Source organism: Herbaspirillum sp. YR522 (assembly GCF_000282575.1).
GTDB lineage: Bacteria > Pseudomonadota > Gammaproteobacteria > Burkholderiales > Burkholderiaceae_D > Herbaspirillum.
Genome location: NZ_AKJA01000111.1, coordinates 1 through 41,891 on the forward strand (window position 1 = coordinate 1; position 41,891 = coordinate 41,891).

The 41,891-nt window shown below is 62.9% G+C and carries 33 protein-coding genes; 14 read left to right on the forward strand and 19 right to left on the reverse strand.

Going from position 1 to position 41,891, the window contains the following annotated elements; translation table 11 throughout:
* Positions 1 to 488 precede the first annotated feature (488 nt).
* Positions 489 to 1,424 carry a serine O-acetyltransferase EpsC gene (epsC, locus tag PMI40_RS15210; protein WP_008117023.1) on the forward strand — a complete coding sequence of 312 codons (936 nt, stop codon included), beginning with the start codon at positions 489 to 491 and terminating at the stop codon, positions 1,422 to 1,424.
* Positions 1,425 to 1,438: 14 nt separating this feature from the next.
* Here epsC and PMI40_RS24280 read toward each other — a convergent pair whose 3' ends face one another.
* Positions 1,439 to 1,594 (reverse strand): hypothetical protein, encoded by a 156-nt coding sequence (locus PMI40_RS24280; protein ID WP_008117026.1) that lies wholly within the window; start codon positions 1,592 to 1,594, stop codon positions 1,439 to 1,441.
* Between the two features lie 105 nt (positions 1,595 to 1,699).
* Positions 1,700 to 2,821 (reverse strand): MFS transporter, encoded by a 1,122-nt coding sequence (locus PMI40_RS15215; protein WP_008117028.1) that lies wholly within the window; start codon positions 2,819 to 2,821, stop codon positions 1,700 to 1,702.
* Between the two features lie 74 nt (positions 2,822 to 2,895).
* On the opposite strand from PMI40_RS15215, the gene PMI40_RS15220 reads away from it, so the two are divergent.
* Together PMI40_RS15220 and ssuD are read left to right on the forward strand one after the other, a co-directional pair.
* Positions 2,896 to 3,780, forward strand: coding sequence for a LysR substrate-binding domain-containing protein (locus PMI40_RS15220; protein WP_008117030.1), 885 nt, complete (start codon positions 2,896 to 2,898; stop codon positions 3,778 to 3,780).
* A gap of 133 nt (positions 3,781 to 3,913) precedes the next feature.
* The gene (gene ssuD / locus PMI40_RS15225; protein WP_008117032.1) at positions 3,914 to 5,035 is read left to right on the forward strand and encodes an FMNH2-dependent alkanesulfonate monooxygenase; all 1,122 of its coding nucleotides are present in this window, start codon (positions 3,914 to 3,916) and stop codon (positions 5,033 to 5,035) included.
* Here the strand turns inward: ssuD and gcvH are convergent.
* From gcvH to PMI40_RS15280, 11 genes are all read right to left on the reverse strand, one after another.
* On the reverse strand, positions 5,032 to 5,409 hold the full coding sequence (gcvH, locus tag PMI40_RS15230) for a glycine cleavage system protein GcvH (RefSeq protein WP_008117034.1): 378 nt from the start codon (positions 5,407 to 5,409) through the stop codon (positions 5,032 to 5,034). The genes ssuD and gcvH overlap by 4 nt on opposite strands.
* A 7-nt stretch (positions 5,410 to 5,416) precedes the next feature.
* Positions 5,417 to 6,016, reverse strand: a complete 600-nt coding sequence (locus tag PMI40_RS15235) for a peroxidase-related enzyme (RefSeq protein WP_008117037.1) — start codon at positions 6,014 to 6,016, stop codon at positions 5,417 to 5,419.
* A 12-nt stretch (positions 6,017 to 6,028) separates the two neighbouring features.
* Complete coding sequence (locus tag PMI40_RS15240) at positions 6,029 to 6,550, reverse strand: CMD domain protein (RefSeq protein ID WP_008117039.1); 522 nt, start codon at positions 6,548 to 6,550, stop codon at positions 6,029 to 6,031.
* Positions 6,547 to 7,845, reverse strand: coding sequence for an acyl-CoA thioester hydrolase/BAAT C-terminal domain-containing protein (locus PMI40_RS15245; protein WP_008117041.1), 1,299 nt, complete (start codon positions 7,843 to 7,845; stop codon positions 6,547 to 6,549). Before PMI40_RS15245 ends, PMI40_RS15240 begins: the two co-directional genes overlap by 4 nt.
* Before the next feature lie 4 nt (positions 7,846 to 7,849).
* A complete protein-coding gene (locus PMI40_RS15250) occupies positions 7,850 to 9,433 on the reverse strand; it encodes an ABC transporter substrate-binding protein (protein WP_008117043.1) in 1,584 nt (527 codons plus the stop codon).
* 55 nt (positions 9,434 to 9,488) lie between these two features.
* Positions 9,489 to 10,484 carry an ABC transporter ATP-binding protein gene (locus PMI40_RS15255; RefSeq protein WP_369770846.1) on the reverse strand — a complete coding sequence of 332 codons (996 nt, stop codon included), beginning with the start codon at positions 10,482 to 10,484 and terminating at the stop codon, positions 9,489 to 9,491.
* A gap of 4 nt (positions 10,485 to 10,488) precedes the next feature.
* The gene (locus PMI40_RS15260; protein WP_008117048.1) at positions 10,489 to 11,478 is read right to left on the reverse strand and encodes an ABC transporter ATP-binding protein; all 990 of its coding nucleotides are present in this window, start codon (positions 11,476 to 11,478) and stop codon (positions 10,489 to 10,491) included.
* On the reverse strand, positions 11,475 to 12,410 hold the full coding sequence (locus PMI40_RS15265; protein ID WP_369770847.1) for an ABC transporter permease: 936 nt from the start codon (positions 12,408 to 12,410) through the stop codon (positions 11,475 to 11,477). The genes PMI40_RS15260 and PMI40_RS15265 overlap by 4 nt, the downstream gene beginning before the upstream one ends.
* A gap of 17 nt (positions 12,411 to 12,427) precedes the next feature.
* The gene (locus PMI40_RS15270) at positions 12,428 to 13,402 is read right to left on the reverse strand and encodes an ABC transporter permease (RefSeq protein ID WP_008117052.1); all 975 of its coding nucleotides are present in this window, start codon (positions 13,400 to 13,402) and stop codon (positions 12,428 to 12,430) included.
* Entirely contained in the window at positions 13,399 to 14,880 is a 1,482-nt protein-coding gene (locus PMI40_RS15275) for an NAD(P)-binding domain-containing protein (protein ID WP_008117054.1), read from the reverse strand. Before PMI40_RS15275 ends, PMI40_RS15270 begins: the two co-directional genes overlap by 4 nt.
* Before the next feature lie 123 nt (positions 14,881 to 15,003).
* A complete protein-coding gene (locus tag PMI40_RS15280) occupies positions 15,004 to 15,942 on the reverse strand; it encodes a LysR family transcriptional regulator (RefSeq protein WP_008117056.1) in 939 nt (312 codons plus the stop codon).
* A gap of 221 nt (positions 15,943 to 16,163) precedes the next feature.
* Between PMI40_RS15280 and PMI40_RS15285 the strand changes: the two genes are divergently transcribed.
* Positions 16,164 to 17,363, forward strand: a complete 1,200-nt coding sequence (locus tag PMI40_RS15285; RefSeq protein WP_008117057.1) for an aminotransferase class V-fold PLP-dependent enzyme — start codon at positions 16,164 to 16,166, stop codon at positions 17,361 to 17,363.
* Positions 17,364 to 17,504: 141 nt separating this feature from the next.
* Here PMI40_RS15285 and PMI40_RS15290 read toward each other — a convergent pair whose 3' ends face one another.
* A complete protein-coding gene (locus PMI40_RS15290) occupies positions 17,505 to 18,278 on the reverse strand; it encodes a hypothetical protein (RefSeq protein ID WP_008117060.1) in 774 nt (257 codons plus the stop codon).
* A gap of 67 nt (positions 18,279 to 18,345) precedes the next feature.
* Here PMI40_RS15290 and PMI40_RS23335 point away from each other — a divergent pair, with 67 nt between their 5' ends.
* Together PMI40_RS23335 and PMI40_RS15300 are read left to right on the forward strand one after the other, a co-directional pair.
* Complete coding sequence (locus tag PMI40_RS23335) at positions 18,346 to 18,741, forward strand: VENN motif pre-toxin domain-containing protein (protein ID WP_081496473.1); 396 nt, start codon at positions 18,346 to 18,348, stop codon at positions 18,739 to 18,741.
* The gene (locus PMI40_RS15300; protein WP_008117063.1) at positions 18,738 to 19,136 is read left to right on the forward strand and encodes a hypothetical protein; all 399 of its coding nucleotides are present in this window, start codon (positions 18,738 to 18,740) and stop codon (positions 19,134 to 19,136) included. Before PMI40_RS23335 ends, PMI40_RS15300 begins: the two co-directional genes overlap by 4 nt.
* Positions 19,137 to 19,211: 75 nt before the next feature.
* Here PMI40_RS15300 and PMI40_RS15305 read toward each other — a convergent pair whose 3' ends face one another.
* Genes PMI40_RS15305 through PMI40_RS15315 form a run of 3 tightly spaced genes read right to left on the reverse strand, consistent with a single transcriptional unit; the run spans position 19,212 to position 31,050 of the window.
* Positions 19,212 to 19,559, reverse strand: a complete 348-nt coding sequence (locus PMI40_RS15305; protein ID WP_008117064.1) for a hypothetical protein — start codon at positions 19,557 to 19,559, stop codon at positions 19,212 to 19,214.
* A 16-nt stretch (positions 19,560 to 19,575) separates the two neighbouring features.
* Positions 19,576 to 29,310: a hemagglutinin repeat-containing protein gene (locus PMI40_RS22985; RefSeq protein WP_008117066.1), complete on the reverse strand. Its 9,735-nt coding sequence runs from the start codon at positions 29,308 to 29,310 to the stop codon at positions 19,576 to 19,578.
* A 39-nt stretch (positions 29,311 to 29,349) separates the two neighbouring features.
* The gene (locus PMI40_RS15315; RefSeq protein WP_008117068.1) at positions 29,350 to 31,050 is read right to left on the reverse strand and encodes a ShlB/FhaC/HecB family hemolysin secretion/activation protein; all 1,701 of its coding nucleotides are present in this window, start codon (positions 31,048 to 31,050) and stop codon (positions 29,350 to 29,352) included.
* Between the two features lie 512 nt (positions 31,051 to 31,562).
* Between PMI40_RS15315 and PMI40_RS15320 the strand changes: the two genes are divergently transcribed.
* Genes PMI40_RS15320 through PMI40_RS15330 form a run of 3 tightly spaced genes read left to right on the forward strand, consistent with a single transcriptional unit; the run spans position 31,563 to position 34,075 of the window.
* Positions 31,563 to 32,570, forward strand: coding sequence for a methionine ABC transporter ATP-binding protein (locus tag PMI40_RS15320; RefSeq protein WP_008117070.1), 1,008 nt, complete (start codon positions 31,563 to 31,565; stop codon positions 32,568 to 32,570).
* Positions 32,567 to 33,238 carry a methionine ABC transporter permease gene (locus tag PMI40_RS15325; RefSeq protein ID WP_008117072.1) on the forward strand — a complete coding sequence of 224 codons (672 nt, stop codon included), beginning with the start codon at positions 32,567 to 32,569 and terminating at the stop codon, positions 33,236 to 33,238. The genes PMI40_RS15320 and PMI40_RS15325 overlap by 4 nt, the downstream gene beginning before the upstream one ends.
* A 45-nt stretch (positions 33,239 to 33,283) precedes the next feature.
* Positions 33,284 to 34,075, forward strand: a complete 792-nt coding sequence (locus tag PMI40_RS15330) for a MetQ/NlpA family ABC transporter substrate-binding protein (protein ID WP_008117074.1) — start codon at positions 33,284 to 33,286, stop codon at positions 34,073 to 34,075.
* Between the two features lie 72 nt (positions 34,076 to 34,147).
* On the opposite strand, the gene PMI40_RS15335 is transcribed toward PMI40_RS15330, so the two are convergent.
* On the reverse strand, positions 34,148 to 35,053 hold the full coding sequence (locus PMI40_RS15335) for a LysR family transcriptional regulator (protein ID WP_008117076.1): 906 nt from the start codon (positions 35,051 to 35,053) through the stop codon (positions 34,148 to 34,150).
* Positions 35,054 to 35,157: 104 nt separating this feature from the next.
* Here PMI40_RS15335 and PMI40_RS15340 point away from each other — a divergent pair, with 104 nt between their 5' ends.
* The gene (locus PMI40_RS15340) at positions 35,158 to 36,009 is read left to right on the forward strand and encodes an NAD(P)H-dependent oxidoreductase (protein WP_008117078.1); all 852 of its coding nucleotides are present in this window, start codon (positions 35,158 to 35,160) and stop codon (positions 36,007 to 36,009) included.
* On the opposite strand, the gene PMI40_RS15345 is transcribed toward PMI40_RS15340, so the two are convergent.
* Entirely contained in the window at positions 35,976 to 36,923 is a 948-nt protein-coding gene (locus tag PMI40_RS15345; RefSeq protein WP_008117080.1) for a LysR family transcriptional regulator, read from the reverse strand. The genes PMI40_RS15340 and PMI40_RS15345 overlap by 34 nt on opposite strands.
* 110 nt (positions 36,924 to 37,033) lie before the next feature.
* On the opposite strand from PMI40_RS15345, the gene PMI40_RS15350 reads away from it, so the two are divergent.
* From PMI40_RS15350 to PMI40_RS15365, 4 genes are all read left to right on the forward strand, one after another.
* Positions 37,034 to 38,374, forward strand: a complete 1,341-nt coding sequence (locus PMI40_RS15350) for an SGNH/GDSL hydrolase family protein (RefSeq protein ID WP_051001828.1) — start codon at positions 37,034 to 37,036, stop codon at positions 38,372 to 38,374.
* A gap of 128 nt (positions 38,375 to 38,502) precedes the next feature.
* Complete coding sequence (locus tag PMI40_RS15355; protein ID WP_008117083.1) at positions 38,503 to 39,402, forward strand: LysR family transcriptional regulator; 900 nt, start codon at positions 38,503 to 38,505, stop codon at positions 39,400 to 39,402.
* Between the two features lie 246 nt (positions 39,403 to 39,648).
* Positions 39,649 to 40,659, forward strand: a complete 1,011-nt coding sequence (locus tag PMI40_RS15360; RefSeq protein ID WP_008117084.1) for a M14 family metallopeptidase — start codon at positions 39,649 to 39,651, stop codon at positions 40,657 to 40,659.
* A 29-nt stretch (positions 40,660 to 40,688) separates the two neighbouring features.
* Complete coding sequence (locus tag PMI40_RS15365; protein ID WP_008117086.1) at positions 40,689 to 41,486, forward strand: transporter substrate-binding domain-containing protein; 798 nt, start codon at positions 40,689 to 40,691, stop codon at positions 41,484 to 41,486.
* Positions 41,487 to 41,891: the final 405 nt, after the last annotated feature.

Here is a 41,891-nt window from a genome sequence, read left to right on the forward strand (position 1 = left end):
AAGCGGCGACGATGCGGTTGTTCTTGGCAAACATGTTATTTCTCCCTGAGGCAGTGTCCCGGCATGGTCTTCACCCCTGTGAAGACTTCTGTGTGCAGCGGGTATGGATGTACTTTAATTCCCGCCCGGCAGGGCCGGCATCGGGTGAAACCCTAGAGCGCGACCACAGGCATCAGGCAAAACCCTAATCATGAAAAAAACAACGGCAATCAACGACGCCAGTGCGCCACGGCCGCCGGGCAATCAGAAATTAGCCAATAAAATCAGGCACTTGAATCCTTGATCCCGAAAGCGCATATCGATATTTCCAATGAGCATTGGATCGAACCCGATCGCCCGATTAAACTAGGTTCCAGAGTAGATTCACCGGCGGCGCCACTTTCCAGATAGGACTGGGCGCCGCGAATCGCTCTGCCCTGCCGCCCGAGCCGCATTCCGATATCCCGTCCTGCCCCACGCCTTGACCGCATTTTTGATAGCATGCCGGCATGGATACCTCCAATACCCCCGAACTGAGTGCCCTGGCCGATACGGCAGGGCTGGGCCTGGGCACCGTCGTGGCCGGGCTGCGCACCTCACGCGAAGTCACCCACAAGATCCGCCATCGCGGCGAGATCCGCGAGCTGCCCTCGCGCGAAGCGATGCAGGAAGTACTGAAGAAGTTGATGGCGGCGCTGTTCCCGACCCACTACGGACACACCGTCCTGTCGGACGAGACGATCGACTACTTCGTCGGCAGCCAGCTCAATGCGGCATTGTCGGTGCTGGGGGAGCAGGTCAGAAGGGGCTTGTACTTCGGGGTCGACGAACCGGAAGACGACGAGCAGCTGCGCGCACGCGCCACCGTCATCACGCGCGAGTTCGCGCATCAGTTGCCGGACATCCGCGATGTGCTGGTGTCCGATATCCAGGCGGCCTACCATGGCGATCCGGCAGCTTCCAGCGTGTCGGAGATATTGCTGTGCTATCCCGGCACCACCGCCATCATCTACCACCGCCTGGCGCACGCCCTGCACCGGCTGGGAGCACCGCTGCTGGCACGCCTGGTGGCCGATATCGCCCATTCCGGCACCGGCATCGATATCCACCCGGCAGCGCAGATCGCCGGCAGTTTCTTCATCGACCACGGCACTGGCGTGGTGATCGGCGAGACCACCATCATCGGGCGCAATGTGCGCCTGTACCAGCAGGTGACCCTGGGCGCCAAGCGCTTTCCGACCGGCCCCGACGGCGCCCTGGTCAAGGGTATTCCACGCCACCCCATCGTCGAGGACGATGTGGTGATCTATGCCGGTGCGACCGTATTGGGGCGCATCACCATCGGCCAGGGCTCGGTCATCGGTGGCAATGTCTGGCTGACCCACGACGTGCCGGCCGGCAGCAACATCTCACAGGCGGAGATGTTGAGCGACTGCACGCGCTGATGACGACCTCGCCGTCAGTTTCCCAGCGGGAAATAACGATGGACGAAGAATAGCGTGCCCAAGAGGCCGAGCCCGACGAACAGCACGGCGCCGATCAATTTCTTCTCGGACGGCTGCAGCGGCTCCAGTGCCGCGCTGCCCAGTTCCTGGAACAGGTGATGGTCGTTCATGGCGGGTCCTTGTGCAATAAGCTGACCCGGTCACTGTACCCGGTGCCACCGGCAAACCCAACGAAGCGATACGGTTTTGCTTATGGCCTCAACGCATAAGCGTACTCAGGCCTGGCGTGGCTGCCGGGCACAGGCCACGGCAGCCAGCGCCAGGGCACCGGCGGCCAGGCTGTAGAGCCACAGCGACGACATCACCGGCAGCAGCAAGCCTGCCATGATGGGACCGGCGCCGGCCCCGATATCGCGCCAGATGGCGCGTCCGGCCAGCGCATGCACCCGCTCCTCGGGGGCGGTGCGGGCCGCCACGATGGGGGCCAGCAATGGCAGTTGCAGCGAGCGCAACACGACGATGAAGCCGGCAAACAGCCACAATGCCCCCGCGCCGAATCCCACCAGCGCGGCACAGGTGGCCAGCGACAGCACCACCAGTACCCGCACCGCGCCGAAACGCTCGGCCAGCCAGCCGCCCACTGGCGCCAGCACGATCTCACCCGCATAACGTAGCGCCATCAAGGTGCCGGCGATCAGCTCGGCGTGTTCGCTGAAGGATTGGCGGCTCATATACGACAAGCCGATGATGAACAGCCCATCCAGCGTCAGACCTTCGAGAAAAGACCACCAGTCGAGCGCATTGGGCATCTTCCAGCGCCGTACCGGTGGCTTGGGATAGGCATGCGCAGGCAGGCGCCGCGCCGCCAGCAGGCCCAGCGACGCGGTTGCCGCCACCAGCACGAACACCAGTCGCGGCCCGAACTGCGCCGCCAGCAGCGCGGCGGTGGGCAGCCACAGCATCGGGCCGATGGCGATCACGGCGCGCGAACGGCCCGAACGGCTGGCCGCACCCATCGGGTTGGCGGTGGACATCGACTGGGTCGACAGGTTGAGTCCGGCAAAGGCCATGCCCCATAGCAGCCGCAACGGCAACAGCACCCAGAAGCCATCGGCCACCACATACCCCAGCGCGCAGGCCACCGCCGCCGCCACCGCCAGCAGGCAGGTCGGGCGGTCGCCGCGCTCGGCATAGAAGCGCGCCACCCAGCGATAGCCGGCAATGCGCACCAGCCGGTTGGCGGCCAGCAGGATGCCGACCTCGGCCAGGCTGACGTGGAAGTCGGCCGCATACATCGGTAGCAGCAGATACAACACGATATCGGCTGGCAGGGCCGCCGACAGCGACATGGCGGCATGACGGGAATCGAGGTTGGCCTGGTGCGGATCGGGAGTCATGCCGGCATCTTGAGGCTGGCACCCGGTACTGACAAACGATATTAATTCTTTGCATGCGTGATAAAATCTGACGCATGGCCGATCAAACCCTCCCGCTCAACGCCATTCGCGCCTTCATGGCGGCGGCCCGGCACCAGAGCTTCACGCTGGCCGCACTCGAACTCAACGTCACCCATGGCGCCATCAGCCGCCAGATCAAGAATCTCGAGACCTATCTCGGCATGCCGCTGTTCGAACGGCGCATCCGCCAGGTGCTGCTGACCGAGCGTGGACGCCAGTTCTTCGAAGAAGCCAGTCCCGCGCTGGAGCAACTGGGCGCGGCCGCGCGGCGGGTCATGCAGCATGCGCCCACGCGCGCGGTGAGCATCAATGTCCGTCCCTCGTTTGCCGTGCGCTGGCTGATCCCGCACCTGTCGGGCTTCGTCGAGCGCTATCCGGGCATCGAGCCGCAGGTGGCCACCAGCGTGGCCACCGTCGCGCGTGCCCCCGGCCCGTTCGACATCGCGATCCGGCGCGGTGAGACCAACTGGCCGGAGACCTTGAAGCTGCAGCGCTTCATGGAAGACGAACTGTTATTGGTAGCTTCGCCGCAGCTGTTGAAGAACACTCCGCTGCCCGATATCCAGGCGATCGGCGCGCATACGCTGCTGCTGTCGCACAGCCGTCGCAGCGACTGGGATGAATTCAAGCGCCTGACCGGCATGAAGCGGTCCCGGCGCCAGCCCACGCTGCATTTCGACCACGTCCATTTCGTGCTGCAGGCGGCCGTCGATGGCCTGGGGCTGGCGCTGTCGCCGGTCTCGCTGGCCGACAACGACCTGCGTTCAGGTCGCCTGGTGTGCCCGCTACCCGGACTGCGCATGCCATTGGCACCCTATTATCTCGGCGTCAGTGCCCAGGCCGGCCCGGAGGCGCAATTGTTCGTGCGCTGGTTGAGCGAGAACCGGGTCATAACCTGACACTTCGGGCGCCGCACGCCCCCTTCGTCGCTTTCCGACTAAGCAAATGAGAAAACATTCTTGGTCATCCCCCGCCCGCAGCGATCTAATGGCAGACCCACCACGTTGACTGCGCAGCAAGGACACCAAACGCATGGCCACAGACATCTTCTGGTTTCTCCCGACCTCGGGCGACACCCGCTATCTCGGCACCTCGGACTTCGGCCGTGCGCCCACCATCGATTATCTGCGCCAGATCGCCGTGACCAGCGAGAACCTGGGCTACGATGGCTTGCTGATCCCCACCGGCGCCTCCTGCCTGGACCCTTGGGTGGTGGCCTCCAGCCTGGTGCCGGTGACGCACAAGATCAAGTTGCTGGTGGCGCTGCGCACCTCGTTGGGCGGCCCCGGGCCGTCGGCACGCCAGGCGGCCACGCTGGACCAGGCATTGAATGGACGCCTGCTGCTCAATGTGGTGCCGGGCGGCGACGCCACCGAGCTGGAAGCCGATGGCGTCTTCCTCAAGCACGATGAACGCTACGAAGCGGCCGACGAATACCTGACCATCTGGCGCCGCCTGCTGCAAGGCGAAAAGGTCGACTTCGAGGGCAAGCACTTCAGCATCCGCCAGGGCCAGGTGTTTCATCCAGCGCTGCAAAAACCGTATCCGCCGCTGTACTTCGGCGGCTCGTCCGAGGCCGCCCACGAGCTGGCGGCCAAGCATGTGGACGCCTACCTGAGCTGGGGCGAACCACCGGCGGCGGTGGCACAGAAGGTTGCCGACGTACGTGAACGCGCGGCGCGGCGAGGGCGCACCGTACGCTTTGGCGTGCGGCTGCATGTGATCGTACGGGAGAGCTCGCACGAGGCATGGGCCGACGCCGAGCGCCTGATCAGCAAGCTGACCGACGACGATATCGCACGCGCCCAGAAGAACTACGCACGCATGGACTCGGTAGGCCAGAAACGCATGGCCGCACTGCATGGCGGGCGTCGCGACCAGCTCGAGATCGCGCCCAACCTGTGGGCCGGCGTGGGCCTGGTGCGCGGTGGCGCCGGCACCTCGCTGGTGGGCGACGCGGCCACCGTGGCCGAGCGGCTGCAGGAATATGCCGACCTCGGGGTCGACACCTTCGTGCTGTCCGGCTATCCGCACCTGGAAGAATCGATCCGCTTTGCCGAACTGGTGTTTCCGCTGCTGGGCAAGCAGGCGGTCACCTTGCGTGACCGCGCCCAGACCGGCGGCGCGTTCGATGTGCGCGCCGCCGCGTCCTAGGCAATCAGCTTCAGGTAAGCGGCTGCATCAAGAAAGCCGTCGGCCGAAAACGGCAGCGCCGGCTTGAGCTTGAAGATCCATTGCGCATAGGGCGCGCCATTGACCGCGTCCGGCGTGTCGACCAGGGCGTCGTTGACGGCGACGATCTCGCCATCGACCGGCGCATGCAGGTCGGACGCGGTCTTGTTCGATTCGACGATGCCGCATTCGCCGCCGCGCTTGACGGCGCTGCCCACGGCCGGCATGTCGACATACACCAGCGGCCCCAGTTGCTCCTGGCCGAAGTCGGTGATGCCCACCGCCAGCACGCCGTCGCCTTGCACCCGCACCCACTCGTGGGTCTGGGCATACACCAGATCATCAGGTATCAGCATCGTATCCTCACTCGGCCGGGCTGCCGTCGGGAAACACCGGCTCGCCCAGGTTGAGCATGAGACGATTGGCCCAGGCGAAGATGGCGATGGAATGGATCAGGTCCAGCACCTCCAGGTCGTTCAGGCCGACTTCCTTCAAGGCGGCGATCTTGGCCGCATCGATGGCATCGGGCTGCTCGGTCAACTCGGCCGAGAACCTGGCGATGGCCTTCTCGCGCGCATCCACGCCCGCACCGTACGGATTGTCGAACACCTGCTGCACCGTGTCGCTGCGCTTGGCCAGCTGCTCGAAACGCTGGGCATGCACCGAGGCGCAATAGACGCAGCCGTTGATGCGGGACACCACCAGCGACCCCAGCTCGCGCTCGGCGCGCGACATGCCGCCCGGTGCATACATGATGGCGTTGAAGGCAGCCGAGCGCTGGCGCAGGATGTCGGGCTGGTGCGCCAGGAACAGGTAGTAGTCGGAGGTCTTGGCCTTGGGGTTGCTCTCTTCGAGCACCTTGATCTGGTCCTGGCTGGCTTGCTCCAGGGTGATCACGTCCAGCCAGGCATCCCACTCCAGGGACTCGTTGGTGAAACCGTTGGATTTGATGACGTTGCTCATGCGGTTCTCCTGTTAGTGGGCGGCAGCGGCCTGCATCGCCTTGAGGCCAGCGACCACGCGCAACTGGTACGAGATGAAGGCGATCAACTGCGACAGTGCCACCACGGCCGGGGTGCTGATGCCGGCGGCGGGCAGCTTTTCGATGGCGGCGCGGTCACCCTCGACCGGGCGTTGCGTCAACGCGCGGGTAAAGACCAGCATCGCGCGCAGGCGGCCCGGCGCCAATTGCTCGGGTTCGCCGCCGTCGGCCACGGCCAGCTGCGCCGCATCCACCGGCAACGCCTGGGCACGCGTACGGTAATGCGCGGCGACCTCGGTCGCACCGGCCAGGCGGCAGGCGTACAACGCCACCAGCAATCGCTCGTCGAGGCCAATCCCTTCCAGGGCCGGGTCGAACAAGGTGTCGTAGCTGCCCTGGGAAGCGGCGGCCACCTTGTCGCGCTGGTGGCGCAGCGTGTGCAGCGGGCTGCCGGCCTGCAGGCCGGCCAGTTGGTCGATGACATCGTGATCGATATCGTAGATCGGAGTGCTCATGGGTGATCCTTTCGGAGTGAGTGCGTAGCGACAGCATCGCGCAGGAACTGCTGCGCCTGCTGCCATGAATCGAGGTCGGCGCGGGCATTGGCCGACGGCTCGCCGCCGCCGGTGCTGATGCGGCCCGACACCGGGTGCGCATAGGTGGTCTGGGTGGTCGGCACGAACGGAAACAGGATCGAATGGCCGGCATCCTGGTAATTACGCCACAGCACCGGCCAGCGGTGCCCCGCTTCGGCCAGCTTGTCGCGCACCATCGCGCAGTAACGGGCCGACGGCCACGAACCATCGTCGGTGGCCGACAGCAACAATACCGGTGCCTGGATGTTTTCTACCGGAATGCGGGCGCGGGCCACGGCCTCGGGGTCGTCCAATGCGGTCAGCATGGCCAGCTCGTGACGATGCGGCGCCGGACCGTCGTCGAACGGCTTCCAGCTGGCGCTGCGGTTATCGGTCCACTGGTGCGGCAGCGGCTTGCCGCGCAGCAGCCAGGTCGGCCCTTCGCGTCCCACCGCCGGGTCGGCCGCGTTCTGGCCGCTATGCACCAGCGCGCTGGGCACGTAGGCCAGCACTGCCGATACCTTGGCCGGGAATGTCGCGGCCAGCAGCAGCACCAGCTCGCCGCCGCGCGACTGGCCGCTGATGGCCACGAAGTCGTCACGTGGCTGTACTTCGGCACGCAGCCAGTCCAGGCCGCGCTCGACATACTCCAGCGGCGTGTTGGAGATGTAGTCCGACAGCCCCGGCGCCTTGAAATAGGCCAGCGCGAAGGCGGCATAGCCGCGCGAGGCGTACAGCGCCGCGCGCGGCTCGTTGATGCCGCCGCCGGAGCCGTTGAGGATCATCACCGCCGGATGCGGCCCCGGCGTGGCCGGCAGGAACAAGGTGCCGACCAGCCCATCGTGGCGCACTTCGCGGCGCACCACGCCGGGCCCGGCCAAGCGTTGCACCAGTTCCGCCGAGGCGTCGCCGGCGCTGATGCGGGTCACCAGCGGCGTGGCCACATCGGCATGGAAGTTGTCGCGCTGCCCCGGTTGCAGCGGCACCTGCGACCACAGCAGGCCCATTGCGTCGACGCCCTGGTAATCGCCTTCGCTGGGCGCATCGCGCGAGAGGTCGATGCGGCCCTGCGCATCGGCCACGAAGATGGCGCTGCTGCGCCACTCGGCGCCCCGGCGCAGGGTCGACGAATCGACCCGCAGCGCCTGCCCGGCGGCCGCGCCGCTGATGACGATGCGGCGCGGCACGTCGATCAAGTCGTCGGCCGGCGTGATGACTATCGAAAGATCGGTCATGGTCTTACTTGACCGGGGTGACCATCATCGCGGTGGTACGGTCGCTGCTGGAAGGGGTTACCTTCAGGCCCTTCTTGGCGGCCCAGATGTTCTGGTAGTGGTACAGCGGGATCACGCCGACGTCGTCCGACACCACCTTGGCCGATGCACGCAGGATGGCTTCGCGCTTGGCGGGATCGAATTCGGCGGTCGAATCGGCCAGGGCCTTGTCGACGGCCGGGTTGCTGTAGTGATTCCAGTTCGACGCGCCGATGCCCTTCTTGGGATCGACCGTGCCCAGCACGTTGACCAGCGCATAGCTGGCTTCGCCGGTGCCGTTACCCCATGCCACCACCGACACGGCGAACTCGTTCTTGTTGGCGCGCGACGAATACGACGCCCATGGCAGTACCTCGACCTGGGTCTTGATGCCGATGCGGGTCCAGAACTGGGCTACCGCCTGCAGCGTCTCGGGCGCTTGCGGATAGCGGTCGTTGGGCACGTGGATGGTCAGCTTGAAGCCGTCCGGGAAACCGGCCTCGGCCAGCAGCTTCTTGGCCTGTGCGGCGTCGAAGGCGATGTCCTTGATGTCCGGGTTGTAGCCGAAGGTGTCGGCCGGCATCCACTGGTTGGCCTCGGTGGCCGCGCCTTGCAGGATGCGGTCGATGATGGCCTTGCGGTTGATCGACAGCGACATGGCGCGACGCACCCGCACATCCAGCAGCGGGTTCTTGTCCAGCTGCTTGCCGGCGTTGTCGGTGATGTACTGGCTGGGGCCTTCATGGAAACTCGGCTGCACCAGCAGCACGCGCAAGCCGTTGTATGGATAGACGGTGACGTTGGGCGACTGCTTCAGCTTGGCGATGTCCGACACCGAGACCTTGTCGATTACGTCGACATCGCCCGACAGCAGCGCCGCGGTGCGGGCGGCGGCGTTGTTGATGTAGCGATAGTTGACCTTGTCCCACAGCGGCTTGGGGCCCCAGTAGGCGTCGTTGCGCTGCATCACCACGCGGTCGCCCGGGGTGTACGAGACGAACTTGAACGGCCCCGAACCCACCACGGCAGCACCGCTGTTGTAGTTCTCGGTGGTCGATTTCTCGCCGACATGCTTGCTTACGATATGCACCGAGGCCAGGTTCAGCGGCAGGTCGGGATTGGGGATATTGGTCTTGATGACCAGCGTCAGCGGGTCCTTGGCGGTGACCGACTCGACCGTGCGCAGGTAGCCGGCGAAGGTCGCCACGCTGCCCGGCACGTTGCGCGCGCGCTGGTACGAGAAGATCACGTCGTCGGCCGTGAAGGCTTTTCCGTCCTGCCACTTGACGTTGGGGCGCAGCTTGAATTCCCAGGTCTTGGGATCGATGTTCTTCCACGACAGCGCCAGGCCCGGTTGCAGCTTGTTGTAGTTGTTCTCGACCAGCAGGTCCCAGAAATGCAGGTCGACCGAGCGATCACCGGCGTGGTTGTTCAATTGCGGATCGAGCGACGACAAGGGGTCGGCAAACGCGATATTGAGGTTCTGCGCGCGCACCGCTTGCGCCGCGCCGGCCAGTGCCACGCCGGTCAGTGCCACGGCCAGCAGGCGGGCCAGGAGAGTCTTTTTCATGTGTGTTCCTCTGTGGGGGTTGCAGGGTTTCAGATAAGAATGCCGAACGATGCTGCTACTGGACTTCATTGAGATGGCAGGCGCTGCGATGACCGGGTGCGATCTCGCGCAGCACCGGCACCTCTTGCCGACAGCGCGCCATGGCGTGCGGGCAGCGCGGATTGAAATGGCAACCGGTCGGTGGATTCAAGGGGCTGGGGATCTCGCCGCGGATGGCGGTGAATTCCTTCTTGCGATTGGCCAGGCGCGGCACCTCGGCCAGCAGGGCCTGGGTATAGGGATGATTGGGGCGCGCAAACAGTTCCTCGACCGGCGCGCTCTCGACCACCCGGCCCAGGTACATGATCACCACCCGGTCGCAGATGTGCTCGACCACGCCCAGGTCGTGACTGATGAACAGGTAGGTCAGGCCCAGTTGCTCGCGCAGGTCGGCGAACAGGTTCAAGATCTGGGCCTGGATCGACACGTCCAGCGCCGCTACCGCTTCGTCGCACACCAGCATGCGCGGCTGCACCGCCAGCGCGCGGGCGATTCCGATGCGCTGGCGCTGGCCGCCCGAGAACTGGTGCGGATAGCGATCACGCAGGGCCGGGTCGAGCCCGGCGCGCATCAGTTGCTGCGCCACGTAGTCGTCGAGCTCGCCGCTGACCTTGCCATTGACCTGCGCGGCCTCGCCCACGATCTGGTCCACCCGCAGGCGCGGGTTGAGACTGGCGTACGGATTCTGGAAGATCATCTGCACATCGAGCCGGGCGCGCGCGCGTTGCTCGCCCGACAGCGTGGCGCGGTCGCGGCCATTGACCAGCGCCTGGCCGTCGGACGGATCCAGCAGCCCGGCCGCCACCCTTCCCAGGGTCGACTTGCCGCAGCCCGATTCGCCCACCAGCCCCACCACTTCGCCCGGCATCACCTGCAGGTCGACCTGGTCCAGCGCCCGGGTGACGGCGGCCGGGCGCAGCCAGCCGCGCGCTTGCCACTGGCGCGACAGCCAGGTGCTGCGGCGTTCGCCGAAGCGCTTGGAGACGGCGCGGGTTTCGATGATCGGTGTCATTGTGTTATCCATGCTGCACCCCTACCGGATGAAAGCAACGCACCAGGCGGCCCGGCAGCGGCTCGCTGATGGCCGGCGCTACCAGGCATTCCTGTGCCACGCGCTCGCAGCGCGCGGCAAAGGCGCAACTGGGCGGCAGGTGCAACAGGTTGGGTGTCATGCCGGGAATCTGGCGCAGGCGCTGGCCACGGCGGTTGTTGCCAGGCAGGCTGCCGATCAAGCCCTGGGTGTACGGATGCAGCGGCGCGTCCAGCACGGCATCGACGCTGCCCTGCTCGACGATGCGCCCGGCGTACATTACCGCCACTTCATCGGCCAGGCCGGCCACCACCGACAGGTCGTGGGTAATCCAGATCAATGCCGTGCCATGGCTGCGCGCCAGTTTCTGCACCTCGGCCAGGATCTGCGCCTGGATCGTCACATCCAGCGCCGTGGTCGGTTCGTCGGCGATGATCAGGTCGGGCTTGTGCAGCATGGCGATGGCGATCGCCACGCGCTGGCGCATGCCACCCGACAATTGGTGCGGATACGCCTGCAGGCGTTCCTCGGGGCTGGCGATGCCCATCAGGCCCAGCGTGTCGCGGGCCAGTTCACGCGCCTGGTGGCGGCCGACCTTGCTATGCGCCAGTACCGCGTCGACCATCTGCGCCTCGATGCGCAGCACCGGATTGAGCGTCATCATCGGGTCCTGGAAGATCATGGCGATGCGGTTGCCCTGCAACTGGCGCAATGCGCTCTTGTCCAGCGTGACCAGGTCGCGTCCCTGGAACAGCACCTGGCCACCGACGATGCGTCCGGGGCTGTCGAGCATGCCCAGGATCGAGAACCCGGTCACGCTCTTGCCCGAGCCGGATTCGCCCACCAGGCCCAGGATGCGCCCGCGCGAGACCGACAGCGACACGTCGTCGACCGCCGGCAGCACGCCGTCGGGCGTGAAGAAGTGGGTGCGCAGGTGGCGCACTTCGAGGGTCGGGATTGCAGTCACGGCACTCATTTCTGCCACCTCGGGTTCAGGATGTCGCGCAGACGGTCACCCACCAGGTTGATGGCGACGATGACGATCAGCAAGGTGATGCCTGGGTAGAAACTGATCCAGTATTCGCCCGAGAGCATGTATTGGTATCCGTTCGAAATCAGCAGGCCCAGCGAAGGCTCGGTTATCGGCACCCCCAGGCCCAGGAACGACAGCGTCGCCTCCAGCGTGATGGCGCGCGCCACCTGCAGCGTGCCGATCACGATCAGCGGCGGCAGGCAGTTGGGCAGGATGTGGCGCACCATGATGCGCCAGGCCGACAGGTTCAGGCCGCGCGCGGCCTCGACGTATTCCTTCTGCCGCTCCACCAGCGCCTGGCCGCGCGCGGTGCGGGCGTAATAGGCCCATTCCAGCACCACCAGGGTCGCCATCACGTTGAAGATGCCCTTGCCCACGTAGGCCAGGATCAGCATCGCCACCAGGATCGAGGGGAACGACAGCACCAGGTCGGCCAGGCGCATCAACAGCGCATCGACCCTGGCGCCGGCATAGGCCGCCAGCAGCCCGACCAGCGTGCCGATGACGCCGGCGATCAGGGCCGAGCCGACACCGATGCCCACGCTGATGCGCAGGCCGTACAGGATCGCCGAGACCAGGTCGCGCCCCTGGCCGTCGGTGCCCAGCCAATACGTATAGGTGCCGGCGCCGTTGGCGGTGCCGGGATGCAGGCGCGCATCGAGCACGTCCAGTTGCATCAGGTCATACGGGTTCTGCGGCGTGATCCAGGGCGCCGCCAGGGCGGCCGCGATCAGCAACAGCACGATGGCCAGGCCCAGCATGGCCGACCTGGACGAGACGAAATGGCGCAGCACGCGGCGCCCGGGCGATTCGCGCGGCGGCGCCGTGAAGGCCGACATCTGGGCGATGCGTTCGCGCACCTGCGCCTGCGTCATGCGGGTGTCTGGGTTGCTCATGCCCGCACCTCCACCCGCACCCGCGGATCAAGAAACTTGTAGAGCACATCCACCACCAGGTTGATGGCCACGAACATGCACACGATTACCATCAGGTAGGCCACGATCACCGGCCGGTCCAGCGCATTGATGCTGTCGAGGATCAGCTTGCCGGCGCCGGGCCAGGCGAAGATGCTCTCGGTGACCACCGCAAAGGCGATGGTCGAGCCGAATTCCAGCCCCAGCACCGTCACCAGTGGAATGAGCGTATTGCGCAACACATACATCAGCACCACCCGCGCCGGCGACAGGCCCTTGGCGCGGGCAAAGCGCACGTAATCCATCGGCAGCACCTCGCGCACATTGGCGCGCGTGAGCCGGATCACCAGCGAGATCTTGAACAGCGACAGGTTGATCGCCGGCAGCAGCATATGGCGCCAGCCATCCATGGTCAGCCACGACCATTGCACCCCGAACAGAGGCGCGGTCTGGCCCCGCCCACCCGAAGGCAGCCAGCCCAGTGTCACCGAGAAGGCCATGATCAGCATCAGGCCGATCCAGAAGGTCGGCAACGAAAAGCCGAAGATGCTGCCCGTCATCACCAGCCGCGACAGCGGATGATCCGGCTTCATGCCAGCCGCCAGCCCGAGCGGGATACCGATCAACATCGCCAGCAGCAAGGCCGCCACGGCCAGCTCCAGGGTGGCCGGCAGGCGCTGGAAGATCAGGATGATGGCCGGCGTGTTATAGACGAAACTGTTGCCCAGGTTGCCATGCAGGGCGCCGTTGAGAAACGCCAGGTACTGGCGCCAGACCGGCTGGTCCAGCCCCAGTTCGCCGATGATGCGCAGGCGGTCGACCTGGTCGACGTCCTGCCCGATCAGGATATCGACCGGGTTGCCGATCATGTGCAGGCCGAAGAAGACGATCACCGTCATCAGCAGCACCACCATCAGCGCCTGCAACAGGCTGCGCACGATGGCCCGGGTCATGGCGTGTTCCCCGGCGGCAGTTCCCACGGCGCCTCGACCCACTCGTCACCGACCAGTTCCGGCTCTTCGTAGGCCTGGATGTTGGCGTAGTGATGCTCCACGTCTTCGCCATATAACTGGGCGGCAATCCCCTGTGCCAGGCGCGTGGCGCCGTCGCTGATGGCCGGGATGTCGCCCGAGACGGTGCCATGGCTGGCCACGGCCGGGTAACAGAAGCAATGCACCCGCTCCAGGCCCGGCAGGGCGCCGGCGGTCTTCTGCTGGAACTCGAACACCGGGCCGAGATAGGGCATGTCGCGCAATTCGGCGTCCTGTTCGGCTGCCGGCGGCGTATAGCGGTCGGCCCAGCTGAGGATATGCGGGGCAATCGTGGCGAATTCGGGACGGATGTTCCAGTCGACCTTGAAGCCGGTAGAGAAGATCACGAAGTCGACTTCCAGCGCACCACGCGAAGTGTGCAGCTGCACCACGTCGCCCTGCACGGCAGCGCCTTCGATGGCCGTGCCCAGCAGGAAGCGCGCATTGGCAAAGGCCGACACGCGACGCGTGCTGCCCGACGGCGGCGGCACCTGCTGGCGGTTGACGTAGTTGCGGATGCGCCACTTCCACTCATCCGGCAGGTGCCAGTGGCCATTGACCAGGCCGGGATTACCGGAACCCTTGCCCTTGTTGATGCGTGGCAGCTCGCGCCGGCGGATCAGCAGGTCGACCCGCGCGGCACCCTCTTCGAGCGCCGTGGCGGCACTGTCCATGGCCGACGAACCGCCGCCGATGACCGCTACCCGCTTCCCCTTCAGGCTGCCATAGTCGAACACGTCCGACGAGTGGCCCCACTTGTCGCGCGGCAGCGCCTGCGCCAGCGGCGGCAAGGCGGCGCCGCCCAGGCCATCGCGGCCGGTGGCCAGCACCACCCGCCGCGCCAGCACGATAGTCGGGCCGCCCGGCGTGGACAGGTGCAGCTCGACCACGCCATCGGCGCGCGGCTGTATGCGTTGCAGGCGATGCCCGTTGCGCACGTCCAGGCGCATGGCGCGTCGGTACCAGCGCAGGTACTCCATCCATTGCAGGCGCGGGATCTTGTCCAGCGCATTCCATGCATCCAGGCCGAACTGGGCCTCGAACCAGGCCCGGAAGGTCAGCGCGGCAAAGCCCAGCGCCGGACCGGTCAGGGTCTTGGGCGAGCGCAGCGTCTGCATGCGGGCCGTGGTGGCCCAGGGGCCTTCGAAATCCTCCGGCGACTGGTCGTAGATGACATTGCGCACGCCCAGGTGCGACAGCGCCACCGACGCCGCCATACCGGCCTGGCCGCCGCCGACGATGGCCACATCCAGCACGTCCTGTCCGTCGCGGGTCACGACCGGCGTCCACGACTTGCCCGGCAGGGCCAGCCATTCGAGGTCCTGGCGCAGGCGCGCTTCCAGCGCGGGCAGGCCGAAGGCGCCGGCGTGGAAATCCGTAGTGCTTGGGTTGACTGCCATGGTGATCTTTCTCTTCAACGGGTTCTGCCGGATGCGACGCTGGCCAACCCCGGTCGGGCATTGCTGCGTCGTCTCGCCGATGGCGCATGGCGCCGGCCGGCCCTTTTCATTACAACAACTCGCCTATAACAACTCGTCGTGGTCGGCCGCATCGCGCTTGACGAAGCCATGCAACAGACTGCGGGCAGCGCTTTCGACGGCATCGATCAAGGCTTCGGTGGTGGCCGTGACAGGCTTGCCGAACGGTGTCACCACACCGAAATAGAACGGTATCTCGACGGCCAACGGGCGCACAATCAGGCCCTCGATGGGCATGCCGCGCGCGGTGATCGGCTCCACCAGCGCCACGCCCAGGCCCGCATGCGCGGCCATGATGGCGTTGAGCGAGGTATTGGTATCGATTGCCACCTCCAGCGGTTGCTCGGCGCCCAGGGCGGTTTCGATGCGCTGGCGCAAGCGGTAGCGGTTGGACATGGTGATTACCCGTTGCCCATGCAGCGCCTGGCGCGAGATACGGTCCTCGCCGGCCAGCGCATGGTCGGCGCGCATCACCGCCACGCAGGGCGCCTCGCCGATCCAGTGCAGTTGCAGGCCGCGATGCGCCACCGGCAGGCTGGTCAGCCCCAGGCTGACGGTACGATGCAATACCGCATGCACCACCTGCTCGGCCGACGCGCTGCGCAACTGTATATGCTCTGGCAAGCCAGGCACACCACGCTGCGCCACCAGCTGCAGCGCGGCCGGCGCGATGGTCGACGCCAATGCCGGCGTGGCCACCATATGCACCGGCTGGGCCTCTTCACGACCGATCTCGGCGGCCCGCTCGCGGATGCTGCGCAAGCCTACCAACGAACGTTCGACCTCTTCATACAGCAAGAAAGCCTTGGCCGTGGGTGTCACGCGCGGACCGTTACGGTCGAACAGCGCATAGCCGAGCTCGGCCTCGAGCTCGCCGATGGTCTTGCTGACGGCAGGCTGCGAACGCCCAAGGCTGCGCCCGGCGCCTGTTACGCTGCCGATCGTCATTACTGCAGCGAAGGCTTCGAGCTGGTTCAGATCCATCGTGTCGTGGGCGCAACTGGGCTTGTATATGATTTTCGAATTATAGGATTCTATTCATTCCATTTCAGTATAATAATTTTGTATAAGCTAATGCCAGCACCACAAACCCCGTCAGCCCGTCTTAGTTGTTAATTTGCATAAGAAAATGAATTTATATTTGTTTTCCAACTAATAAACGTGGCGTAAGGTTAGACCCGTTACTTATCAACCTGCACCTGGTCATGAACGATTCCGCTCCCTGTCGCCCGCCGGCCGATCTCGTCTTCCCTATCTATCTCGACTATGGCGCGACCACGCCGGTCGACCCGCAGGTGGCGCAGGCCATGTGCGACTACCTGACCAACAAGTTCGGCAACGCCGCCAGCAGTTCGCACCCGTTCGGGTGGGAGGCGCGACGCGCGGTGGAACAGGCCCGTGCCGACGTGGCCGCGCTGGTCGGGGCGCAGCCCGGTGAAATCGTCTGGACCTCGGGCGCGACCGAATCGAACAACCTGGCCATCAAGGGCATTGCGCAATCGCTGGGCCACAAGGGGCGCCACCTGATCACGGTGGCCACCGAGCACAAGGCGGTGCTCGACACCATGCATACGCTGGAGCGCGCCGGTTTCGAGGTGACCTTCCTCACGCCCCAGGCCAATGGCCTGATTACCGTCGAGCAACTGCGTGCGGCCTTGCGCCCGGACACCATCCTGGCGTCGGTGATGTACGTCAACAACGAGATCGGCGTGATACAGCCGATTGCCGAGCTGGGCGAGATATGCGCCGCGCACGGCGTGGTGTTCCATGTCGACGCGGTGCAGGCGGCGGGCAAGATCGCCATCGACCTGGCGCAGTTGAAGGTCGACCTGATGTCGTTCTCTGCGCACAAGGTATATGGCCCCAAGGGGATCGGTGCACTCTACGTGCGCAGCGCGTCCGGCCTGAAGCTGGAAGCGCAGATCGATGGCGGCGGCCACGAGAACGGCATGCGTTCGGGCACACTGGCCACGCACCAGATCGTCGGCATGGGCAGCGCCTTTGCGCTGGCACGCGAACGGCTGCACGACGAAGCCGCGCGCGTAAAGGCCTTGCGCAACCGTCTGTGGGATGGCATTCGCGATGTGCCTGGCGTGCAATTGAACGGTTGTGCCGAGCAGCGCGTGCCGCACAACCTGAACGTCAGCTTTGCGCCGACCCGGCGCGGTCCCTTGGGCAGCCAGTTGCTGGGCGTGGCGGTGTCGGCCGGCTCGGCCTGTAACTCGGCCGCATCGGCGCCCTCCTTCGTGCTGCTGGCCATTGGCCGCTCGCCCGATGTGGCACGCAACGCGGTGCGGTTTTCGCTGGGACGCGGCACCACCGAAGCCGAGATCGATTATGTGATTGCGGCCGTGCGCCAGGTAGCGGCGGTGGAAGCCATTGCCGAGGTGGCGCAGGCGGCTTAGTTGGCGGTGCGCGGGGCGCCGATACGGTGGCGTGCGTCGTGACCGACCTGACGTGTTTGTCCGGGCTGGTTCGACAAAGCCATCGACCCGGGCGAAATGGCCTATGGCGTATGGCGGGATCTTAAGGTCGCATACCTGGGCTCATGCCGTGGCCTGCGACGAGGACGGCGCAGGGGCCTCCCCGGAAAACGTCACCGTCACCAGTCCTTTCGCGTAGTGCAGCGAATGATCCAGTTCGTCGATGGCCATCCCGAGGAACGATCCCACGTCCTGCCGCAGCTTGCCGGCCTTGTCGAGCTCGATATCGACATCGAGATCGGCCAGCAAGCGCTTCAGGCTCGCCACTTCGTCCTCGTTGTCCTCGGTGCCGCCGAGCAGGATGACTTTTACCTTCCCCGTCTTCTGCATTTTCTGGAGTTGAGCACGAAGCGCGTCGAACTCGTCCTCGCTGAAGCCATAGACGTGCGTGATACGCACCTTCCCGCCTGGCTGGGCCACCCCATTCTCGCCGACCTCGGCCTTCATGCCCACCGCAACGCAATTCATCAGCGACGCGGTAAAGCACAGGCGACCGGGTACGCTGGTGCCGCGGGTGGATATCGGATATCCGGCGTAGCCGCAGTCCTTGGCGAGGTCCTTGTCCTCGACCAGATACAGGTGTTCCTCTCTGAGCAGCTGGCTCCTGAGCGCCTTGATCAGGCCTTGGCGGACATGTTCGTCGCGCGGCAGATGCGCAGGATAGGGATAAACCCGGTGCTGCATATTGGCCGCGAGGTCATCCGCATCGAGTTCGAACTCGATGCGCGACTTCAACGGCTGCTGCGGGTGGCTCCTGGCCGGGCCGGCGTCTTCCGGCGCCAGTGCATCGAAGGTGCGCGACGCCGCATGGAACTGACAAGGCGTGATCGGTTGCATTTTTATCTGGCGGGGCCACAGGCACCGCTGGTTTGCATTTGGGGACTAGAAGAAATGTTGCAGCTTTATGTACCTGAACTGTGTGCACAAAAAGCAAACCGGAGTTCCCGATCGTCTGTGCATGCTTATTTTCTATCGTCGTTGGCGCTTGAAAAGATGGATCCTTGCTGCTGCAAATGGCGGTAGCGCTGGCGCTGGTGCTGTTGCAGGCGCAACGGGAGAACTTGCGGCACAGGTGATGACAAAAGAATTGTATCCCCAGGCTTATGATGATGAAGGTAACTTCCACCCGGAAAAATTGACCGAAAGCGAGCTCAATACCGTTATTGCGTTATCGACCGCAGCTGGCGTAATGCTGGGCGGTGTCACTGGGGGACAACGCTTGATATGGTCGTTGGCGGAAATATTGCAGGAAATGCAGCGACAAATAATTTCCTTAAGCACTCCGATGCAGCTTCAATGAAAAAAGAGCTTGAGGTGTGCAAGGCGAAATCAGGCGGTTGCAACGATGCCGAGATCTTCTCCATAGTCAATAAGTACAAGGCGGTCTCTGACGCCAATATTACGGCCGTTCAGGCTTGCATCGGCGCAGGTGATTTGAAGTGCGTCCAGGATTATCTGGGCAGCGCGGTGAGTCCGAGTGAGGTGAAAATACTGCCTTTTGGTTTTACATCGTTGGAAACGATCTTTATCGAACGCCAGAGAAATATCGAGTCATTCAATTCGGTGTATGGACAATATGCGTTATTTGGATCGGATTCCGAGCAAGTCGCGGAGATAGCAAAATTCCGGCAAGAAAACTGCGCTGCATGGTTAGGTGTAGACGAAGCCGATAACTATTTGCGGAAATTGATATGACACGTTACTTATCAAACGAAGCTATTTGACGCACGACATCCATTGAAGTATCACTACTCATATTTTGCTTTAGAGTCAAGGCGAGTTGATAACAGGGAACTCCATCTTTCTAGTGTATAGCGTCAGTTTGCTGATAGCTGTGATTGCTAGCGGAAAATTGGTGTCAACTGAATATTTAATTGTTCCTGTTATTACAGCCTCATGGCAATAGCTATAGCTACTACCGCCATAAGCGGGTACCGTCGACCAAAGAAGCTTCGTCAAGCCCGGATACTCAACCATGATGGCATCGGTCTTATCACGATAGTGTTCCTCTGATTGCACAAAATAACCAGTTTCATATTCGAGGACGAAAACGCCCTCGATAGTAATCACAGTGTCGATGAGTCTGTCTTTTGATGACAAAACCTCAGAAATATCCATATCAAAAAACTCCTAGCTATTTTGTAAATACAACTTGTCCACCAAATTTATTTGTAAATGTATTGACCGGCAAAAAATACTGAGAGCCATCTCCGGGGTCGCGAATAGCGACAACTGACTTTCCTTGGCGCACGGTCACACCGTCAATAACGACAAAATGCCCCTCTCCATTTTCCAACAAGATCCGACCAATTGCAGCGTTACCTTTTGAAGTCGCAACAGCCAAATCATCAAGCGTTGCATTCATAGCCCATCTGGCCGAACTAAGACCGCTGTTTTGAAGCGCCTCGGTGAGACTGATGATGTCGGTACCACGTCCTGGGACAATTCCCGCCGCTTTAGCTATCTCAGTGATATTCACCCACTTCCCATTGTCGTTCAGGACCATAGCACAGGCAGTTGGACCACAAGCATATCCGCCGATGTCTGAAATATAGCGTTGATCAAGAACCAGTCTATCCCCATTTCTAACAATTAACCCTGTGTCGCCGCCGGCCCCTCCGGCGCCGCTCGAAAAAGAGGTTACGGACTTTGCGAAATTAGCGGCATTTCGAGTGGCAATTGCCCATTCAGTAATTCCAAGAACTGTTCCAGCTAGCTCGACTACAGTCTTTGCTGTATCGAGCGCTGATAGCAATGATTCGCGGGTAGGTGCGTACGCGATTATCTCGTCAATTTGACGGATGGATTCTGACGCAGCCGAATGGCACGAAGCTGGGATTGCGCACTCGTTTTCCAATACTCTCGAAAGTTCTTGGCGTTGGCTCTTTAGAATCTCGAGCGCCATGACTCCTTCTGTAAGGGCTTTATTATTCTGAAGATACGAGGTACGAACATATTTCTTTTCGATTGCGAGAACACAGTCTGAGTCCCCGTTACACGTTTGAATTTCTTTCTGCTTTTCCAGAATTTGTTTTTTAGTCAGATAATTATTCGTCACCGCATTAGTAGCGACATTTGTACCAATGACTGTATCAAGGCTTGTGCCACCTCCCAAGGCTCCAACTAGCGCGCCTGCCGCCGCAGATAATGCTATGACGGTCTGAGTTTCACTCGTGCTCAATCTATCAGCGTGAAAAACGCCGTCATCGTCATACGCATGGGGGTATAACTCCTTTGTAATTGCCTGAGCGGCGAGTTCACCGACTGCACCAGCTGTAGCTCCAACTGCAGCGCTGCCTCCGTTAGCCGCTGCCAATATGCCGCCCAACAAAGCGTGGCTCAAAACCTGCGCCGGCTGATTCTCATTCCCTGGCTGAGAAAAGTAGTTACCAATAGCGTTGGCAAGATACGGTGCTGCAGCGGTGGCAGCTAACTGCCCGGGCCCTTGGCCTGCGAGCGCACCGACCAACACGGACACCACCGTTTTGAGATCACGTGTATGTTCGCCTGTCGGCCCCCATTTCTTGGCCTCCTCTAGATCGCCCTTCGTCTGCGCGTCCTTCTCTCTGCTTTTGGCAATGTCCCCGGCGATCTGCACAGTGGTGGCAATCACGGTATTAGCCGCAGCGGCCATCGCTTGCTGCTCCTTCATCACATTGCGCAAATCCGGCAAGGCCTCAATAGTGCTGTTGGCGGTCGCCAGGTCCGTGTGCGCCCCCAGGCTTGTGGCATCAGTCGTCGTTTGGCCACCAATGTTGATCTTGCCACCTGTCAAAGTGGCATAGGCGGTCGAGCTGTCGCTACCGTTGTCTTGCAATATGATTCCCGGCGTCAGGTTGGGCGTCGGCGCGCCGTTGCTCAAGCTGTTTTTACTACCAGCCTGCGCAGCGCTCCCCTCTTCACCGACCTTACTCTCCGATTTGCTGTCCGCCTTGCCGCCACCGCTGATACCACCCGACAAACTCATCGTGCTGGCCGAATACTCCATCTTGTTTTCGAGGTTCTCGAAACTGATCGAATTGGTCGTCAACTCCGATTTTCCGGCATCGGTACTGCCGATGACGCCGCCCTTGAGCGCAACCGAGTCGGCGGTTACGTGATACCCGCCTTCGCGCGCGAACAACCCGGATTGCTGGTTCACAAAGCTGCTGCTTCCGCTGGCGGTCGAGCGCGATGCGCTGCTGGATGCCTCCCAGGCGGTGCCGATGGAAATCTGCGCGCGCCCGCCAATGCTGTTCTGCTCGCTATGCTGGGTCACCTTGTCTTGCACCGACTCGATGGCGAGCTTGCCACCAACGGCAGCGTCGATGGTGCCGGCATTGACGTCGGCGCCCTTGAGGGTGGTGTCGCCCGCCGATTTCAGAACGACGGCATCCCCGCTCAGGTGCGTGTTGCTGTTGGTCAGGGCGTTATAGTCATACTTGCCATTGCCGATGCTGGCGCTGAGGTAGGCATAGACGCCGGTTTGTGCGCCAACGGAATAGCCAACGCCCACCTCCAGCCCCGCACTATGGTTGTCGCCACTGCCGGTGGCTGTGCTTTGCGCCGCATCCAGCAGGATGTTGCGCGCCGAATCCAGCGTCAACGTCTCGCCCGCCGCAATACTGGCGCCAGTGGCGTGGATGTCGCCTTGCGTCGAAGTCAGGTTGACGTTGTTGCCGCCCTGGATGGTGCTGCCCTGGGCATGCGTGTAACGGTTGTTGTCCTGGCTGTTGGCGCTGGCGAAGCCAATACCCACTTCGCCCTTGATGATGGACCCGCTGCCGCCGGTTGCACCACTGAATGCCTGATAACCATTGGCTGCGGCCGCCAGGCCTTGCATCACCTGCAGGCGACCGTCCGATTTCCTGGCGTTCTCGATATTGTTGACCAGGTCGATCAGCGGTGAACTGACGCGGGCAAACGCGCCTATCTTCAGGCTGGAGCTGCTTTGATCGCTACTGCCGGTGTTGTCGGCGGTGGTGATGTCGATCGACTTGGCTGTGATGTCCACATTGTTCGCTGCCAGAACATTGCTGGCCTGCTGCCCATAACTGTCGCCGGCGCTCAGGCTGACGTTGCCCGCCAGGCTGGCAAGGTTGCTCGCGACCTGGGTGACTGCGCTGTTATCGCCCTGGCTCTTTTCGGTGTGATAGCCGGCAAAGCGTTCGGTGTCGGAAATGACCACCTTGCCGATTGCCTGGTTGTCACTGCGATTGGTATTGGCCACGACATCCTGCCCGCTTTGCACCGTCAGGTTACGGGCGGCGCTGACGCTGAGATCGCCATTGGCCACCAGGTTGGCCGCCGTCAGGGTGATATCTCCCTCGGTACTCGACACGGAGACAGTGCGGCCCGCCGAGAGCGTGGTGCCGGTCACACTGGTGGACGTGCCGTCGCCGTTGCCGTTGGCGTTGAGCATCCCGACCGGCAAGCTGCCCCGGTTATCAAGGCTCCACCCCTTGGCGTTACTGGTCTGGTCCTGGCTTTCGAAGCTGCGCGCCACATCAAGCAGAATATTCTTCTTGGCCAGCAGCAAGGCGTCGCCTTCGGCGCTCATGACGGCACCCTGGCTGGTGATATCGCCATCGGTGGCAAGCAAGGTCAGGTTATTGCCGGCCGTCAGCGTGCTCACCTGTGCAGTACTGGTGGCGTGGTCTTGGGTGCTGTTACTGCTGCGCGAACCCGCTTGCACGACAACCGGCGTCGTCGCCGCCGACGCGCCCTCACCCGCAGCCTCGGCGTATTTATTGTTCTTGCCGATGAAGCTGGCGGCAGGGTTGTTGTTGGCGCTCTGCTGGTAGGCGTTCTTGAAGGCAGCCAGCGGATTATAGGTAAAGCCTACCGAGAAGCCGCTGCTGCTGCTTTGCTGCTGGCTATGCTGCTCACTGGTATTCTGCGCGGCGCTAAGGTCGATGTTCCTGGCGATCAATGTCAGGTCGCGGCCGGCGCCGAGGTCTGAAGCTGTTACGCTCAGATTCTGCCCCGCCTGGACCTGCAGGTTGCCATTCAGGGATGCCAGTGTCGAGGCTTGCTGGGTAACCGACGCCGAGCTGTTCTTGCCATCGGCGCTGGCACTGCCGTAACCGAAACTGGCGACGCCCGCACCGAAGCTTGCGGCGAATCCGGATTTGCTGCTCTGTCGACTGCTATTGAACTGGTCGGTGTTTTGCGTGGACGTGATATCGACACTTCCGCCGGCCTTCAAAAGAACATCGTTGACACCAAGTACGGCGCTACCGGCTACGGCAATGTTATTGCCGGCCTGGACCGAGACGCTATCTCCGGCGACGGAGCTACCGATGGAGTTGCTATAGGCTCTACTCTCGTCATCGGTAGAACTTCGGCTCGACAAAAAGCTGCGCGACGAACTGTGATTGTAAACGTGGGTAGCATCGCTTTGCTGCATGGCCACGATATTCACATTGTCGCTGGCCGACAGCCCAAGCGCGGCTCCAGCGGCGACATTGCTGCCGACGATATCGAGCGAGGCTTTCTCCAGCACGCCGGCGCTGATCGTCAGGCCATCCTTGGCCCCGATATTGGAACCCACCACATTGGTGCCCTGGTGCTCATATTGCGTAAACGAGCGCGACTTGGTCTGGGTGCTCTCCACCACCGATTCGTCAACTGCGGCGCCGATGGCGACAGACCGACCGGCCAGCAACGCACCACTACCCTTGCCATTGGTACCAATATTGACTTGCGCGGCGGTCATGGCAATATCCCGCTGCGCCATCACCGAGAGATCTCCCCCCGCGTTGACCGTGGCACCCGTATAAGCAACGCTTTGGGCCTGCCCGGTGTAGCCGCCGAAGTTTGCCGCGTAGGTGCTGCCGGTCTTGACGGTGGCGAAGTTGACATCGCGTGACGCACTCAATACCATTGATCCGGCGTTGGCGTCACCTGATCGGCCGCTGGCCAATGTGGCGCCTATGTTGTCGATATCGCCGCCTGCCGTGACGGTCAGGTTCTTGCCTGCGCTGATACCTGCCTGGTTGGATAGCGAGGTAAAGCTGCCGCTGGTCTGGCCGTTGGCGTAGGTCTGGGTCGTCGTGAGTGTTTCGTTACGCACGCTGCCGCCGGCACTGATGACGATATCGTCACCAGCGATGCCGCCACCCAGGTTGGCCAGGTCGTTCGATGCAACCAGGACGGTACGGCCACTGCCGTCGGCCCTGCCATCGATCATGCCGCCCTTGTTGGTAATGTTGGCGGCCTGGATCGTGACGTTGGCGCCACTGACCAGCGCACCGGTACCTTGCAGGGCATCATCGTCGATGTGCGCCAGATAGACACGAGGAACCAGGACATCCTGGGTGCTGCCATCCGGCATGGTGACGGTCTGGCTGACCAGCCAGACGATATCGCTGGTCAGGTGGCTTACCTGGTCGGCGCTGAGCTCCACGCCGGGACGCAATCCCCATGCCTGCGCCGTGCTGACGCCGTTGGTCAGCAGTTGCTGATACTGGCTGTCGTCATTGGCGGCACCGCTGACCTTGCCGGTAAGCTGCGCGATCTGTTCACGCACCAGCCGTTGCTCATAGTAACCATCGCCGAGCCGCTTTTGCACCGTACCGGGATCCACGTTCAACGCCGTCAGCAGATAGTCGCTGCTCAGCCAGGTCCGATGGTCGGTGAACTGGGATCGCGTCTCCAGCAGGTAGCTGCCACTGGCAGACGGCTGGAACAGCACGCCCGGGCGAATCGGCACCGGTACATTTCCGTTTTGCGGAAACAGTGCCCCCGCCGGGAAGCCACTCATCGTCGGCAGGCCGCTGCCCGAGGGAAGCGCGCCACCCACCGGGGCGGTGCTGCCCGGACGGGTGGACACCCCACCCAGTATGGTGCCAATCGACTGGCCGCTGCCCGTGGCGGGCGTAATATCGTTGCGGATATTGGCCGCGCTGCCGGCAGAAAGATCGGTATTGCTGAAATTGTTGGCAACGATGGTTACGCCGCCGTTTCCAACAATGGCTCCCTGCGTAGTGCCGATCGCCTCCGAGATATCGGGCATGCTGTACGCCGTCACCGTACCACCTGCGGTAGTAAATGTGCCGTCAAAACTGTGACGTCGATACAAGGTCTGGCCGAGGTTGGTGATGTTCGCGCTGGCGCCGCCCAGCCACAAGGCACCGTTGACGACGATGTTACTGAATTCGTTGCTCAACGACTGGCCGATGCGGATGCTGGCGTTTCCACCAGCGCGAATTTCCGACGCTGCCCCTGCGCTTGCGGCCAGCCGATCCTCATTGGCTATATGGTGCGCATTGCGCGAGACCTCCAGAGAATCATGCTGGGGCGCCAGTATGTGCTGGGTGTCCTGCCGGTAAATCGCATTTGGGTCGGTATAGTCCTGCTCCGTGACGAAGCGGATGCAATCTGTAGTGCAGTTGCCATACTGGTTCGAGTAACCAGGCATTGGCTCCCAGTTGACATCGCTGCGGCCGTCACGCGGGTCGTCACCGCCCGCGACCTTGTCTGGATTGCTGACATTGGCGATCTGTGATGTGAAATACACCACCCGTGTGCCATCCGTGGCACTGGCCCGGCTAATCTGGCCAAAGGCCGCCCAGTTGGAAGAGATACCCTTGTAGAACGCCGTGTCGTTGGCATGCGTCCTGATGACCGCACGGCCAATTACATACCCGTCCGGCGTGATGATCTGCCTGCTCTCCAGCACATCGGAAGGATTGACGTAGAGGATTTCGTACGCATTGAAATTCGACGAATCCGGCTTGTAGTACATCTCGTTACCGCCGTTGTGCCACCAGGAAGGAGCGCGCATCGCATAGGTTTCGTCCAATGTCCGAACGGTAGTCACGGCAACGCCACTGCGTGTATTACGTAAATTGACTGCAGCGATATCCAGATTGCCGCCGGCCTCGATGATCGAGTCTTCGTTGGTAACCTGCGCCGTGCCATTGATCAGTCCGCTGGCATCTCGTTGAGCATCCGCCGCAATCGACATGTTGCCAGCGCTATAGATCACCGCGTTATTGCGATTGGACAGGAAGCTGCTCACCCACAGCGACACGCTGTTACCGCCGCCCAACAGGGCGTTATTACCGGTGTTGGTTACCGTCTGCGCGCGCATGACCAGGTCGTCGCCGAGAATGACGCCAGTGTTGTCGACCTGGGACGCGGTGATATCGAGCAAGCCGCGCGCGCTGATTTCTCCGGCATTGGTGAGCGCGCTGCTGCCGTTTATCGTGATGCTGTCAGCCTGGATCGCTGCTGTGATGATATTGCTGATCTGGGCTGCGGAGAGCCAAATCGTTGCAGCCCGCAATTGGCCGGCGTTGCCATAGTTTCCGGCCACATTGATCACCATGTTGCCATTGGCTACCAGCGCGGCCGCTGAAGCTTGCCTGAAGCCGCTTCGCGCCACCAGGGAGGCATCGGCCTGGGCGCCCATGCTGCCACTGTTCTCTACCTCTTGTGCAGACAGGCCCAGTTGGTTGGCGGTAATGAAGCCAGTCACGGTGTTATCGAGCAAGCCGTCGGCCGTCAACGAGACCTTGCCGGTGCTGGCCTGGAGTTTCCCTGCGTTATACAGTGCTGCGCCGCCATTGCGTGCATCCAGCGTCAGATCAGTTTGCGCAGCAACGGTGCCGTTGTTCTGGATATTTCCGTTAGCCTTCAGGCTGACCGCGCCCGCGGTAGCGCTGACGGTCCCGGTATTGGCGATACCGACCTCACTACCTGAAAAGTTGCCACGCCCGATATTGGCGGCGTCCAATGTCACGGATTGGGTTGCCATGACGGCGCCACTATTGGAAATGCGGCCATCGGCAGTAAGTTGTATCTGGCCATCGGCGGCCTGGATGCTGCCGCTGTTGTCGATATCAAACTGACTGCCGGAAGGGGCGACAGATGCGGCGTTACGCGTAGCCACTGTCACGTCATCTTTTCCGATGATCGCGCCGGTATTGAGCAGGCCGCCGTCGACGTCGAGCTCGATGTTGCCGGCACTGGCGCCGATGTCACCGGCGTTGCGCAGGCCATAGCGTCCGCTGATGCCATTGGGGCCAGAACCAGTCGAGACACGAACCTGCACGCCATCTCTCGCAATCAACTTGCCTGCATTGTCGACGGCGCCCGTGATATCTAACAGAGCAGTCCCGCCGGCGACGCTGATGGTGCCCGCATTGCTTAAACCAAGCTGGCCTGGAACAGCTACAGTGTGGCGAGCAACAACACTGACCGCCGTTTGGCCGATTACGGAACCGCCATTATCAATACTGCCGTCGGCATGGATGCTTACCTGTCCCAGCGTCGCAGTCAGATTGCCGCTATTGCTCAAGTCAGCGGATGCCAGGCCCTGGGCGGCCAGGTCCAGTCGGACGTCGTCGCGTGCAACGATGGTTCCGGCATTAGCGACACTGCCGTTTGCCTTGACCGCAACGGTCCCGCCCATCGCGCTCAATGAGCCGGTATTGGACAGCGCGGGCCCGCCATTTGCCGCCCGTGACTGCGCGGTAATCGTCACGTCGCGCTGCGCAATTACCGAACCGCCATTGGCGACCGCCCCCCTCGCGACGACATTGACATCGCCGGCCGCAGCCGAGATCGTACCGGAATTGGCAACATCGGCGCCGCTGATGCGCACCTCCGTCTGCGCAAGAATGGCGCCACTATTATCGGCCGCTGCGTCGGCCGCGATGCTGACCCCACTTCCAGCCGCACTGAGGGTCCCGCTGTTATGAATCTCTTTTGCATTGATGTCGATCGCGGCCTGCGCCGTGATCGAACCGCCGTTATCGAGACGGCCATCACTATTCAATGTCACGTCGGAAGTCGCCGAGCCGATACTGCCGGTGTTGACGATCCCATGCAATGAGTTCGGGGCAATACCGGCCGACTGAATTCGCATTTTGTCCTGGGCGCTCAGCGTGCCGCTATTTTCGATGCGGCCATCCGCCGTGAGCATCACCTCGCCGACCGATGCGCCGATCTTGCCGGCATTGCGCATGCCCACCCCGGATTCGGTCCCGACAAGGAAGATCTTGTTGGCGTACATCCCGCCCAACTGGGCCACGTCCACGCCGAAAGCTGGCTTCCCATCCTGGGCGTTAACAGGTGTTACCTGCGAATGATCTGCGCTGACCTGATTGGTGCCCGCAGTCACGTGCAGCTCCTTGGCCCAGATGCCCGCATTGACCTCTATGGCCCGCGCAATAATTTCCGTAAAGTCGGATTGCGCATCACTGAACCCCGCGCCTTCGATGCGCACTCTGCCGCCGCGCACCACATAGCCATCAAGATTGCCGCCGTTCATGATGACTTCGCCTGTGGTCAGCGTCGTACGGGCCGAATTGATGAAGCCGCACCCATCGCAGGTCACGCCTGACGGGTTGGCAATGATGACTTGGGCACGATCACCCGCCACCTCGACAAAGCCGCGCAGGTAGCTGGGATTGCTGGAATTGACCTCGTTGACGATCACGCGTGCAGTGCCGTTGGCCAGGTTCGGATTGCGCTGGATCCATCCTCCCAATTGACTTTGCACGTCGGAGCGGGAATTGTTCAGGACGGCACCATTGCGCTGGACGTCAAACTGGCTATACGTATTGCGGGACACACCTGCAGCACTAGGTGTCTGGATGTTGACCTGCGGGACGCCGTTCGCGGTATTGACGATTACCGCCTGCTGCTGTCGAGGCGCACTCGGATCAGCCACGATCTGCGCCTGCGTGGTCATTGTCGTGCCGACCAGCGTCAGTACCGCCAATCCGATCCAGCTCAACCGTGCCATCGGAAGGGCGACACGCCCCCCTGATTCCGGGGCTCTCGAGGAAGTGCCGCCACCACTGCGGGCGGTTTCCGCAACGGCCATGAGCATGCCACGGGTTTTATTGAAAACGATGCGATAACGAAACTGGTTCATCTTCTTCTTTCTTCTGGATAGCGTGCGGCAGTGCCGCTATCAAAACGACCACATGAGGTTGAAACCAGCGGCAAGAGGCGCCGTATGGAATCGGTCGGGCTTGGAAATCGGCGTGGCGCCAAAGAATTCATACGACACACGCCCGATTGCTCCGCGCAGCCCCGCGACAGCGCCAGCCAGGCGGCGCCCCGTCAATAGGGCAGCGGAGGGACCGCCTACCTGTCCATAGTCCGCTCCTACGTAGAGCTCTTGGCCGCTTGCGCCCAATGCGGCCGAGAGTTCATTGCGAACGAACCAGCCGTTTTCGGCCAACAACGTCACCTCACCGTCAAAACCCCGCACGGTGTAGCGACCGCCGATGGAAAATCGGTCCTGTGGCGTCAGTGGTGTCCCGTTCCATTGCGCGCGCGCCGTCATGGTGTAGCGCACCGCCTGTTTTCCCCAAGGCGCCTGCAATGCAAACGGGAGATTGAAGGAAAGATCGGCAGTGCTGATGCGAAAGCGCGAAGTGCCTTCGCCGAAGGCCTCTTCAGGGGCGGGCAATGAATCAAAAGCGCCAGTTCCCCGCTTGTGGGCCACAGAGAGATCGAGCGTGGCGTCACCGATGAACTCGCGATGCGCGATGCCAATCTCCCACCCTGCGGTACGGCGCCGTTGCACCTCCACTTCGGTATCGTCCACGTAGTTGCTCGACGCCTTGACAAAGCCCTTGAACGAGAGCGTCGTCTTGCGCACGGCGTCGCGGTAGACCAGATGTGAGAGCTTGAGCTCGTTGTTTTCGCTCTTGCCGCTATACATGTAGGTCTGGCTGATGCCTGCCACGGCCTGGTGATAGTTGCTGGCGCTATTGGTAAATGCGACGCTCCAGTAGCCAAATGGGACCGAATAGTGCGTTACGTGGCTTTGACTTCCGCGCGCGCCGGCATCACCGCCGCCGAGGTCGTGGTTATAGCTGATGTAGAACAAGTCGTTGAGCGCCAACCAATTGTCCAGCGACACGGTGGCGCTGCCCTGATACTTGCCGGTGGATCTGGTGCCGCCGTCGTCGACGGAAAGCGTCAGGCGTAATGGAACCGCCTGCCGATAACTGATCACGAGATCGCTATCTCCCGCCCGTGCGCCATCGCCCTCACTGGGGACAACCTTGATGTCGGCCTCCGCAGTGGGCACGCGCTTGAAGTTTTCCAGGCCTTGCTCGATATCGCGCAGATTGAGCAAGTCACCCGGCGCTGCCGGTACCGCGTTCCACTGTGTGGCATGAGGTGCGGCATCGGCCGCGAAGCGAATGGCGCGAATACGACCCGGTACCACCGTCAATCGCAATTCACCGCTGGCGATATCCTGCGGTTCGGCCAACACCCGCGTGGTGACGTAGCCGCGCTCGACGATGCCGTTCTGGATACGGGCCATGACCGCATTGATCCCCTGCGCACCGAGGCAGCGGCCGATTACGGGATCGTCGCCCCCCGTGATGTTGCTCAGCGCAAACTGGAAGCGCGGTGCCAGCTCACCGCCCAATACCACCCGAGTCACGGGAAAACACGGCGTCTCGCGCTCCGGGATCGTGCCGGCAGCCTCCTTGGCGCCCGCTTCTGGCAGCCGCACATCCGGCCGCAGCTCTTGCTGGCTTCGTAACTGCCGCTCTCGCTCCTGCTGGCGCTGATACTCCTGTGCCGATGCATCGGTCTGCGACCAGGCCGGGCCGCCATGACCGACGCCGGCCAAAATGGCCAGCAACATCAATGCGATGCGTGGCCGGCCTCCGATGCTTTGAATGAACTGCGGCCGATCGGCCGTGACTGACAACGAAAACGTGAACGAGCCTCGCCCCCGCCCAAGATTGCTTTTCTTGCGCCCCACAACGACACCCCGTGATGTTTATTTTAGATTTATTACTGCGGCGAAATTTTACCGGGAAGCATCATTCTTTGGTGATGAGAACGTTAAATTTTGTGAAGAAAGTTATTGATTACAACGTTCGATTAACAGGGCGACATTTCAGATTGCTAATTAATTTCTAAAAACCCAAGCAATCCACAGGGTGACGATCCAATTCGATTATTCGATTCTTCGCTGACATGTTCGCGCCCCGAACTAATAACCTGGTACAGCGCCAGCCGCCGATCACCTGCCGCAGCCCTGCCATCTGGCCTGGCCACCAACCATTCCCGCATAAGCAATCACATTTTTATCAGTTCCGGCTCGGCAACACGCCGGGCTAGACTGGACCAGTCCATTCAGAACTGATCAACGTGATTCGCATCGAGCACCTGCACAAGAGTTATCACACCGGCAAGCGCGACATCGTCGCCCTGGCCGACATCGACCTCGACATCGCCCAGGGCGAGGTGTTCGGCATCATCGGCCGCTCCGGCGCCGGCAAGAGCACGCTGATCCGCACCCTCAACATGCTCGAACGCCCCGACGCCGGGCGCGTGCTCATCGAAGGTGTCGACATCACCACCCTGGGGCACGAGGCGCTGCTGGGACTGCGCCAGCGCATCGGCATGATCTTCCAGCACTTCAACCTGCTCAACGCCCGCACCGTGGCCGACAATATCGACTGGCCACTCAAGATCACCGGCCGCTACAGTCGCCAGCAGCGCAGCGCGCGGGTGTCCGAGTTGCTGCAACTGGTCGGGCTGGAAGCGCATCGCGACCAATACCCGGCGCAACTGTCGGGCGGCCAGAAGCAACGCGTGGGCATCGCCCGCGCCCTGGCCAATACGCCGCAACTGCTGCTGTGCGACGAGGCCACCTCGTCGCTCGATCCCGAAACCACCCATTCGATCCTGCGCCTGCTGCTCGACATCAATCGCAAGCTGGGCTTGACCATCGTGCTGATCACGCACGAAATGGAAGTCATCCGTACCGTGTGCGACCGCATGGCCGTGCTCGATGGCGGCCGCGTGGTCGAAAGCGGCCCGGTGGTCGAGCTGTTCCTGCAACCTCGGCATGCCGTCACGCGACGCCTGCTTGCCGCCGCCGAGGCCGAGGACGACCAGTTGCCGCGGCAAGCGCGCGCCGGCAGTCGGCTGGTACGACTGTCGTATGCGGGCGAACTGGCGGCGCAACCGATCCTGTCGCAACTGACCCAGGCCACGACGGCACTGGCGACCATCGTCGAGGGCCATGTGTCACGCATCAAGGACACCCCTTACGGCCAGTTGCTGGTCGAGTTCTCCGGTGGCGAAGAGGCGGTGCAGCAAGTACTGGCACGACTGGCGCAACGCCGGATCCGGCATGAGGTATTGGCATGAGCGCCGTCTTCGACCTGAGCCTGCTCGATTGGCCCGAAGTGTGGGATGCCACCGTGGAAACACTGGCCATGACCGCCGGTTCGCTGTTCTTTACCGTGCTGCTGGGCTTGCCGCTGGGGATCCTGCTGTTCCTGACCAACCGTCGCCAGTTGCTGCAGCAACGCGGTATCTACCTGGCCTTGTCGCTGGTGGTCAATGTGCTGCGCTCGGTGCCGTTCCTGATCCTGCTGATCGTGCTGATTCCGTTCACGCTGTGGCTGGTCGGCACTTCGCTGGGGGTCACCGGGGCGATCCCGCCGCTGGTGATCGGCACCGCGCCGTTCTTCGCCCGGCTGACCGAAAGCGTGCTGCGCGAGATCGACCGCGGCGTGATCGAGGCCTGTACCGCCATGGGCGCGCGGCGCCGCCAGATCATCTTCGGCGCCTTGCTGCCCGAGGCGCTGCCGGGACTGGTGGCGGCCGTCACCATCACCGCCATCACCCTCATGTCGTACGCCGCCATGTCGGGCGTGATCGGTGGCGGCGGCCTGGGCGACCTGGCCATTCGCTACGGCTATCAACGCTTCCAGACCGAAGTGATGGTGGTCACCGTGGCCATCCTGGTGGTGCTGGTGCAATTGCTGCAGTTCTTCGGCGACCGCCTGGTGCTGCGCCTGACGCGTCGCTGACGCAATCCAACCCTCAATCGAGCATCATCACAAGGAGCACTCCGCATGAAAATCAAACTGATCCCTGCCCTGGTCCTGGGCGCTGCCCTGGGCTTGACCGCTGCCGCGCACGCCGCCGACAAGCTGGTGATCGCCGCCACGCCCGTGCCGCACGCCGAGATCCTGGAGCACATCAAGCCGGCGCTGGCCAAGGAAGGCATCGAGCTGCAGGTGAAGGTATTTACCGACTACGTGCAACCGGCCGCGCAGACCAACGAGAAACAGGTCGACGGTAATTTCTTCCTGCACCAGCCCTACCTCGACCAGTTCAAGAAGAGCCACAAGAACGACATCGAGGTGCCGGTGACCAAGGTCCACGTCGAACCCTTCGCGGCCTATTCGCTGAAATACAAGAAGACTGCCGACATCCCGGTCGGCGCGACCATCGCCATCCCCAACGATCCCTCCAATTCGGGGCGAGCGTTGCTGCTGCTGGCGCGCAATGGCCTCATCAAGTTGAAGGACACATCCAACATCTCGTCGACCCAGAAGGACATCACCGGGAACCCGAAGAAGCTGAAGTTCCGCGCGCTCGAGGCGGCCACCCTGCCGCGCGTGCTCAACCAGGTCGACGTGGCGTTGATCAACACCAACTACGCGCTGGAGGCCAAGCTCAATCCGGTCAAGGATTCGCTGTTCATCGAAGACGCCGATTCGCCCTACGCCAACCTGCTGGTGGCGCGCGAGGACAACAAGGACAGTGCCGCCATCAAGAAACTGGCGGCGGCACTGAACACCCCGGACGTCAAGAAGTTCATCGAAGACAAATACCAGGGCGCGGTGGTGCCGGCGTTCTGATCGCGCCGATGCTGGCGGGCCGCACCTCCAAGGCCATCCATCACCTGCGCGTGACCGGCACGCGCAAAAGCCTCACAGCCTGCTGGCCAGCTCGGCGACGAAGTCGCGCACCCAGCGCTGGCCGGCATGACCATGATCATGTTCATGCCACAGCATGGCGACACCGAAGCCCGGCACGGCAAGAGGACATGGGACGATCCTCAATGGCACACCGCACTCGCGTACCAGGCGCGCCGGCACCAGCGCGACCAGATCCGAGTGGGCCACCATGTCGGGCAGCAGCAGGAACGACGACGCCGACACCACCACGTTGCGGCGATACCCCAGGGCAGCCAGGGCGTCGTCGACCGGCGTCGAGAAGTCGCTGCCATGCAACGACACGATGACCTGGTCGAGCGCGGCAAACTGTGGCACCGACAGCTTTCTGCGCAGTCGCGGATGCCGTTGCCTGCCAATCAACACGTAATGCTCATCGAACAGATGCCGGGTACGCAGGCTGGCCGGCGCATGCTCGGGCGACATCAGCGCCAGATCCACTTCGCCGCTGGCCATCTGCGCTTCCAGTTGCGCCACATCCAGATGACGCAACGCGATCCGCACGCCCGGCGCCTGCTTGCGCAGCGCAACGAGCAACGGTTGCACGATGACCTTCTGCAGGTAATCCGTGCAGGCGATGCTGACCGTCAGGCGCGCCGTCTTCGGATCGAAATGACGGTGCTCGGCCAGCGTGGCGCGCACCTGGTCGAGCGCCTGCCGCAACGGTTCGCGCAGCGTCAGCGCCTTGGCGGTAGGCATCATCGCCCGGTGCCCGGGCACCAGCAACGCATCGTCGAACAGCGTGCGCAAGCGATTCAACTGGCTGCTGACCGCCGGCTGGCTCAGGCACAGGCGGTCGGCGGCGCGACTCACGTTGCGTTCCGCCAGCAGCGTCTCCAGCGTGAGCAGAAGATTGAGGTCGAGGCGTTTCGTAGTATTCATTTAATGGATAGCAGGTCAGAAGTAATGTGATTTTACAGATACCATGGGCAAGCTCACACTCAGGCGGATCCCTCATCCACCTTTTCAGTGAAAGCCAGGCCATGATGTCTTCCAGCAAAAAAACCATCCTGATCGTGCATGCGCACCCCGAGGCGTCCTCCCTTACCCGGCATCTTGCCGATGGCGCTGCACAGGCACTGCAGGCGCAAGGGCATGACGTGCTGACGTCGGACCTGTATGTCATGGGTTGGAAGGCGGTCTTCGATGCGCAGGACTTTCCGCAGCGGCGCAATCCTGCCCGCTTGTGCTTCATCAAGGAGTCGGAACATGCATTCGCCCACGGCTGCCAGACGGCGGATGTGCAGCGGGAACAGGACAAGCTCAGGCGCGCCGATGCGGTAATCCTGCTGTTTCCGCTGTGGTGGTTCAGCATGCCGGCCATCATGAAGGGCTGGGTGGATCGCGTCTGGGCCTTCGGCCTGGCCTACGGCTACCAGGGGGCCGGCAACGCCTTTCGCTACGGTGAAGGCGGCTTTGCGGGAAAGCGCGCGTTACTGGCGGTGTCCGTTGGCGGCCCGGCGCAGGACTACTCCCCACGCGGCATCAACGGGCCATTGGAACAATTGCTGTTTCCCATCACCCACGGCACCCTGTTCTTTCCCGGCATGCAGGTGTTGCCCACCTTCGCCGTATATGGGTCCGGCCAGGTCGACGCGGACCGCATGCGGGAAATCGACGCCACCTGGCACGGCCGGCTGGAACGCCTGTTCGACGACGCGTCGATTGCCTTTCGCGCACAGAATGGCGGCGACTATCCGGACCGTCATGTGCTGGCCGGGCACATCCTGCCGCAACAGACGGGCTTGACGGTGCACGTCGCCGATGGCTGCCTGACGACGGCACCGCCGGTCGGAGCAGGCACTCAGGTCGAGCCGGCCGACGCTGGCAAGCCCTGAGGCGACGCACTTCCGACATCCACCCGTGCGGCCAGGAAATCCAGGAAGGCGCGCACCCGCAGCGGCTGGTGGCCACCCTGGCCGACATACACCGCATGCACCTGTTCGAGATCGCCCGGATTGCAGGCCTCCAGCACCGGCAGCAGCCGACCGGCGGCGATGTCGTCACGCACCTGAAACGCCGCCAGCCGCGCCAGGCCCACGCCCGCCAAGACCAGGCTATGCAAGGCCGCGCCGTCGCTGGCCTGGGTGTTGCCCGTCACCGGCAGCACCAGGTCGGCGCCCGCATGGCGCAGCGGCCAACCCGATTGCGACCGCACGTAATTGGCGCCCAGCAGGTTGTGCGTGCGCAGTTGCTCGGGGTCCAGCGGCATGCCGTGCCGCTCCAGGTATGCCGGGGCGCCGACGATCACCATGCGCGTCTGCCCCAGCTTGCGCGCCATCAGGTTGGAACTCTTGAGGGGCCCGGCACGCACGGCCACATCGGTGCGTTGTTCCAGCAGGTCGACCACTTCGTCGGTGAGCACGATGTCAAGCGTGACGCCGGGATGGCGCTCCAGGAATTGCGGCACCAGCGGCAACAGGAAGTGATGCCCGAACGGTACATTGGCGTTGACCCGCACCCGGCCGCGCGGCGCGCTGTGCTGGCTGGCGCAGCGCTCTGCCTGGTCCAGTTCGGCCAGGATGCGCACACCGCTTTCGTAGAACAGGCAACCCTCGGCGGTCAGGCGCAACTGGCGGGTCGAACGGTTCAACAATCGCGTGGCCAGGCGTTGCTCCAGGCGCGCTACCAGCTTGCTGACGGCCGACGGCGTCATGCCGCAGGCGCGGGCGGCAGCAGAAAAACCGCCCAGCTCGACCACCCGCACAAATACCTCCAGTTCGCCGGAACGATTGACTTCCAGACGGGCCATCTCCCCTCCTCGATGATTTGATCTCACAAGTGCTGTGCCGGCGGACAGTCTAGTCCAATTCGGTCTTTGAATTCATCATTGCTTCGCCAATGACCTTTGAATTCACCGACATGACCACATCGATTACCTCCTTCCTGCGCTTGTCCTGCCTGCCCACGGTGGCGGTGGCACTGGCGCTGGGCGCGGCCACCAGCCCGGTGCCCGCGCTCGCAGCGCCGGGCTGGACGGCGAGCTGGCAGGCCAGCCCGCAACCGGTCTGGGGCCAGGACTTCCTGTTTCCGCTCAACCTGCCCCGGACCTTGCGCGACCAGACGGTGCGCCAGGTGGCGCGCCTCAGCCTGGGCGGCCCGCGCCTGCGCATCGTGCTGTCCAACCAGTACGGCACGGCACCGGTCACGGTGGGCCGGACCACGCTGGCCCTGCCCTCGGCATCCGCGCCGGACGTTGCCGGTGCGGTGCTTGCCTCCAGCCTGCGCCCGGTAACCTTCGGTGGGCGCGAACAGGCCACCATCGCCGCGGGCGCGTCGCTCATCAGTGACCCGGTTGTGCTGCCGGTGCCGGCGCTGGCACAGGTGGTGGTGAGCTTATACCTGCCGGCTGTCACGCCAATGACGACCTTTCATTGGGATGGGCGCCAGACCGGCTGGATCGTTGCCGGCGACCAGGCTGCAGCGACCACGCTGGACACGGCCAACGTGCTGCCCACCACCGCGCGTGCCCTGCTGAGCGCCATCGCGGTCGAGACCGACCCCGCCGCGCCGACGGTGGCGGTGCTGGGCGACTCCATCACCGACGGTGCCACCGCCAGCCTGGATACCGATCATCGCTGGCCCGATTTCCTGGCCGCACGCCTGGCGCCGCATGGCGTGGCCGTGGTCAATGCCGGCATTTCCGGCGCACGGCTGCTGTCCGATGGCATGGGCGTCAATGCGCTGGCGCGCTGGGAGCGCGACGTCCTGGCGCAACCGGGGGTACGCACTGCCATCGTGATGCTGGGCATCAACGATATCGCCTGGCCGGGCACCGCGTTTGCCAGGCAGGCGCAGCGGCCGACGGTGCAGCAATTGGTCGCAGGCTACCGGCAACTGGTGGCGCAGGCCCATGCCCGTGGCGTGCGGGTGATCGGCGCTACGCTCACGCCGTTCGAAGGCGCATTGCCCGGCACGCCGCTGGCCGATTACTACAGCATCGAGAAGGACGCATTGCGGGCGCAACTCAATGAGCGAATCCGCGCGGGTGGCATCTTCGATGCGGTGATCGACTTCGATGCCGTGCTGCGCGACCCCGCCCATCCTTCCAGGATGGCGCCACGCTACGATTCCGGCGATCACCTGCATGCCGGTGACGAGGGCCACCGGGCCATGGCCGGGTCGGTCGACCTGTCCATCCTGCTGCCGGCAGCCGGCGATCGCCACGGTGCCATGCCGGGACTTGACTCGATGCATCGTTGAGTTTGCGGTGGCCGCCGACGGCCTGGCCGAAGTCGTAGTCGTAGTCGGCTAGAATTGCGCCATCGCGCGCATCGCTGTCATCGACCGGGCATGTACCGCAGGCGCGCATCCATCGAGGGGACACGCACGTGAATCTGGTCTGGCTGGAAGACTTCATCGAACTGGCGCGCACGCGCAGCTTTTCGCGCGCGGCGGAAAACCGTTTCGTCACCCACCCCGCCTTCGGCCGTCGCATCAAGGCGCTCGAACAATGGGTGGGCGCGGCGCTGGTGACGCGCTCCCAGCCCGTGACCCTGACCCGGGCCGGCAAGCTGTTCCTGGACGCCGCCCACAATGCCAGCGACATCCTGTACGCGGCACGCGCGCAACTGCGCGAGTCGCCCGCCGAAAGCACCGACATCCTGCGCCTGGCCACCGGCCGCACGCTGTCGCAGACCTTCTTTCCGGACTGGTACGACGGCATTCGCCAGCACTGCGGTCCGTTTCCGGTTTCCATCAGCACCGGCGGCGCACAGGACGTCATCGTCAAGCTGGCCGCGTCCGACGCCGACCTGCTGCTGATCTATTCCAGTCCCGCCACGCGCATGCTGATCGACCACCAGCGCTACGAGTCGCTCACCATCGCCCACGAGATGCTGCTGCCGGTGTCGGCCCCGGACCAGCGCGGCCGCCCGCTGTACCGGCTCGATGCCAAGGCCGGCGCGGTGCCATGGCTGGCGTTTTCGCAGACGCTGACCTTGCGCGGCGTGCTGGCCAAGCACCTGGCGGAGCTGGAACAGAAACCGGCGCTGAAGATGGTGTACCAGGCCGACTCCTACGAAGCGATCCAGGAAATGGCACTGCGCGGCACCGGCGTGGCCTGGCTGCCGCAGCGGCTGGTACAGAAGGACCTGGCCGAGGGCCGCCTGCTGATCGTGGGCGAGCAGAACCTGCGCATACGCTTCGATGTGTCCCTGTACCGGGTACGCGGCAGCAGCAACGAACTGGTGCAAACCATCTGGAACCATGTCGCCACGCAAGCGTTGTAGACAACTTTCCTGAAGCTCGGGAATCACCTCACACCAAGCACGCAATTGGTGAGAAAACGCCCCAAGTTTGCGCTTGCCGCCGCCGCGTTCACCTCATGGTGGCAAGGGCAATCCAAACGGCACAGGCCTGTGCCGAAACGGCACGAATGGCGCAAATCGCGTTGCCTATACTCGGCACGCATTCGCATGACGGCCGTGTCGACGACACCCGCCATCATGCCTGTCAATCACCGCTGGAATGTCTAAATGAAAACCCTGGAACAGGTTCGCGCAACACTGCCGAACTATCCCATCGAAGTCGAATTCCCCGACATCGATCGCTGGCGCGCCGGCAACACCGGCGTCGATTTCGTCCATACCTTCGACAGTCACCTGCCCGGTCCGCACGTGATGATCCTGGCGCTGATGCATGGTAACGAAGTCAGCGGCGCCATCACCGTCGACCGCCTGCTGCGCCGCGGCGTGCATCCGCTGCGCGGACGCGTCACTTTGGGCTTCGGCAACGTTGCCGCCTACCAGCGCTTCAACGTCGCCGACGCCGACGCGGCGCGCTACATCGACGAAGACATGAACCGGGTCTGGAGCGCGGCGCGCCTGGATGGCCCGGAAGACTCGAGCGAACTGCGCCGGGCGCGTCAATTGCGGCCGATCATCGACACGGTCGACTTCATGCTGGACCTGCACTCGATGCACGAGGCGGCGCCGCCGCTGATCGTCAGTGGTCCGCTCGACAAGGGCATGGCCTTCGCCGCCGAGCTGGGCCTGCCGCAACACGTGATCGTCGACGCCGGCCATCCGAATGGCGTGCGCATGCGCGACTACGGCGGTTTCGGTGATCCGGCCAGCGACAAGAACGCGCTGCTGGTCGAGACCGGGCAGCATTTCGCCAAGGCCAGCGAAGAGGTGGCGCTGGCGGTGGCGATGCGTTTTCTGCACATCACCGGCGCACTCGCTGTTGCCGACGTACAATACGGCCTGCAAGAAAAAGAGCTGGCACCGCAACGCTTCATCGCAGTGACCGAGCCGGTTGTGGCGCAAGGGATGGACCTGGCATTCACCGACGACTATCGCGGCATGGAAGTCATCGAGAAGGCTGGCACATTAATTGCGCATGAAAATGGACGCGAGATCATTACCCCCTATGACAATTGCACGCTGGTGATGCCGTCGTTACGGCATATCGGGCCAGGTGTGACGGTCATGCGGCTGGGTCGCGAGATCGACCGACGGGGCGGGGCTCCTGTCGGCCAGGTGTAATCACAGAGAATTTTTTCGAAGGGGTAATCATGAAGTTTGCAAAATCGATGCTGGCTGTTTCGTTCGGCCTGCTGTCCATCGCTGCCACCACCGCTCAAGCCGATGCGCTGGCCGACATCCAGAAGTCCGGCGTGATCCGTATCGGCGTGCCGCAAGACTTCGCGCCATTCGGCTCGGTCAATTCGGACATGACCGTGCAAGGCCTGGATATCGATGTGGCCAACCTGATCGCCAAGAAGATGGGCGTGAAGGTGACCCTGGTTCCAGTAGCCAGCGCCAACCGCATCGCCTACCTGCAAACGCACAAGGCCGACCTGATGATCTCGACGCTGGGCAAGAACGCCGAGCGCGAAAAGGTGATCGACTTCTCGCAGTCCTATGCACCGTACAACAACAGCGTCTTCGGCGTGGCCAGCATCAAGGTCGCCAGCGCGGCTGACCTGGCCGGCAAGACCGTGGGCGTGGCCCGTGGCACCTTCCAGGACATCCAGTTGACCGAAACCGCGCCCAAGACCACCACCATCAAGCGTTACGAAGACAACAACGCGATGATCTCGGCCTACGTGTCGGGCCAGGTGCAATTGGTCGGCACGGGCGACTTCGTGGCCTATGCGCTGGGCGAAAAGGCCCCGGACAACAAGCCGGTGCTGAAGTACATCATCAACGAATCGAGCTGCAGCGTGGGACTCAACAAGGGTGAAGCCGCCCTGCTGGCCAAGGTCAACGACGCCATCACCGCTGCCAAGAAGAGCGGCGAGTTGAATGCCATCGTCAAGAAGTGGCTCAATGTGCCGCTGTCGCAGAAGATGGCAACCACGTACCAGTAATATTGCTGGAACGTGCTTGAAGGGAACGGCGGATTCATCCGCCGTTTTTTTTATGGAAAGAAGTGAAGCGCCCATGCCGTCCGGTCGACCCTGAACGGCATTTTCTTTGGTACCGGAAGAGCCCTGGCGCGCCTTCGATACGGTCCTGCGGACCACCTTAGTCCGAACGGTGTGTGGTGATCGACCAAAAGCAATCCATTCCCCGTTCGGGTTGATCGATGATAAGCGCCCCCTTCCCCGTTCGGACTGAGTAGCTGCCTCGGCAGCGTATCGAAGGCGCTCATGCCGGTGCGGCGGTGCATCTTCGATCCGGCCCTGCGGACCACCTCGGTCCGAACGGTTTGCGGGTGATCGATGATAAGTGCCCCATTTTCCGTTCGAATTGAGTAGCTGCCTCGGCAGCGT

What these genes read in the sequence shown, in the direction of transcription:
- PMI40_RS15335 (WP_008117076.1), bottom strand. Translation starts at nt 35,053, where the DNA reads ATGAATACTACGAAACGCCTCGACCTCAATCTTCTGCTCACGCTGGAG.
- PMI40_RS15330 (WP_008117074.1), top strand. Translation starts at nt 33,284, where the DNA reads ATGAAAATCAAACTGATCCCTGCCCTGGTCCTGGGCGCTGCCCTGGGC.
- PMI40_RS15255 (WP_369770846.1), bottom strand. Translation starts at nt 10,484, where the DNA reads ATGACACCGATCATCGAAACCCGCGCCGTCTCCAAGCGCTTCGGCGAA.
- PMI40_RS15340 (WP_008117078.1), top strand. Translation starts at nt 35,158, where the DNA reads ATGTCTTCCAGCAAAAAAACCATCCTGATCGTGCATGCGCACCCCGAG.
- PMI40_RS15350 (WP_051001828.1), top strand. Translation starts at nt 37,034, where the DNA reads ATGACCACATCGATTACCTCCTTCCTGCGCTTGTCCTGCCTGCCCACG.
- PMI40_RS15270 (WP_008117052.1), bottom strand. Translation starts at nt 13,402, where the DNA reads ATGACCCGGGCCATCGTGCGCAGCCTGTTGCAGGCGCTGATGGTGGTG.
- PMI40_RS15280 (WP_008117056.1), bottom strand. Translation starts at nt 15,942, where the DNA reads ATGGATCTGAACCAGCTCGAAGCCTTCGCTGCAGTAATGACGATCGGC.
- PMI40_RS15300 (WP_008117063.1), top strand. Translation starts at nt 18,738, where the DNA reads ATGAAAAAAGAGCTTGAGGTGTGCAAGGCGAAATCAGGCGGTTGCAAC.
- PMI40_RS15235 (WP_008117037.1), bottom strand. Translation starts at nt 6,016, where the DNA reads ATGAGCAACGTCATCAAATCCAACGGTTTCACCAACGAGTCCCTGGAG.
- ssuD (WP_008117032.1), top strand. Translation starts at nt 3,914, where the DNA reads ATGGCCACAGACATCTTCTGGTTTCTCCCGACCTCGGGCGACACCCGC.
- PMI40_RS15345 (WP_008117080.1), bottom strand. Translation starts at nt 36,923, where the DNA reads ATGGCCCGTCTGGAAGTCAATCGTTCCGGCGAACTGGAGGTATTTGTG.
- PMI40_RS15215 (WP_008117028.1), bottom strand. Translation starts at nt 2,821, where the DNA reads ATGACTCCCGATCCGCACCAGGCCAACCTCGATTCCCGTCATGCCGCC.
- PMI40_RS15275 (WP_008117054.1), bottom strand. Translation starts at nt 14,880, where the DNA reads ATGGCAGTCAACCCAAGCACTACGGATTTCCACGCCGGCGCCTTCGGC.
- PMI40_RS15365 (WP_008117086.1), top strand. Translation starts at nt 40,689, where the DNA reads ATGAAGTTTGCAAAATCGATGCTGGCTGTTTCGTTCGGCCTGCTGTCC.
- PMI40_RS15265 (WP_369770847.1), bottom strand. Translation starts at nt 12,410, where the DNA reads ATGACGCAGGCGCAGGTGCGCGAACGCATCGCCCAGATGTCGGCCTTC.
- epsC (WP_008117023.1), top strand. Translation starts at nt 489, where the DNA reads ATGGATACCTCCAATACCCCCGAACTGAGTGCCCTGGCCGATACGGCA.
- PMI40_RS15285 (WP_008117057.1), top strand. Translation starts at nt 16,164, where the DNA reads ATGAACGATTCCGCTCCCTGTCGCCCGCCGGCCGATCTCGTCTTCCCT.
- gcvH (WP_008117034.1), bottom strand. Translation starts at nt 5,409, where the DNA reads ATGCTGATACCTGATGATCTGGTGTATGCCCAGACCCACGAGTGGGTG.
- PMI40_RS15325 (WP_008117072.1), top strand. Translation starts at nt 32,567, where the DNA reads ATGAGCGCCGTCTTCGACCTGAGCCTGCTCGATTGGCCCGAAGTGTGG.
- PMI40_RS15240 (WP_008117039.1), bottom strand. Translation starts at nt 6,550, where the DNA reads ATGAGCACTCCGATCTACGATATCGATCACGATGTCATCGACCAACTG.
- PMI40_RS15315 (WP_008117068.1), bottom strand. Translation starts at nt 31,050, where the DNA reads ATGTTGCTGGCCATTTTGGCCGGCGTCGGTCATGGCGGCCCGGCCTGG.
- PMI40_RS15305 (WP_008117064.1), bottom strand. Translation starts at nt 19,559, where the DNA reads ATGGATATTTCTGAGGTTTTGTCATCAAAAGACAGACTCATCGACACT.
- PMI40_RS15245 (WP_008117041.1), bottom strand. Translation starts at nt 7,845, where the DNA reads ATGACCGATCTTTCGATAGTCATCACGCCGGCCGACGACTTGATCGAC.
- PMI40_RS15220 (WP_008117030.1), top strand. Translation starts at nt 2,896, where the DNA reads ATGGCCGATCAAACCCTCCCGCTCAACGCCATTCGCGCCTTCATGGCG.
- PMI40_RS15260 (WP_008117048.1), bottom strand. Translation starts at nt 11,478, where the DNA reads ATGAGTGCCGTGACTGCAATCCCGACCCTCGAAGTGCGCCACCTGCGC.
- PMI40_RS22985 (WP_008117066.1), bottom strand. Translation starts at nt 29,310, where the DNA reads ATGAACCAGTTTCGTTATCGCATCGTTTTCAATAAAACCCGTGGCATG.
- PMI40_RS15250 (WP_008117043.1), bottom strand. Translation starts at nt 9,433, where the DNA reads ATGAAAAAGACTCTCCTGGCCCGCCTGCTGGCCGTGGCACTGACCGGC.
- PMI40_RS15360 (WP_008117084.1), top strand. Translation starts at nt 39,649, where the DNA reads ATGAAAACCCTGGAACAGGTTCGCGCAACACTGCCGAACTATCCCATC.
- PMI40_RS24280 (WP_008117026.1), bottom strand. Translation starts at nt 1,594, where the DNA reads ATGAACGACCATCACCTGTTCCAGGAACTGGGCAGCGCGGCACTGGAG.
- PMI40_RS15290 (WP_008117060.1), bottom strand. Translation starts at nt 18,278, where the DNA reads ATGCAACCGATCACGCCTTGTCAGTTCCATGCGGCGTCGCGCACCTTC.
- PMI40_RS23335 (WP_081496473.1), top strand. Translation starts at nt 18,346, where the DNA reads ATGTACCTGAACTGTGTGCACAAAAAGCAAACCGGAGTTCCCGATCGT.